Source organism: Bacillus luti (genome assembly GCF_001884105.1).
Taxonomy (GTDB): Bacteria; Bacillota; Bacilli; order Bacillales; family Bacillaceae_G; genus Bacillus_A; species Bacillus_A luti.
The window spans coordinates 57,672-110,102 of record NZ_MACI01000038.1; the positions used below are offsets into that span (position 1 = coordinate 57,672).

The 52,431-nt window shown below is 34.3% G+C and carries 44 protein-coding genes (1 of these 44 cut by a window edge); 15 read left to right on the forward strand and 29 right to left on the reverse strand.

What is annotated here, in order from left to right:
* Positions 1–160 carry the start of an SDR family NAD(P)-dependent oxidoreductase gene (locus BAQ48_RS09350; RefSeq protein ID WP_071710853.1) on the reverse strand. The gene continues 779 nt to the left of window position 1, outside the view, so the window shows 160 of its 939 coding nt (coding positions 1–160); it begins with the start codon at positions 158–160; the stop codon falls past the left edge of the window.
* 59 nt (positions 161–219) lie between these two features.
* Positions 220–792: a TetR/AcrR family transcriptional regulator gene (locus tag BAQ48_RS09355; protein ID WP_071710854.1), complete on the reverse strand. Its 573-nt coding sequence runs from the start codon at positions 790–792 to the stop codon at positions 220–222.
* Positions 793–962: 170 nt separating this feature from the next.
* Between BAQ48_RS09355 and BAQ48_RS09360 the strand changes: the two genes are divergently transcribed.
* Together BAQ48_RS09360 and BAQ48_RS09365 are read left to right on the forward strand one after the other, a co-directional pair.
* Complete coding sequence (locus BAQ48_RS09360; RefSeq protein ID WP_071710887.1) at positions 963–2,516, forward strand: ABC-F family ATP-binding cassette domain-containing protein; 1,554 nt, start codon at positions 963–965, stop codon at positions 2,514–2,516.
* A gap of 94 nt (positions 2,517–2,610) precedes the next feature.
* Complete coding sequence (locus tag BAQ48_RS09365; RefSeq protein WP_071710855.1) at positions 2,611–4,068, forward strand: glycosyltransferase family 39 protein; 1,458 nt, start codon at positions 2,611–2,613, stop codon at positions 4,066–4,068.
* Between the two features lie 64 nt (positions 4,069–4,132).
* On the opposite strand, the gene BAQ48_RS09370 is transcribed toward BAQ48_RS09365, so the two are convergent.
* Positions 4,133–5,593, reverse strand: a complete 1,461-nt coding sequence (locus BAQ48_RS09370) for a glycosyltransferase family 39 protein (RefSeq protein ID WP_071710856.1) — start codon at positions 5,591–5,593, stop codon at positions 4,133–4,135.
* Positions 5,594–6,044: 451 nt separating this feature from the next.
* On the opposite strand from BAQ48_RS09370, the gene BAQ48_RS09375 reads away from it, so the two are divergent.
* The gene (locus BAQ48_RS09375; protein WP_000413281.1) at positions 6,045–6,428 is read left to right on the forward strand and encodes a GtrA family protein; all 384 of its coding nucleotides are present in this window, start codon (positions 6,045–6,047) and stop codon (positions 6,426–6,428) included.
* A gap of 36 nt (positions 6,429–6,464) precedes the next feature.
* Positions 6,465–7,436: a glycosyltransferase family 2 protein gene (locus BAQ48_RS09380; RefSeq protein ID WP_071710857.1), complete on the forward strand. Its 972-nt coding sequence runs from the start codon at positions 6,465–6,467 to the stop codon at positions 7,434–7,436.
* 30 nt (positions 7,437–7,466) lie between these two features.
* Here BAQ48_RS09380 and BAQ48_RS09385 read toward each other — a convergent pair whose 3' ends face one another.
* Positions 7,467–8,339 (reverse strand): TetR/AcrR family transcriptional regulator, encoded by an 873-nt coding sequence (locus BAQ48_RS09385; protein ID WP_071710858.1) that lies wholly within the window; start codon positions 8,337–8,339, stop codon positions 7,467–7,469.
* Positions 8,340–8,533: 194 nt separating this feature from the next.
* Between BAQ48_RS09385 and BAQ48_RS09390 the strand changes: the two genes are divergently transcribed.
* Positions 8,534–11,650 (forward strand): efflux RND transporter permease subunit, encoded by a 3,117-nt coding sequence (locus BAQ48_RS09390; RefSeq protein ID WP_071710859.1) that lies wholly within the window; start codon positions 8,534–8,536, stop codon positions 11,648–11,650.
* 28 nt (positions 11,651–11,678) lie between these two features.
* On the opposite strand, the gene msrB is transcribed toward BAQ48_RS09390, so the two are convergent.
* From msrB to lytS, 6 genes are all read right to left on the reverse strand, one after another.
* A complete protein-coding gene (gene msrB, locus BAQ48_RS09395; RefSeq protein ID WP_071710860.1) occupies positions 11,679–12,644 on the reverse strand; it encodes a peptide-methionine (R)-S-oxide reductase MsrB in 966 nt (321 codons plus the stop codon).
* Between the two features lie 101 nt (positions 12,645–12,745).
* Positions 12,746–13,780 carry an AI-2E family transporter gene (locus BAQ48_RS09400; protein ID WP_001166017.1) on the reverse strand — a complete coding sequence of 345 codons (1,035 nt, stop codon included), beginning with the start codon at positions 13,778–13,780 and terminating at the stop codon, positions 12,746–12,748.
* 317 nt (positions 13,781–14,097) lie between these two features.
* Positions 14,098–14,790, reverse strand: coding sequence for an antiholin-like protein LrgB (lrgB, locus tag BAQ48_RS09405; protein ID WP_000204775.1), 693 nt, complete (start codon positions 14,788–14,790; stop codon positions 14,098–14,100).
* Between the two features lie 36 nt (positions 14,791–14,826).
* A complete protein-coding gene (gene lrgA / locus BAQ48_RS09410; RefSeq protein WP_071710861.1) occupies positions 14,827–15,258 on the reverse strand; it encodes an antiholin-like murein hydrolase modulator LrgA in 432 nt (143 codons plus the stop codon).
* 132 nt (positions 15,259–15,390) lie between these two features.
* Positions 15,391–16,131, reverse strand: coding sequence for a LytR/AlgR family response regulator transcription factor (locus tag BAQ48_RS09415; RefSeq protein WP_071710862.1), 741 nt, complete (start codon positions 16,129–16,131; stop codon positions 15,391–15,393).
* Complete coding sequence (gene lytS, locus BAQ48_RS09420; RefSeq protein WP_071710863.1) at positions 16,109–17,878, reverse strand: two-component system sensor histidine kinase LytS; 1,770 nt, start codon at positions 17,876–17,878, stop codon at positions 16,109–16,111. The genes BAQ48_RS09415 and lytS overlap by 23 nt, the downstream gene beginning before the upstream one ends.
* Before the next feature lie 327 nt (positions 17,879–18,205).
* On the opposite strand from lytS, the gene BAQ48_RS09425 reads away from it, so the two are divergent.
* On the forward strand, positions 18,206–19,504 hold the full coding sequence (locus tag BAQ48_RS09425) for an MFS transporter (protein ID WP_071710864.1): 1,299 nt from the start codon (positions 18,206–18,208) through the stop codon (positions 19,502–19,504).
* Between the two features lie 124 nt (positions 19,505–19,628).
* Here BAQ48_RS09425 and BAQ48_RS09430 read toward each other — a convergent pair whose 3' ends face one another.
* The 4 genes from BAQ48_RS09430 to BAQ48_RS09450 all read right to left on the reverse strand — a co-directional run bounded on the left by BAQ48_RS09430 (position 19,629) and on the right by BAQ48_RS09450 (position 24,630).
* Positions 19,629–21,197: a BCCT family transporter gene (locus BAQ48_RS09430; protein ID WP_071710865.1), complete on the reverse strand. Its 1,569-nt coding sequence runs from the start codon at positions 21,195–21,197 to the stop codon at positions 19,629–19,631.
* A 341-nt stretch (positions 21,198–21,538) separates the two neighbouring features.
* A complete protein-coding gene (locus tag BAQ48_RS09435) occupies positions 21,539–22,609 on the reverse strand; it encodes a nitric oxide synthase oxygenase (protein ID WP_071710866.1) in 1,071 nt (356 codons plus the stop codon).
* A gap of 442 nt (positions 22,610–23,051) precedes the next feature.
* Complete coding sequence (locus BAQ48_RS09445; RefSeq protein WP_084064511.1) at positions 23,052–23,933, reverse strand: NAD-dependent epimerase/dehydratase family protein; 882 nt, start codon at positions 23,931–23,933, stop codon at positions 23,052–23,054.
* Positions 23,934–24,039: 106 nt separating this feature from the next.
* On the reverse strand, positions 24,040–24,630 hold the full coding sequence (locus BAQ48_RS09450) for an AmiS/UreI family transporter (protein WP_071710868.1): 591 nt from the start codon (positions 24,628–24,630) through the stop codon (positions 24,040–24,042).
* A 426-nt stretch (positions 24,631–25,056) separates the two neighbouring features.
* On the opposite strand from BAQ48_RS09450, the gene BAQ48_RS09455 reads away from it, so the two are divergent.
* Positions 25,057–25,488, forward strand: coding sequence for a hypothetical protein (locus tag BAQ48_RS09455; protein WP_071710869.1), 432 nt, complete (start codon positions 25,057–25,059; stop codon positions 25,486–25,488).
* A 91-nt stretch (positions 25,489–25,579) separates the two neighbouring features.
* Here the strand turns inward: BAQ48_RS09455 and BAQ48_RS09460 are convergent, their stop codons facing one another.
* Entirely contained in the window at positions 25,580–26,398 is an 819-nt protein-coding gene (locus BAQ48_RS09460; protein WP_071710870.1) for an endo alpha-1,4 polygalactosaminidase, read from the reverse strand.
* Positions 26,399–26,663: 265 nt separating this feature from the next.
* Between BAQ48_RS09460 and BAQ48_RS09465 the strand changes: the two genes are divergently transcribed.
* Genes BAQ48_RS09465 through pelG form a run of 5 tightly spaced genes read left to right on the forward strand, consistent with a single transcriptional unit; the run spans position 26,664 to position 33,490 of the window.
* Complete coding sequence (locus BAQ48_RS09465; protein ID WP_071710871.1) at positions 26,664–27,887, forward strand: GAF domain-containing protein; 1,224 nt, start codon at positions 26,664–26,666, stop codon at positions 27,885–27,887.
* Positions 27,887–28,807: a tetratricopeptide repeat protein gene (locus BAQ48_RS09470; RefSeq protein WP_071710872.1), complete on the forward strand. Its 921-nt coding sequence runs from the start codon at positions 27,887–27,889 to the stop codon at positions 28,805–28,807. The genes BAQ48_RS09465 and BAQ48_RS09470 overlap by 1 nt, the downstream gene beginning before the upstream one ends.
* Complete coding sequence (locus BAQ48_RS09475) at positions 28,791–30,623, forward strand: DUF2194 domain-containing protein (RefSeq protein ID WP_071710873.1); 1,833 nt, start codon at positions 28,791–28,793, stop codon at positions 30,621–30,623. Before BAQ48_RS09470 ends, BAQ48_RS09475 begins: the two co-directional genes overlap by 17 nt.
* Positions 30,624–30,626: 3 nt before the next feature.
* Positions 30,627–32,048 carry a GT4 family glycosyltransferase PelF gene (gene pelF, locus BAQ48_RS09480; protein ID WP_071710874.1) on the forward strand — a complete coding sequence of 474 codons (1,422 nt, stop codon included), beginning with the start codon at positions 30,627–30,629 and terminating at the stop codon, positions 32,046–32,048.
* The gene (gene pelG, locus BAQ48_RS09485) at positions 32,036–33,490 is read left to right on the forward strand and encodes an exopolysaccharide Pel transporter PelG (protein ID WP_071710875.1); all 1,455 of its coding nucleotides are present in this window, start codon (positions 32,036–32,038) and stop codon (positions 33,488–33,490) included. The genes pelF and pelG overlap by 13 nt, the downstream gene beginning before the upstream one ends.
* Positions 33,491–33,538: 48 nt before the next feature.
* On the opposite strand, the gene galE is transcribed toward pelG, so the two are convergent.
* The gene (gene galE / locus BAQ48_RS09490; protein ID WP_071710876.1) at positions 33,539–34,555 is read right to left on the reverse strand and encodes a UDP-glucose 4-epimerase GalE; all 1,017 of its coding nucleotides are present in this window, start codon (positions 34,553–34,555) and stop codon (positions 33,539–33,541) included.
* Between the two features lie 171 nt (positions 34,556–34,726).
* Positions 34,727–35,374 carry a PAQR family membrane homeostasis protein TrhA gene (gene trhA, locus BAQ48_RS09495; protein ID WP_000995377.1) on the reverse strand — a complete coding sequence of 216 codons (648 nt, stop codon included), beginning with the start codon at positions 35,372–35,374 and terminating at the stop codon, positions 34,727–34,729.
* A 164-nt stretch (positions 35,375–35,538) separates the two neighbouring features.
* On the opposite strand from trhA, the gene BAQ48_RS09500 reads away from it, so the two are divergent.
* Positions 35,539–36,102: a DUF1836 domain-containing protein gene (locus BAQ48_RS09500; protein ID WP_071710877.1), complete on the forward strand. Its 564-nt coding sequence runs from the start codon at positions 35,539–35,541 to the stop codon at positions 36,100–36,102.
* Between the two features lie 115 nt (positions 36,103–36,217).
* Here the strand turns inward: BAQ48_RS09500 and BAQ48_RS09505 are convergent, their stop codons facing one another.
* From BAQ48_RS09505 to BAQ48_RS09515, 3 genes are all read right to left on the reverse strand, one after another.
* On the reverse strand, positions 36,218–37,456 hold the full coding sequence (locus BAQ48_RS09505) for a hypothetical protein (protein ID WP_071710878.1): 1,239 nt from the start codon (positions 37,454–37,456) through the stop codon (positions 36,218–36,220).
* A 243-nt stretch (positions 37,457–37,699) separates the two neighbouring features.
* Entirely contained in the window at positions 37,700–39,145 is a 1,446-nt protein-coding gene (dbpA, locus tag BAQ48_RS09510) for an ATP-dependent RNA helicase DbpA (RefSeq protein ID WP_071710879.1), read from the reverse strand.
* Positions 39,146–39,322: 177 nt separating this feature from the next.
* On the reverse strand, positions 39,323–40,354 hold the full coding sequence (locus BAQ48_RS09515; protein WP_071710880.1) for an acyltransferase: 1,032 nt from the start codon (positions 40,352–40,354) through the stop codon (positions 39,323–39,325).
* A gap of 240 nt (positions 40,355–40,594) precedes the next feature.
* Between BAQ48_RS09515 and guaC the strand changes: the two genes are divergently transcribed.
* Both guaC and pepF read left to right on the forward strand, forming a co-directional pair.
* Complete coding sequence (gene guaC / locus BAQ48_RS09520) at positions 40,595–41,578, forward strand: GMP reductase (protein WP_071710881.1); 984 nt, start codon at positions 40,595–40,597, stop codon at positions 41,576–41,578.
* A gap of 137 nt (positions 41,579–41,715) precedes the next feature.
* The gene (pepF, locus tag BAQ48_RS09525) at positions 41,716–43,533 is read left to right on the forward strand and encodes an oligoendopeptidase F (protein WP_071710882.1); all 1,818 of its coding nucleotides are present in this window, start codon (positions 41,716–41,718) and stop codon (positions 43,531–43,533) included.
* Between the two features lie 36 nt (positions 43,534–43,569).
* On the opposite strand, the gene BAQ48_RS09530 is transcribed toward pepF, so the two are convergent.
* From BAQ48_RS09530 to walR, 9 genes are all read right to left on the reverse strand, one after another.
* Positions 43,570–44,448 carry a radical SAM/SPASM domain-containing protein gene (locus BAQ48_RS09530; RefSeq protein WP_000713627.1) on the reverse strand — a complete coding sequence of 293 codons (879 nt, stop codon included), beginning with the start codon at positions 44,446–44,448 and terminating at the stop codon, positions 43,570–43,572.
* Positions 44,449–44,629: 181 nt separating this feature from the next.
* A complete protein-coding gene (rlmH, locus tag BAQ48_RS09535; protein ID WP_001027003.1) occupies positions 44,630–45,109 on the reverse strand; it encodes a 23S rRNA (pseudouridine(1915)-N(3))-methyltransferase RlmH in 480 nt (159 codons plus the stop codon).
* Positions 45,110–45,168: 59 nt separating this feature from the next.
* On the reverse strand, positions 45,169–45,354 hold the full coding sequence (locus BAQ48_RS09540) for a CxxH/CxxC protein (protein ID WP_001052827.1): 186 nt from the start codon (positions 45,352–45,354) through the stop codon (positions 45,169–45,171).
* A 53-nt stretch (positions 45,355–45,407) separates the two neighbouring features.
* The gene (locus BAQ48_RS09545; RefSeq protein WP_071710883.1) at positions 45,408–46,583 is read right to left on the reverse strand and encodes a S1C family serine protease; all 1,176 of its coding nucleotides are present in this window, start codon (positions 46,581–46,583) and stop codon (positions 45,408–45,410) included.
* A gap of 63 nt (positions 46,584–46,646) precedes the next feature.
* Positions 46,647–47,441: an MBL fold metallo-hydrolase gene (locus tag BAQ48_RS09550; protein WP_000522832.1), complete on the reverse strand. Its 795-nt coding sequence runs from the start codon at positions 47,439–47,441 to the stop codon at positions 46,647–46,649.
* Complete coding sequence (locus tag BAQ48_RS09555) at positions 47,425–48,267, reverse strand: two-component system regulatory protein YycI (RefSeq protein WP_071710884.1); 843 nt, start codon at positions 48,265–48,267, stop codon at positions 47,425–47,427. Before BAQ48_RS09555 ends, BAQ48_RS09550 begins: the two co-directional genes overlap by 17 nt.
* Positions 48,248–49,564 (reverse strand): YycH family regulatory protein, encoded by a 1,317-nt coding sequence (locus BAQ48_RS09560; RefSeq protein ID WP_071710885.1) that lies wholly within the window; start codon positions 49,562–49,564, stop codon positions 48,248–48,250. Before BAQ48_RS09560 ends, BAQ48_RS09555 begins: the two co-directional genes overlap by 20 nt.
* A complete protein-coding gene (gene walK / locus BAQ48_RS09565; RefSeq protein ID WP_071710886.1) occupies positions 49,561–51,402 on the reverse strand; it encodes a cell wall metabolism sensor histidine kinase WalK in 1,842 nt (613 codons plus the stop codon). The genes BAQ48_RS09560 and walK overlap by 4 nt, the downstream gene beginning before the upstream one ends.
* 3 nt (positions 51,403–51,405) lie before the next feature.
* Positions 51,406–52,113, reverse strand: coding sequence for a cell wall metabolism DNA-binding response regulator WalR (walR, locus tag BAQ48_RS09570; RefSeq protein ID WP_000971865.1), 708 nt, complete (start codon positions 52,111–52,113; stop codon positions 51,406–51,408).
* Positions 52,114–52,431 lie beyond the last annotated feature (318 nt).

Consider the following 52,431-nt stretch of genomic DNA (forward strand, 5'->3'; position numbering starts at 1 on the left):
CCCCTGCTACTGTTTGTATATGTTCTTCTCCTTGAAATAAGTTCTCCAACTTCCCCTTATTTCTCGCAAAAGCAATCACATCAATTCCTCGATTACATAACTCCTTTGTAATCGCATATCCCATTGCTCCAGATGCTCCCAGTACTAACGCTTTTTTCATCATAATTCCCTCCTCCAATTAATTAACCACCGTTCAATTAATTACAAAAAGAAAATCACTTACATTAGAAGCGATTTTGAAATAAACTCTACATGCGCCCTAGCTAACCCTTTTAACTCGTCAAATGTTTGCCCACTTCCGCAATAATGTGCCACAAACCCATGTAATGATAAAAAGACAGACCATATCGTCATTGTATCTACTTTTTTATTACATAAAGAAAAAATAACCTTTGCAAATTTTTCATAACTAACATTCGGACTGTCCGCTAAACATTCCTTTAACTCGCTATCTTTAATTAAAAACATAATTTCATAATGGCTTTGATTTTCCAAACCAAATTCTATAAAGCCAAACAAGACTTCTTTTAACTGCTCTTCTGGAGATAAACTTCTTTTGCTAATTTCATCTAACTTTTCATTTAACAATTGAAAGTCTTGTTCTACCATCGCATAAAAAAGTTCAGCTTTATTTTTAAAATGGTAGTAAATTGAACCATGGCTATACCCTAGTTCTGTCGCAATTTTACGCATTGAAGTGTGTTGATATCCTTGCTGTACAAATAAATTCCTTGCTACGTTCATAATCATTTCTCTTGTTAATTCTTGTTTGACTGCTCTTCTTGGCGACATTTTCTTATACCTCACAAAATAATTAACCACTGTTCAATTATATTATATATTTTTTCCAAAATAATGCAATACCTTACTTTTAAAAATATCCATTTTTGAAATGATAGCATTATACGAGAGAATTTAGTATCATGATTCAAGATACTATTTCAAATTGGACGGAGGATATTATGAGTTTATTAACAGTCGAAAAACTAGGACATACATTTGGTGATCGAACACTATTTAAAGATGTATCTATGCGTTTACTAGCAGGAGAGCACGTTGGTTTAGTTGGTGCAAACGGTGTGGGTAAATCAACATTTATGAATATTATTACTGGACAACTTATCCATGATGAAGGTCGTGTAGAATGGACACCTGGTACAAATTACGGTTACTTAGATCAGCATACAATTTTAACACCTGGTCGCACAATTCGTGATGTATTAGCAGATGCGTTCTTACCCTTATTTGAAAAAGAAAAAGCTTTAAATGAAGTTACAGAAAAAATGGGAACTGCTACACCGGAAGAATTAGAAGAGCTTCTTGAGCAAATGGCAGAAATACAAGATGCTCTTGAAGCAGGCGGTTTCTACTTATTAGATATTAAAATTGAAGAAGCGGCGCGTGGTCTTGGAATTGACGCAATTGGTCTAGATCGTGATGTTGCAGCATTAAGTGGTGGACAGCGTACAAAAGTATTACTTGCAAAGTTACTACTTGAGCAACCTGAAGTACTACTATTAGATGAGCCTACCAACTATTTAGATGTTGAACATATTCATTGGCTAACAACTTATTTAAAAGAATACCCACATGCATTCCTATTAATTTCCCATGATACGGAATTTATGAATAAATGTGTAGATATTATTTTCCATCTAGAATTTACGAAGATGACGCGTTATACAGCGACATATGAAAAATTCTTAGAGCTAGCGGAAATGAATAAAAATCAACATATAAACGCTTATGAAAAGCAACGAGAGTTTATTAAAAAACAAGAAGATTTCATTGCGAAAAATAAAGCTCGTTATTCAACGACAGGTCGTGCAAAGAGTCGTCAAAAACAATTGGATCGTATGGAACGTATCGATCGTCCTGAAACAGCTATTAAACCTGAGTTCTCATTTAAGGAAAGTCGTGCGAGTAGTCGATTCGTCTTTGAAGGAGAAAATGTAGAGATTGGATATACACATCCTTTATTACCAAAATTAACAATGACAATTGAACGTGGTGAAAAAATTGCAATTGTTGGATGTAATGGTGTCGGTAAGTCAACACTATTAAAGACGATCTTAGGTAAGATTAAACCATTAAGCGGAAAAACAAGTCTTGGTGATTTCTTAAACCCATCATACTTCGAGCAAGAAGTGAAGGCTGATAATATAACACCAATTGATGATGTTTGGAATACATTCCCTAGCTTAGACCAACATCAAGTTCGTGCAATGTTAGCGAAATGTGGTTTAAAAAATGAACATATCTCTCGTCCACTGAACCAATTAAGCGGTGGCGAGCAAGCAAAAGTTCGTTTATGTAAACTAATGGGTGAAGAAAGTAACTGGTTACTCTTTGATGAGCCAACAAATCACCTTGATGTTACAGCAAAAGAAGAATTACAAAAAGCTATGAAAGCATATAAAGGAACTATTCTTCTTGTATGTCACGAACCAGAATTTTATAAAGATTGGGTAACGAAAGTTTGGGATGTAGAAACATGGGCCCAAGAAAATTCTTAATCACCTAAAATCATCCCTTTACACCATCACTTAGTGTGTAAAGGGATTTCCCTTTGAAATAGCCATAAAATTCAATAAGGAGTTTTTAATTATAATGCAAAGTTCATTTTCCCTAAAACTCAATACATTTTTTGTAAAGTCTTTGTTAGTGCTATGTCTCATTATTTCTGCAGCCATTACATGGCAATCAGTAATCGTGGTTAGAGCACAAGCCAGCACTCGTTTACTTATTATAATCCCGATTATTATTCTAATCGGTCTTCTATTTTTACTAATTGGCTATATTTCCAATAAATATATGTCAACGCTAGTATTCACTATTTCACTTATCATTTTAGCTTTCTCTATTCGATTAATCTGGGTTCTTAATGTACAAACCCCTGTCGAATCAGATTTTGCTATGATGTACAATGGTGCTGTGCAAGCAACTAAAGGAGATTTTAGCTTTGCCCAAAGCACGTATTATACTTCATGGGTTTACCAACTTGGATTTACAATGTACCAAGCTTTAATTATTAATTTCTTTGGTGAAGGAACCTTCCTTCTAAAGTTCTTAAATGTATTATATTGCACGGGAACAACATTCCTCGTTTACAAAATAACTTCTCATATATTTAATGAGTGGTCTGGACGTATGGCTGGTTTACTATATGCAATATATATCCCAAGTATCGTATTGAGTTCAGTCCTAACAAATCAACATCTTGCGACCTTCTTATTTTATCTTGGGTTTTATTTATTAATTACAAAAGGCTTAAGCCATAAATATATGTGGATTTTCATAGGAATTTCGCTTTCTTTAGGCGATATTATGCGCCCACTTGGAGCTATCATCCTAATTGCAGTGACCATTTATGTCTTTTTACAGGGGATATTAGGAAAATCAAAACAAGATATTTTCAATTCCCTTAAAAAACTTTGTGGAATTTTCGTTGTATTTTACCTTGTACATTACATTATAAGTTATTCATTTATATCTGCTGGAATTACGCAATACCCACTATCTAATCGTGATCCTCTCTGGAAATTTACAGTAGGGTTTAATCACGAAACAAAAGGGGGATATTCTGCAGCAGATGCAGAATACATTATGTCCTTTGAAATCGGTGAAGAACGAAAAGCCGCTGAAAAAAAACTAATTCAAGAACGACTAGCTGATCCACAAAAGGTTTTATCTTTATTTGGTGATAAGTTCACGCTCATGTGGGCAGATTATGACTCCGCCCCATTATGGAGTTTACTGACGCTCGGGGACGCAGATAATGATATGATTACTTTAAAAGACGGTCTTACGAAATATGAAAAGTATATGTACACTACAGCTATGCTTCTGAGCACAGTAGCACTTCTTTATCTCATATTGACTAAGCAAAATAATACGCATTATACACTATTTTTATTATTGATAATTGGTTACGTAACTGTTCATTTCTTAATCGAATACCAAACAAGATATCGATACTTCATCATTCCTAGCTTTACGATTATTCAAAGCTACGGTCTATATTTATGCTATCGATTTATATCGAACAGAAAGACCTCAAAAATATAAAATACAATGATGATTTAATGATCACAACAAAATAAAAAGGCATGAGCCCGGTGCAATACCGAAATCATGCCTTTTTATTTATATCTATATTCTCTTTTTTATTGTAAACATAATCTATACCAAAGGCAGACAAAATTATCATAGATATTGTAGCCGAATAATGATATCGTGACGCCACTTCTACTAGTAACTGCGCCATTGTTAACCCTATCGTAAATAAACAAATCATAAATAGGATAGATTTATTTTTATTTTTTATCATTATTAACACACCTAATATTGAAGTCACAATTAAGAAGTAATAAAAAACATTAGATGCCACAGTGTATCTTACTACATTATCTAGTGCAGGCTCGGCGTAAGAAACTGCCGCACTATCTTCACTTAAAAAGACAAAGAATTTATCCGAAAATAATTTCATAAAATCGATATTATCATTTTGTATTCTATTTTTCGCCTCTTCTAGCATTTTTTGTTGAGCATCGTTAGCAGTCCATCCTGGTTTGTTATTATACTCAAATAATAATTCCGCATCTGGCATGTTCCATTTCCCCGAGTGTTCCTGATTAAATCCTACATAAATATTATAGCCTGGAGCTGATGCTATTTCTTCACCTAAACGTAATTCTATATACTGATTAATCGCCGAAGAAAAAATAACATATCCAACAACGATAGCCCCTACATATATTACCTTGTTTAATAATATTTTTTTATTTCCTATGTGCTTCGTGTTGATAATAAATAACCATATGACTAAAGCGATAATTGGAACAGCTGCAATGGGTCGTACCATATTCATTACTGCAAGTAGTGCTGCTAATAAAATCGAGTATATAAGTAATTTTTTTATGCTTATATTATGAATCTTCTCATGAACAATTATCATAATTATCCAAATCAATAATAGTATCGTACAATACAATGGCTCTGACAATGCAAACATGTTATAAATCGTTTGCGAAGGAAATACTATCCATAAAATACTTGCTGTTATTGCTGTTCTAACTCCACCAATTTTTCTAGATATAACATATATTAATCCCATTGATATTGTAGTTAAGACAACATTTACAATAGGGGCTACCATATGACTTTCTCCAAATATTTTTAAGAAAATACTTAAAAATGAGGCGTAACCAAAAATATGTGGAAATAACGCTATGTAATTATTATCAATAACAAATTCTTTACTTAATGCTACTGCAGTATAATAAAAGGTAGCGTAATCAACCAACGGCTGAATTTCGTATGTAAGAACCCACGTTAATTTAACTGCTAAGCAAATAATTACTAACACAAAAAAACATTTTTTCTCGTTGAATTTCTCTAGATATAAGGAACCCTTTCTAAGGATATAGGACCCAATTGTACATAAAAGTACGACCCCAGTTACTACCATTGTGTAATTGTATTTTTGCGTATCCGAAAAATAATTAAAAATTAATATTGAGGCAAAAAAGACATATAGCGTGTATACTGCACGTGTAGAGAGGGTGGATAACCCTTTTAAAAATACTTTCAATACTATCTACTCCTTTAAACATTGGTACAAAAACACCGGTATATACTGTATAAAGCTGGAGTACTTTATAATTAATCAATTATACCTGAAAACCAAAAATATTCTTATTTTCACTATAATCTATATGCAGATTCAAGCAATCCTCAACACTAACATATAGACAGTATCACACATCACTATACATGAATCATGATAATATTTCCATTTTAACGTTGGCATTATACATTGTATGAATAGACACACTATGTTTAATTTTAGAAAGTATAAGCATCTAGATAACTAATCCGCGCAATTAAATATCACGCAAGTCCAAATTCACACAAGATTGAAGCTACTCAATTTTATTAACGTTTCAGCACAAAATATGCTATAATAAATATTTGTTATGTAGGAATACTCTTTCTACATTTCTTATTTTATTTATATATTTGATAAAGATGAGGATACTATTATGGAGAAACTCTTAAAGTTCGGTTTAGTAGGAATCTTTAATACACTCATTACAATTATTAGCTTTTGGATATTATTAAAATTCGGGATGAACTACCTTATTGCGAATACCATTGCCTATTTAATTGGTGTTGCCAATAGCTACTATTGGAATAAAAATTGGGTGTTTAAACCTAATAATAAAAGCACGTCAATGTTCTTTAAATTTCTAACTGTAAATTTAATTGTATTGGCTTTTAATACATTATGTTTATTTATATTAGTAGATAAACTTACCTTTAATGCATTAATTGCACAGATTTTCGCAATTGGTGTCGGAATGGTTATCAATTTTGTCCTTAATAAAATTTGGACATTCAACCAAACTGAAAAAGCTACTAATTAAATTTGAACGACTTATTAAAAATACGGAGGATACAACATGCAAAAATTAATTTCGGTTGTAGTTCCTATGTACTTCGAGGAAGAAGTAGCACAGGAATGTTATAACCGTTTAAAGTCCGTTATGCTTCAAAATGATATTAATTATGAGTTTGTCTTTGTAAACGACGGTAGTACAGACCGTACAATGGACATCCTATCAGAAATTGCTGCAAATGATTACCGTACAAAAATCGTTAATTTTGCACGCAACTTTGGACACCAAATAGCTGTTACAGCTGGTATTGCTGCTGCAAAGGGCGATGCTATTGTAATTATAGATGCAGACTTACAAGATCCACCTGAAGTGATCCCTGAACTTATTGCAAAATGGGAAGAAGGATATGAAGTTGTTTATGCGAAACGTAAACAACGTAAAGGTGAAACTTGGTTTAAACTTTTAACAGCTAAATATTTCTATAAATTCTTAAACTACATGTCTGATATCGATATCCCAAAAGACACTGGTGATTTCCGAATCATCGATCGCAAAGTAGCTGATGTTTTCAATCAAATGACTGAGCGAAATCGCTTCATCCGCGGTATGATGTCTTGGGTTGGCTTCCGCCAAACATATGTTGAATATGAGCGTGATGAGCGCTTTGCTGGCGAAACAAAATATCCATTAAAGAAAATGATTAAATTTGCATCAGATGGCATTATTGCATTTTCGACAAAGCCGTTACGCATCGTTATGTCATTAGGCTTATTATCAGTTCTCATTTCCATAATCGTGTTGCTATATACAATTACTGTGAAAATCATCGGTGATGGTACTCAAACAGGTTGGGCATCCATTATGGTCGCTATTACATTCTTTAGCGGTATTCAGTTACTTGGTCTTGGAATCGTCGGTCAGTATATTGCTCGTATTTATGACGAAAGTAAAAACCGTCCGATTTATATTGTGAAAGAAACAATTAACATTGAAAAAGAAGAGACAGCGCAGAAAAAAGAAACAGTGAATGTATAATAAAAAAGGTAACAATGAAAACAATCATTGTTACCTTTTTATATTGTAATATCCCATAAGTCTCAAGCGAAATTCTTTTAAGTTTGGATATATATCTAAATTGGACAGCATCCCTTGAATAACTGGAATTCTTGGATTTGGCAACCTCATTTCCGCCTCCAAAACATCTAGCGTAACAAGTAATCCATCATCTTCTAATTGATCAGCTAATGTACGTTTAAACACAATAATTTCTTTTAAAAAATGTTCCTTAACTTGTTCCTTAATCAGCTCTGATTTACAAAGAAATTCTCCAAGCCTTTCTTCATGTAACACAGGTTCTTCTGAAGATTCTACCAATCCATCTACTAAATGATCCACTCTTTTCAAAATAAAAGCAGAGACATAAGATAAGTCTATTTCTGGCGCTTGTAAAATAATTAATTCTAAATATCCACGACATATGCCTTCCACCATAATGACTAAATCTAATAAATATGGCATAACCTTATCACCATAAATAGACAGTAAACTATTCCGATAAAATGCGTGAGACTCTAACTTCATCCGCATCATAAATTCTTCTACTTCTTTATTAAAGGGAATAGCATTTTCCCTTGCATGCATAATAATGAATTCCTTATGCTTCTGTATATCATTAAACTGGCAATATAATTGTTTTTCAAATTTTTCACGTGGTAATAATGATTCTTTATCAATATCCATCATTTTGTTTTGAATCTTGTCATAGTAATATCGAAGTGTCGCTAATAAAAGTTCCTCTTTCGATTTAAAGTATAAATAAAAGGCTCCCTTAGATATGCCACAAGCTGTCACAATTTCCTGCACTGATGTCGCATTTACACCCTTAGTCGCAAATAACTTCATAGCCATCTCTATAATTAAGCGCTCTTTTTCTTTCATATCCCGTCTCTCCTAAATTTAATCTCGCATCTTATAATAAATAATACATCTCACTATTTACAGATCGTAAATTCCCACTGATTAAAGTTTCACTTTATTATACCATCCCTTTTCATTGACGGCTGACCAATCAGTCAGTTATATTATGTATTAGACTGACCAGTTGGTCAATACAATAAAAAGGGAGCGCAAACATGAACAAAATCATCAATTTCTCGTTAAAAAATAAGTTCGCAGTTTGGCTACTAACCATTATTGTTACTATTGCAGGGATCTATTCTGGACTCAATATGAAGCTGGAAACAATTCCTGATATTACAACACCGATTGTAACAGTAACTACGGTTTATCCTGGTGCTACACCAGAAGAAGTAGCTGATAAGGTTTCAAAACCGATTGAAGAACAACTGCAAAATTTAAGTGGTGTTAACGTTGTTAGTTCATCATCTTTTCAAAACGCATCTTCCATTCAGGTAGAATATGATTTTGATAAAAATATGGAAAAAGCAGAAACGGAAATTAAAGAAGCTCTCACAAATGTGAAACTGCCTGACAGTGTTAAAGATCCGAAAGTTTCTCGAGTAAACTTCAATGCTTTTCCTGTTATTTCATTAAGCGTAGCGAGTAAAAATGAATCTTTAGCTACTTTAACTGAAAATGTAGAAAAAAATGTTATCCCAGGATTAAAAGGACTTGATGGAGTTGCATCTGTTCAAATTTCAGGGCAACAAGTAGATGAAGTACAACTTGTTTTTAAGAAAGATAAGATGAAAGAATTAGGGCTAAGTGAAGAGACTGTAAAAAATATGATTAAAGGATCGGACGTATCTTTACCACTTGGCTTATATACATTTAAAGATACGGAAAAATCAGTTGTTGTAGATGGGAATATTACAACAATTAAAGCATTAAAAGAATTAAAAATCCCTGCTGTTCCTTCATCAGCAAGCGGTCAAGGTAGTCCAAATGCTGGAGCTGGTACACAAGTGCCGCAAATGAATCCAGCGGCTATGAACGGAATTCCGACAGTTACATTAGACGAAATTGCTGAAATTAAAGAAGTCGGAAAAGCGGAATCTATTTCTCGAACAAATGGAAAAGAAGCAATTGGAATTCAAATTGTAAAAGCTGCTGATGCGAACACAGTTGATGTTGTAAATGCAGTTAAAAATGAAGTAAAAGAACTTGAGAAAAAATATAAAGACTTAGAGATTATTTCGACATTCGATCAAGGTGCACCGATTGAGAAATCAGTTGAAACAATGCTTAGCAAAGCGATTTTTGGCGCTATCTTTGCGATTGTTATTATTATGTTGTTCCTACGAAATATCCGAACGACGTTAATCTCTGTCGTTTCTATACCACTCTCTTTATTAATCGCTGTTTTAGTCATAAAACAAATGGATATTACGCTTAACATAATGACACTTGGCGCAATGACAGTTGCTATCGGGCGTGTCGTCGATGATTCAATTGTTGTTATTGAAAATATTTACCGACGTATGTCCTTATCAGAAGAGAAGTTGCGCGGAAAAGATTTAATTCGTGAAGCTACGAAAGAAATGTTTATCCCGATTATGTCTTCTACCATTGTAACAATTGCTGTATTTTTACCGCTTGGACTAGTAAAAGGTATGATTGGTGAAATGTTCTTACCATTCGCCTTAACTATCGTCTTCGCTTTATTAGCATCATTACTAGTAGCAGTTACAATCGTACCGATGCTCGCTCACTCTTTATTTAAGAAAGAGAGCATGAGGGAAAAAGAAGTACATCATGAAGAAAAACCAAGTAAATTAGCAAACATTTATAAACGCATACTTGCATGGGCTTTAAATCACAAAATTATTACATCAAGTATTGCTGTCCTTCTATTAGTTGGTAGTCTTGCACTTGTTCCAGTTATCGGTGTAAGTTTCTTACCATCTGAAGAAGAAAAAATGATCATTGCAACGTACAACCCTGAACCAGGTCAAACGTTAGAAGACGTTGAAAAAATCGCAACGAAAGCTGAGAAGCACTTCCAAGATAATAAAGACGTCAAAACAATTCAATTCTCATTAGGTGGCGAAAACCCAATGAGTCCTGGTCAATCAAACCAAGCAATGTTCTTCGTACAATATGATAACGACACGAAAAACTTCGAAAAAGAGAAAGAACAAGTCGTTAAAGATTTACAGAAGATGTCTGGAAAAGGCGAATGGAAAAACCAAGACTTCGGAGCAAGTGGCGGTAGTAATGAAATCAAACTATACGTTTACGGGGATAGCTCGGAAGACATTAAGCCTGTCGTAAAAGATATTCAAAATATCATGAAGAAAAATAAAGACTTAAAGGATATAGACTCTAGTATTGCAAAAACGTATGCAGAATACACGTTAGTCGCAGATCAGGAAAAACTAAGTAAAATGGGTCTAACAGCTGCACAAATCGGAATGGGACTTTCTAATCAACATGATCGCCCTGTTCTGACAACAATTAAAAAAGACGGTAAAGATGTCAATGTATATGTAGAAGCTGAAAAACAAAATTATGAAACAATCGATGACTTAACAAATCGTAAAATTACAACGCCACTTGGTAATGAAGTGGCTGTGAAAGATGTGATGACTGTAAAAGAAGGGGAAACTTCAAATACAGTAACACATAGAGATGGCCGCGTTTATGCAGAAGTGAGTGCGAAATTAACATCTGATGACGTTTCAAAAGCATCTGCCGCGGTTCAAAAAGAAGTAGATAAAATGGATCTTCCTTCCGGCATAGATGTTTCTATGGGCGGCGTTACAAAAGATATTGAAGAATCATTCAAGCAACTTGGCTTAGCGATGTTAGCTGCGATTGCCATTGTATACTTCGTTCTTGTCGTTACATTTGGCGGTGCCCTTGCACCATTCGCCATTTTATTCTCGCTACCATTCACAATCATTGGAGCTCTTGTTGCCTTATTAATCTCTGGTGAAACGTTAAGTGTCTCTGCAATGATCGGTGCCCTTATGTTAATCGGTATCGTTGTAACAAACGCAATCGTGCTTATCGACCGCGTTATTCATAAAGAAAATGAAGGTCTATCAACACGTGAAGCTTTATTAGAAGCTGGTGCAACACGCCTTCGCCCAATTTTAATGACTGCAATTGCAACAATCGGTGCTCTTATCCCGCTTGCATTAGGATTTGAAGGTAGTGGCTTAATTTCTAAAGGACTTGGTGTAACAGTAATTGGTGGATTAACAAGTTCAACATTATTAACACTTCTTATTGTTCCAATCGTTTATGAAGTATTAAGCAAGTTCAAAAAGAAAAAAGTAAAATAACAAAAAAATAACCTCGCTAACTGCGAGGTTATTTTTTATTCCCAAACAAGATTAAGAAATCACCGTACCCTTCTTTCTCTAACTCCCCTTTCGGGATAAATCGAAGTGCTGCTGAATTAATGCAATAACGAAGACCATTTGGTCCTGGACCGTCTGGAAATACATGCCCAAGATGAGAATCTCCTTCTTTACTTCTTACTTCTGTACGAGTCATATTATGACTCACATCCATTTTTTCTTTCAGACTTGCTGCCATAACTGATTTTGTAAAGCTAGGCCATCCACACCCACTATCAAATTTATCTATAGAAGTAAACAACGGTTCGCCTGAAACGATGTCTACATAAAGGCCTTCCTCTTGATGGTTCCAATACTCATTTCGAAATGGTGGTTCGGTACCATTCTCCTGTGTTACATAAAACTGCATTTCGCTGAGTTTTTCTTTTAAATGAGCATTATCCTTTGGCCAATGTTGCTTAATAAAAGCATCTCGCCCCGACCCTTTACGATATAACTCATAGCGGAATGTATTTTTCTTATGATATCCTTGATGATATTCTTCCGCTGGATAAAATGTAGAAGCTGGCAATATTTTTGTCGCAATCGGCTTTGCAAATCGTCCACTCTTTGCAAGCTCTTCTTTTGAAGTCTCTGCCTTTTTATGTTGTTCTTCATTATGATAAAAAATCACTGTTTCGTAAGACTGTCCGCGGTCGTGGAATTGTCCTCCAACATCAGTCGGATCAATTTGTCTCCAGTACATACTTAATAACTCTTCATACGGCATTTTGTTTGCGTCAAATGTAATTTGTACTGCCTCGTAATGTCCCGTCGTTTCCGAGCATACTTCTTTATACGTTGGATTCTCTTTATGACCACCTGTATAGCCAGAAACAACCTTTATAATCCCTTCCATCTCTTCAAATGGCGAAACCATACACCAGAAGCACCCTCCAGCAAATGTAGCTAACTCTACCTTTTCATTTACAGCCATTATTTCACCCCTATTCTATATTCTTCTTACAGTATGGCATAAGAAACATCATGTTATAAAAGAAAAAGCATCGAACATCGATGCTTTTTCTTTACTTCACTTTATTTTGTTCCAACATCCTTCTCCATTTCATCACTTGTCACATCTAAGACATCTAATAAGAAAATGAAGATTGGAATACCGATAATTAATCCCCATACACCTAAGAAGTGTTCTGAGAAGATTAATACCATAAACGTATAGAAAATCGGTAAATTTGTTTTTTGCGACATAAACTTCGGATTTAACACGTAACTTTCAAGCGCATGAATGACTGTTACGATAACTAAAATATAAACAACGTACATAATACCGCCGATGTTGTAAGCAATCATACAAAGTGGGAATAACGAAATGATCACTCCAGCTACTGGAATTAAACCAAGTAAGAAGATCATTAACGCTAAACCTAATAACTGCGGGAAGCCTAATATCCATAGTGCAATAACAGATAATACGCAATTCACAACCGCAATTAAAAATTGTGCTTCAATTACTTTTCCGAATGAACGTGCAAATTTCTTACCGAAGTATTCAATTTCAGTATAGAAAATTGCAAGTCTGCTTTCTTTAAATTTTGCAGTAAAAGCAACGATACGAGCCTTTTCCAGTAAGAAAAACAAACTTAAAATTAAAGAAAGTAAAACTTGAAGGCCAAATTTCCCGACATTCGTAATAGATTTATACAAAATGTCTACGCCTTGTCCTACATATTTAGAAAGTTCCATATGATTGACAGCATTAACTGCATACTTAATTAATTCACTATCCGGTGGATTCCTTAAAAATACATTAAATTGATAAATCAATTGTGAAATTTGTATCGTTAATACTGGTAAATATTTAAATAGTGTAATAGCAATTCCACCAATTAACATTACATATAGAAATGCTATAATAAGTTTTCGATTAATGGGCATAAAGTGATCTAATTTGCGGGAAATAAACTTTTGGAATCGATCCATTAAATACGTAAGAATAAACGTAATTAATATTAAATTCAACATACTTTGCAGCCCGTATAATACGAGAGCAAGTATTACTAATACGAGTAACCTCTGAAATCCTTTGCTTTGAAACAGGTTTTTTATTTGCATAATCGACGAGTACTCTCTCCTGTCCTATAAAGTAAAACGTTAATAAGTAGATTTCTCTCTCTTTTCTACCTTTAATTATTCATTCATATTAAAATTCTTATAAGCTTAGTATACGTATCTCTTACCATATAATAGCTTACTTCTTATTTTACAATACAATGACCTAATTCAACACGTATTATCCAGAGTATTAATGAAGATTTAAGGAAACTTGTATTCTCATAGGTCTTACCACTACTGTAACATAAAAAGCAAGCTATCAGTAGAAATCCGTCCTACAAATAGCTTGCTTTTCTCATTTTTTAAGTAAGTTTTTACTATCCAATGAATGGCATGAACATCGGTATGACAACTACTGTCACAACCCCAACTACTGTTACAGCAATACTAGCCATTGCTGCCTCTACTTCACCCATTTCAATTCCTACTGCAACTCCTAATGCATGACCTGCTGTTCCAAGTGCTAAACCTTTTGCAATTGGATGTTTCACTCTAAATGTTTTTAAGAATAATGCTCCTAATGCGTATACGATAACTGCGTTAAAAATAACTGCAAACGATGTAATTGCTGGTATACCACCAATACTTTCAGAAATTGGTAATGCAATGGCTGTTGTTGCTGCCTGTGGTAACATTGAATTCATTACTGCTGTATCTAGACCAATTGCTTTGGCAACAATGAACACGACAATTACTGAGCAAATAGATCCAACTACGATAGCCGATAAAATTTGCCACCAATATTTTTTTAACTTATCCACTTGTTTATATAATGGAATTGCAAATGCAATTGTTGCTGGTTCTAAGAAGAAACTGATCATTTTCCCGCCAGTATTATATTCTTCAAAAGTAAAGTTACCTACCTTCAGAAAGACAATTCCTAACACCATCGCTACAAATAATGGTGTGAATAAGAAGAATCCTTTTGAGTGTTTGAATAAAAGCGTTCCGATTCCGTATGCAATTAATGAAACGACGATTCCGAAATATGGAGTCATTGTACTTGTCATGTTCATTACCTCCTAACCATGTATGGTCTAAAATAGTTATGCAACTTTTCCATGTTTACGTCCTTTGTTTACAACTTTTAATTCTTTTGTATCTTTTGTTTCTTTGTCATCTTTTCCTAAAATGAATTGTGCAAATAATCCCGTTACAGCGAGTAAAATAACTGTCGCGACAACAATTACGATTAAAATTTGTATAAAATATTGGCTCATTACACCAAGTGAATTAATAACTGAAATACCTGATGGAACGAAAAGGAATCCGATAATACCTGTTAAAGCTGTTCCGAGTGATTCAACTTGCTCTAATTTAATAACTTTTAAACATAATAAACTAAATAAAATGACTAACCCGATTACCGATGAAGGCATCGGAATTGGTAAATGCGTTGCAATAATATTAGAAATTAACATAACGGCTGAGAATATGAATGCTTGTGATAAGAAACTATATACTTTTTTCGTACTCATTTTGTCCACCTCTTTCGATTTGGTACCTTTATTGTATAAGAGATAACCAACTCAGTAAGCGCTTACAAAACAGAACGTCAAATATGCAGAATCAGTTGTAGGAATATGAGGACGAAATACAAAAGCTGCTTCTTAAATACGAAGCAGCTTCTTGAGTTCTTTTGCATATGTACGGCTAACTGGGACTTTAGATCCCTCTTTCATAATTAAATTATAAGTAGAATTGAACCACGGTTGTACCTCTACAATATGATTAATATTTGCAATAAAACTACGATGCACACGCATAAAACTTGCTTGTGGTAACTTCTTTTCCAAAATGACAAGCGTATCATGTGTTACATACGTTTCCCTCATTGTTTTTACGGTTACTTTTCCATCTACAAGCCCTACATATATAATATCTTCAATATTTACAAGTACGATTGATTCCTCAATTGGCAACGCTAATTTGTGCATCTCTGCTGTTACATCGCCCACCTTTATTTCTTGCTTTGTTTCTATTTTCGCCTGTTTTTGTTTTTTATACTTCTTTAATGTCTGTACAATACGTTCTTCATCAAATGGCTTTAAAATGTAATCCAACGCATCTACCTCAAATGCTTGCAATGCATATTGATCATACGCAGTTGCAAATACAATTGCAGGGGGATTTTTCATCTTTTTTAATATATTGGCGATCTCAAATCCATTATCATCTGATAATTGAATATCTAGAAATACAATATCCGGTCTCTTGTTCATTAGTTCCTCTAATGCATCTTCTACACAATCGGCCTCACCAATGATCTCAACTTCTTTCGTTCTTTCTAATAAATACTTTAGTTCATCACGTGCTAACATTTCATCATCAACTACTAATACCTTTAACAATCCGTTCTTCCTCCTTTACTTTTTTTGGGATTATAAAAGTAATATCCGTTCCCTTGTGTAGCGCACTTTCAATATGAAGCATCGTCTCTTTCCCAAATAAACCGACTAGACGTTCATTAATATTATATAAAGCTGTTCCGGTCCCTTTCTTTGACGAAACTACCATCTTCCCTAATTGCTCTAGACGTTCACTCTCAATCCCTTGTCCATTATCTTTCACTGCAAAATGAACCATACCCTCTTTTTCAAACGCATGTACTTCAACTTGACATACTGGTTGCTTCTTCGGAAAAGCATGTCGCAATGCATTTTCGACTAATAGTTGAAGAACAAACGGTGGGACTAACGTTGTCTTTAGCTCCTCCTCAATGTACATCCTTACTTCATACTTATTTGGAAACCTCGCTTGTTCCAATGATAAATATGCCTGTACATGATTTAATTCTTGTTCTAGTGGGATCAACAATTGACGTGCCCCTTGTAAATTACAACGGAAATATACGCTAAGCTGCAATAATAATTTCCTCGCTTTTTCTACATCTGTTCGGCATAAAGCTGATACTGTATTAATTGCGTTAAATAAAAAATGCGGATTGATTTGTGCTTGTAACGCTTTTATTTCAGCATCTTGCAATAACTTACTTTGCAACTCGGCTTCACCTAACTCAAGCTGCGTGGAGAATATTTTCGCTAAGCCTTCCGCTAACTCTTCCTCAACACGACCTAATTGACTAGCATTTTTAAAATAAAGTTTTAATGTTCCTATCGTATTCCCATGTGAAGTGAGTGGAATAACAACTGCCGCTTGTAACGGACACCCTTCATGTTGACAATTAATAATCTCACGCGATTTCGCTTTCATTATTTTCCCCGTATGTAGAACCTCTTTCGATAAACCTGTTATTAAACTGTGTGAAGGAATATGATGATCTGATGCTAATCCGACGTGAGCTAATATTTTCTCTGTATCTGTTAAGGATACCGCATCTGTTCCCGTAAAGCGGTGAATAATTTGTGCCACATGCTTGCAAGATTCCTCTGTTAAACCTCGGCGAAAATAAGGTAACGTTTTATCAGCAATGCGCAATACCTTATGAGTCTGCAATGCTTTCGCATTCTCTTCCTGACGCAAAATAGCTTGGATCATGGAAAGTAAAATAAAACTCCCGAAACTGTTCACAAGGATCATCGGTATCGCGATTGTTTTCACAATACTTATTCCATCCTCTACAATTAATAGAATCATAATCATTTCTAAAGAAACGATAAATACACTTAAAATTGCTGAAAACTTAGGCGTAATCGTACGGTTATATTTTTTGAAAATGTATCCAATATATCCCGCTATCACTCCTGCCAAAATTGACGAGATTGCACAACTTAACGCTGTCGTCCCGCCAAGCATATAACGGTGAATACCGGCAATCGACCCTACTCCAATTCCAACGATAGGACCACCAAGCAATCCACTAATTCCAACACCCATAATACGTGTATTTGCAATTGTACTCGATGAAGAAACACCTTGTAGCCAATTTTCATTCATAATCGTATTCCCTGCAATTTCAATTCCTGTGTAATTGCTTACAATTGTAAACACTGAAAAAATACAAATAAGTTTAAACTTATCTATATATCCGTCCTGCCTATGAAGTAGGCGCCTGAATGTCTTAATATGAGAGAGTAAAAAACCTAAAATAACAATAAGTCCAACACGTTCAATCATCATAAGTACTAAATTTAACATCTGTGAGTCATTCCTTTTTATATTAGTTAGTTTTATTATGGGAAAATAATGAAGTCGGCGTCAAGAAGAATGAAATACCTTTTGAAATATTTTACACATAGCAATTTCCTCTTTATTTGACAATCTAATAGAAGAGTGCTAAAAATAAAGTAATATAATACAGTCCTTTAACACAACCCCGTGAGGTTGAGAAGGAAGTCGGAATACAAAATACGTATGTTCTTTTTAGGGATACGTATGCTTCTTTGGCCTTCTCATCATATCAGGTGAGAAGGCCTTTTGTTATTCTTCCATAGCGACTGTAGAAGAAAATAAGGAGGAGTAATGATGAACGTCACTACTGATGTACAATCAACAATAGAGGAGACGAAAGAGAAAAGATATAAAACATTATTTGGTTCTGCGCTAGGATATGCAGCAGAAGGTTTAGATATGTTGCTCTTATCTTTCGTACTCGTCTACATTCTAAAAGAATTTCATTTAAGCCCTGTTGAGGGTGGAAACTTAACATTAGCTACCACAATTGGAATGCTAATCGGATCTTATTTGTTCGGATTTATTGCTGATTTATTTGGGCGTATTCGTACCATGGCCTTCACAATCTTACTATTTTCACTAGCAACAGCACTCATTTATTTCGCAACAGATTATTGGCAATTATTAATTCTTCGCTTTTTAGTAGGAATGGGAGTTGGTGGTGAATTCGGGATTGGAATGGCCATCGTAACTGAAACATGGTCTAAAGAAATGCGGGCTAAGGCGACATCCGTTGTTGCGCTCGGATGGCAATTCGGTGTACTAGTCGCTTCTCTCCTTCCAGCATTTATCGTCCCGCATTTTGGATGGAGAGCTGTTTTCTTATTTGGACTCATTCCTGCTTTATTAGCTGTTTACGTCCGCAAAAGTTTAAGTGAACCGAAAATATGGGAACAAAAACAACGATACAAAAAAGAATTGTTACAAAAAGAAGCTGAAGGTAATTTAACAACTACTGAGGCAGAACAACTAAAGCAAATGAAAAAGTTCCCACTTCGAAAGTTATTTGCAAATAAAAAGGTAACGATAACGACAATTGGTCTTATTATTATGTCATTCATCCAGAACTTTGGATATTATGGAATTTTCACATGGATGCCAACTATCTTAGCGAATAAATATAACTACACATTAGCAAAAGCGAGCGGTTGGATGTTCATCTCTACGATCGGAATGCTAATTGGCATTGCAACTTTTGGTATTCTAGCCGATAAAATTGGGCGCCGTAAAACTTTTACAATCTATTATATCGGTGGTACTATATACTGTCTCATTTACTTCTTCTTATTCACAGACTCAACATTACTGTTATGGGGAAGTGCGTTGCTTGGATTCTTTGCAAATGGCATGATGGGAGGATTCGGAGCAATTTTAGCTGAAAACTACCCCGCTGAAGCTCGCTCTACAGCAGAAAACTTTATTTTCGGTACCGGGCGTGGTTTAGCTGGATTTGGACCTGTAATTATCGGATTACTTGCTGCAGGTGGTAATTTAATGGGAGCACTATCTCTCATCTTCATTATCTATCCAATCGGTTTAGTTACAATGCTATTATGTGTCCCAGAGACTAAAGATAAAGTATTAGAATAGATTGAAACTATACAAAATGATTGTTCAAGTACTATCCCCTTCAGGAAAAGTGGTTGGATAAATAAGAAAGAGGAAGCATCTCAAATGAGATGCTTCCTCTTTTTATATAAAATAAAACATGCAATCATTTTGATTTACTAGCTTTTTGGAACAAGAAGGAAGTTTTATCTTCTTCTTTTACAATACCTTGTTTTAATGCTAGTTCCCCTGCAACTTTAGGTGCTAGCCATAGCATCGGGAATAACAGAATAGATACTGGAACAGCTGTTACTACAATGAATGACTGCAACGCATTAATGCTTCCCTCACCCATGTATAAAAGAATCGCTGCAACTGTTCCCATAATAAGTGACCAAAAAATTCGTAAGCTAATTCTAGGATCTCCATCTCCAGTCACTGCCATTGAAATCGAATAAGCCATTGAATCTCCTGTTGTCACTACAAATAAAATTGTTAATAACAGAAATGCAGGTCCAATAATATTAGAAAGTGGCAGCTGCTCTGTAATTGCAATCATAGCTGCTGGCATACCAGATTCACTTAATGCGGTCGAGATAGAACCAGGATTCATTAACTCATAAAACACACCTGATCCCCCTAGTATAGTAAACCAAAACGTTGTAATAATTGGGGCAATAATTCCAATTGCAACGATGATTTCTCGGATTGTTCTTCCTCTTGAAATACGGCTCACTAAAATTGCCATCATCGGTCCATATCCAATAAACCATCCCCAGAAAAAGATCGTCCAAGATCCTAACCAAGCTGTATCCCCTCGATATGTGCTCATTGGAATAAATTCATTTATATAAAATCCAAACGAAGAAATAAATGCATCAATAATAAATCCGCCTGGTCCACAGAATAATACAAATACCATCAATAAAATCGCTAACTTAACATTTAAATCACTTATGATTTGAATCCCTTTATTAATTCCTGTCACTGCAGATATAGTAGAAGCAGCAACGACACAAACAATAATTGCTAATTGAGTAGTAAACACATCAGGAATTCCAAACAATGCTTGTAATCCATAACTTGCTTGTAGTCCTAAAAATCCGATTGGACCAATCGTCCCTGCAGCTACCGCAATAATTGCAAATACATCGATCATCGTTCCAAGCGTACTCTTTCGCAATTTCTCCCCGAAAATAGGATATAAAAGTGTGCGAGGCTTTAACGGCATCCCTTTATGATAATGCCCATACATCATCACTACTGCACTAATTGTTCCTAAAATCGTCCAAGCCAAGAAACCCCAATGCATATAACTTTGCGCTAAAGCAGGCATGACTGCTTCTTCCGTTCCAGCAGATATACCTTCATGTATCGGTGGCACCGTCATCAAGTGGTACATCGGCTCTGCAGCTGCCCAAAAAACGCCACCTCCGGCAAGTAGTGTAGACATAATAATAGCGAGCCATTTTGCCGTACTAATCTCAGGTTTTTCTAATCCCCCAAGTTTAACTCTTCCATATTTCGAGAACGCCATACACATTGCAACAATAAATGTACCAATTAATAAAACTTGCCAAAAGGCACCAAAATATTTAATTGAAGCTGTAAAACTGCTATTAATGACTCCCTCTACGTAACTTTTATTTAAGAAAACCGCAATTACAAATAGTAAAAGTGAGCCACCACTAATAAGAAATACAGGCCAATCCGTTTTTCGACTCTTCATCCTCATTTACACTTCCTCCTTCCTCAGCAATCTAAAAAAACAACTTTATTATGTTTTATTGTTTACACCCAAAACACAATGATTATATAAGTATAATAATTCATCAATTTTCTACACACTTATGTTGTCCCTAAAAATATGCTAAATCCCTTATTTAAAAGAAAATTTCTATTCCTCTTACATAAAAAAGCAAAACAAAAGACCTTATATTTCTATAAGGTCTTCGAAACAGAAATTTGATTATAACATAAGGAACTCCTTGGTTCAAAAATCCTCTTCCAAAAATAACCGAGAGTAAAGGCTTCCATTTGCTATGTAACAGTAATTTAAAAAATTTATATTAAATATTATTTATGAAAGAAATTCGGCTTCAAAATATCATTCGGATACGGTTTATGATAAACATGAGTGGTAGCTGGCGACAATGGTGGAATTAACCATACCCAATTACCTGTTACAACACGACCACACGCAGCTTCCTGCTTCTCAAACTGTTGAAATTGTTGTGCTGCAGTATGATGATCAACAATACTAACTCCTTGTTTTTTAAAAGAGTGTAAAACAGCCACATTTAATTCAACCAACGCTTTATCTTTCCATAGCGTACCGTTTCTTGATGTATCTAAATCCATCATCTCCGCAACGGCTGGGAGTAAATTATAACGATCATGATCCGCTAAGTTACGAGCCCCAATCTCCGTTCCCATATACCATCCATTGAACGGAGCAGCAGTATAAGAAATACCACCTATCTCTAAACGCATATCTGAAATCATCGGCACTCCATACCATTTTACTCCGAGTGACGATACAGGGTAGTCTGGATGCTCAATTACTACCTCTTTTACTTCTTTTTTCGGAATTTCTTTATATATAGGTGCTTTTCCATCCACAGAAAATACAAGCGGTAATACATCAAAGTTGGTACCTTCTCCTCGCCAACCAAGTTCCTGACAAAAATCCGTAAATGTGGCGGAATGAGAATCACCTATCACTCCCATTTCCGTTTTATATCCTGCATATCGAATTAGTTGATGATTATAAATTCGTATATTATTTTCTTTACCTTGATATTGCTTAAAAATTGTAATGGTCGGTTTCACTTTTCCGTCATTCGTTGCATATTTAATATGATGAATTAATGCATTATACACACCCTCTTCATCATTCACTTCACGTGCATCTAATATGTGCATCTTACTCCAAAATAGCCTTCCAATACATCTATTACTATTACGCCATGCCATTCGCGAACCATGAACAAGCTCTTCGAATGTATGCTCATAAGTCCCCGTTTTCTCTATTTCAATTTGAATTTCTTTTATACGTTCTTCTATTAATTGCTCTTTCTGAAGCTCTTTATAGCAAATCGTAATAAAATTACTTGCTTCCTCTATTAATTGTTTCGTTTTACTCATAAACAATCTCCTTCTATTTCAACAAAACGCTACTACTTTACAGTATAAGCAAAAAGAATACGAGTCACAAATGAAAGTGAGAGTGTTACTTTTATTGTAATATTTTTCAGAAAATTAAACAGATTACTATTGACTTACATGTAAAATAGATGTATTTTTGACTAAAGTAAATTATTTTTACCTAGACCAACTTTTTAGCTAGAAAGGAGGGTATGTTAGTCCATTTCATTTGCCAACGCTACAATATGACTATGATGAACTAGAGCCATATATGGATAGCAACTGATGGCACAGGAAACTGGGCCAAAGTAAATGAAAAGTATTTACAAACAATTCAATCCCGAAAAACATTAGTCATACGTATAAGGAAAATTTGGTAGTGTAAGAGTAGTATTTCCAGCATCCTCCAGAACCCCCCGGATTGCCACCGGGGGATTTATGATTATTTCATTGCATGTATGTAATAATGTAATACCTTTTCTATTTCTATTTTCAAATCGCGGAACGAGAATCCTAATTCATTAGCCTTTCCATTATGTAATGTACAATTAATCACTTCATTATAAGGCGCTACATTATCTCCTACTTCTTGAACGAGTGCTTTTATTCCCATATTTTCTTCTATAAAACGAATAATTTCTCTAGTAGAAACTACTCCGTTGCTACAAGCATTAATTGGTCCTTCTATGTTTTCCATCCCAGACCAAGCTAAAAATTCTCCTGCTTCTTTTTCATGTATAAACGACAACTCTCCTTCAAGATGATTCACAGCGACAGGTTCTTGTCTCATAATATGTTCAACGTAAAATTGTAACCTTTTCGTATAGTCGTTTTCTCCAATAACAACTGGAAAACGTACTGCAACAACTGGGAACGTTGCTTTTTGGAATAAAACTGCTTCGGCTAATCTCTTTCCCTCACTATAACTGAAGTTATTCCTATCTCCATACGCGACTTCATACTCGTACGGATTAAAGTCCTCTTCTAATAAGTTTCGTGCAGGTTTATAGACGGCCATTGAAGATGTCATAATATACTTCTTCGTTTTCCCTTTCAAAACTTTACATACTATCTTCGCTGCATTCGAGCTATAGCATAAATTATCGTATACGATATCATAACTTTTATCTTCTAGACACTCTTCTAATTGTTTTTCGTCTTCTCTATCTACAATCAGTCTTTTTACTGTACTTCCAAAAGAATCTTCCGTAATTCCTCTCGTCGCAATCGTTACATCGTGTCCATCTTGCAAAAGTGCTTCTACTAAATGTTTACCAAAAAACCTTGTTCCCCCTAGCACTAATACTTTTTTCAATTTCATCATCCCCATTACAATGATTTGTAAAATACTTCCTCTATCATTATAAACGCTACTATATAAAAAGCATGGAATCAATTTAATGATTCCATGCTTTTCTATAGATAATATATTAACGTACTCTATATTTAAAAATACAATAACAGAAGTATAAAATAGAAATTACTGATACATAAACCCAAAGTTCATATACAAATCCCTCTCCCCATACTCCCATAAAATAAAAGAGCGAAGGCAACGTCAACGTTACCCACGATTGCACGAAAGCAATTCTACCAAGGTATTGATTAATATTCTTTTTTTGTGTATTTAATACAAAGAATAAATACCAAAGTAATGCCCACATAAACCATGTTAACGCACCAACAACATCATGAAATTGAACAAATGAAACAACCATATAGAATACTGCAATAATGGCTACCCATATACAAAACCATCCTAGGCCGCTACTATCCATCCCTTTAATAAAAGTAACTCCTACATATAAATAGGTTAATCCAAATAAAAAAGTAGCTGCGTATGAATACACCGTCCAATTACTTTGATCAGAAATCATAATCAAATAGAACGGAATAATAATTTGTAATGCCCCCACAAATAGATTAAAAACACCCGCACTTTTCATCTCTGCTTTGCCTAATATAACAAGGCTGTTTAAAAATAAAGCTGCACCTGAAAGTAACAATCCTACATAACCCATATATTCTCATGTGAAAACCTTACATTTTCACACTGTAACCTCCCCATCTTGTAAAAAATGATATTATTCCTTATTCTCCTTCTTATTTACAACTACATACAAAGTTTTTTGCAAAACAAGTCAGACTTCCTACCTTGAAAAACGACATACAAACCCATTCCATACATGCTACACAGTAAATAATATGAATCTGAGCGTAACACGTCTTAAAACGCTTTCAATAATACGTAATCCAATCAAAAAGCTAATAGGATTATTTGATTATAAACGTACTCTAGTAATGATACAAGTATTGGAATACTTTTCAATATCATATTTTTATTTCTATAAAAAATATGATGAATGATACATTTTTCCTATCTCACTCTATTAATTATCCGCATAGAATATTGTAAATTCATATTAATTTAGAAAGGTTTGATATATATGTCTCTTCATTATCCAACTCACTCTCTTATTTACTCAACTGGTGTTTTAACAAGAGAACCAGCTACCGTTTCTGCAGTAGTAAACATTGTAAATCTAGATGCACATTACGAGCACCCTATAAGTATAGAAGTTTGGGATTGGTCTAATTATTCTAATCCCGTGAAATTACCTGTATTAATTGGTGAAAACACGGAAGCAAACTTTCCTTATCCTTTAACTGGAAATCATTTAGCGGTCTTTTATGCAGATTTAAATGAATCTGTTAATTTGTATGAAATTCGCATTTCTTATCGTAAGCACGCTAATGTTGTTGCAAATTGTTTTGGACGAAGCCTTCCTCCTTATACAAGCCAACAAGGTAATACCGTATACCATAAGCAACTCGTTAAAATTCATGAAAGTATTACGTTTCCATATTATCAGTCTTAATACTTCTGAGAAATTCTAGACCAGTAATACCCTTTTTCCTTCTCTAGAAAAAAGGGTATTACTGATCCCAAAGGACATATTTAATATTATTTTACTTATCATAAATATCATTTGGATTTATTGTAGAAATAAATCCATTTATAGTACTATATTTTTTCGATATATCATCTGGAGTTACAGTAAACGTTACAACTTTATTACTCTGTTGCTTAAAATAACGCATCCAATTCTGGCTCCATTGATCTTCTGCAATAACGCGTTTATTAAAGTCTTCCCATAGTACACCGTGGATAAAATTCAAAGTCGCACTTTTAATCGTTTCAAATCCCCAATTCTGTACAAGCAATAAATTAGAATCAACACTTTTAATTTCTTTTAATAAATTTACATACGCCAATCTAAATTTTTCTTGTACAGCTGCCTGATCATAAAAATAATCGTCAATATCACCCGCAGTATCTAAAAATACCCCATCTATGCCTTTTCCAATAATTTGCTGTTTTACCTTATTAATGATAATACTTCGGTAATGGCTGTCAGCTAAATTCATAATATATGTATCCCACTGTTCAATTCTCATTTTCTCGCCGTCTCTATAATAATAATCCGACTCCATTACTTGTGATTTATGCCAATCTTCTAATTCTAAAACACTAACATAGCCGAGGACCACAGTTCCTGATTTTTTTAATTGTTGAACCTGTTCTCTCGTAAATGCATAAGGCTCAATAATAACCATGTCATACTTCGAAAGTCTTTCAATTACTTGCTCATTTGCTTCACCATAATAAATTTTATAGCTTTGCACATTTTTCAAAATTGGATTCACTGCATTTACTTGTGCTGCTGTATTTGAAGAAAAAATAAAAGAAAATATAGAGAAAAAACAGATGGAACGTTTCCAACTCATAATCATATTGCCTCCTATACTAATATAATAATATTCTCATGTTTTATATTTTAAAACTTTAATAAAGTGTCGTTATTTTATAAAAACCCCTCAAAAACACAATGGATTAACAAAAATTAGAATTTATTTCTCTTGAATTTACTACATCCCTATTGATAAAATAATTTGTATTCTGCAGAAAATATATATTTTAAAATAGCTGTTTATTTTACTTCATGTATTATTCCTCGGAGCTAAATTGGTAAACGAAAGAAGGGGTCTATTTATGCACTATAAACAATCCAATTTATTCATGAAATTGATTGAACCTACTATTCTCTTTATTGCTCTATTTGTTCTCTCAATATTAACTGATTTTTTTACGTCTACACATGAATATTTCATACTTTTATTTATTACATTAATTATTTCTAGCCGATACGGTATATCAATTGCACTTTTCACATTCCTGGAATCAATAGTTTATATTTTTGTAAGCGGTATATATAAAGGTGATGATATACTACTTTACTTCTATTCATCAGATCATTGGATAAGCTGGATTTTCTTGCTTGTTGTTAGTTTATATTGCGGATTAATGAGTACTTCACAAAAAGAACGTTATGAAGATATACATATGATAAATACTGAACTCCAGTCTGAAAATAAAGAGCTAAAGTATGTTATTAAACAATTGGATGAAACACGTATTACACTTCGTTCTCGTGTGCTTGAATCAAACAATCATTTATCTAAAATGTACCATATGTTTAAAGCCTTAAATCATACACATCCTGAAATTGTATTAGATGAAGGCATGAATGTATTAAAAACATATTTTGGTGCGAAAAAAATTGGCATCTATCACGTAGATAACAATAAACAATCTCTTCGTATTAAATTAAGATCAGAAACTGGTGAAAATACTTTATCTCAATCAATTTTTGTTAAAAACGCTTCACCAGTCATCAAGAATGCGTTAGCGCATAATCGACCTTTTTTCCGTACAGAAGAAGATTTTCAAGACGCACCACTTTTAGTTGGTCCTGTCTTATTCCAAGATAATGTACAATACATCATTATCTTAGATGAAATTGAATTCTCCAAAATAACTTCTGAACAATTTGAACTCTTCACATGGTATTTACGCTGGATGGGTGACCGTTTACAAAACGCTTCCGATATTTGGATATCCAACCAAGAAGAGCGTACATTCCCTAACACGAGTATTTACTATGAAGACGAATTTGAACATTTGTTAGAAATCGAACAAAAACGTTACGAAACATTATCATATCCATATTCATATTTTGAATTCCATGCGTCACAGGACTCTTTACAAGCAATAAATACAATCTTAAAAACACATTTACGTGATATTGATATCTTCAGTTATAGTACAGTCCATCAAAAAATCATGATTTTATTACCTGGTACTGAAGAAAAGTTTTTATTACAAGTTAAAACTCGTATACAAAATGCGCTCTCTGCTGAAGGAGTGATATTCTAATGATTTTCCTCCTTTTTTATATTATATATGCTATTTTAATTTTTCTCTTATTTCGATTTACGAAAGGTTTAATGTCAGAAAATAAAAAAGGAATTATTGAATTTTGCTTAATTATCTCTCTTCTGTTCCCACTCCTTGGGCTTATTGTATCAGTAATCATGTTATTACTTAATATAAAGCGTTCCAAAACAGGGTGGTTACAGCAGTATTCTGATTATGTGTCCTTTCAGGTTGATAATTATGAAGATATTTTAGAATCAGCTAAACAGGATATGGACCTTATTTCATTTTCTTCCGGATTAGAAATTGATAAGCCAGAGTTACATAAACAACTCATTGTACAATTAAGTTCTTCCACTATTTCTAATGAAGGTGGATTATTGAAAGAAGCGATTCATCATAAAGATCCTGAAACTGTACATTATGCTGCAACTACGATTAATTTACTAAATGAACGTTATGAAAAACAGATTGGATACTTAAATAAACAATTTCTGCAACATCCCCAAAACGATATTGCAAAAGAATTAGTTTCTAATTATTTAAGGTATATAGAAAGTGGGCTACTTTCCAATCAACAGAAAGAGAAAACAATTAATGAATTTATGAGTCTCATTACGCAAAGTATAGAACTTTTCCCGGACGAATTGCTCTACTCTTTCCAGCTCGGAAATCTACTTCTATACAAAAAACAATATGTAGAATCCGAAGGACAATTTTCACATCTAATCCACCGTAATCCTGAATCATATTACGGTTATGTCGGATTACTAGAACTATACTACGAACAACAATTATGGGACAAACTTTATAAATTAATTGATAATCTAACATCTACAAAAAAAGTTCATATTTTACCACGTAAATATCAATTATTTGTAGGGCAGTTTGGAGGCATACACATTGAAGAAGAGCATTAATATATATATCGGGATCATCAGTATTACTTTACTTCTCTTAGTTTTCTCTATCCTTATATATCGAACAAATAATTTTTATCAATTTTTTTCTATTCCCAATACTAAAGAAACAGATACTGTTAAAGCAGTAACAGCGAAAGATGTAACTCCAAATGGTCAAGAAATGCAATTCTACGTTTTAACAACGGATAATAATTTAGGTGAGCAAGTTACGTTCCATACAAAAAAGGCAATGGATTACGCCCATCTACATTATAAGGATATTACAGCTAATGAAATTAAGACGCTTACTCCCTCTCCTTATACAGGAATCATTATTACGGGTGAAGTAATGGCGCAACTGCCACAAGCTGATATTCAAAATTTTGTACAGATGGGTGGAAGACTCATTATTGCCAACCGGCTCGATTCAGATCCTTCCTGGAACTCCTTATTTGGGATTAACCAAAAAGGAGGATTCACAGATGCAAAGGGATTAACTTTTGAACAAGTTTTATTCCCTGGATATCCAGATCTCTCAAACTCTTCTTCTCTATTTACACATAGCTCAATGGACATTGCACTAGATGAGAATACAACTGATCCTTGGATAACAGCCGAAGACCTTCCGATTCTTTGGACGAATGAATATGGTGATGGAAAAGTCTTATATTGGAATACAACAGCATTAAATAATAAATTAGGTAGAGGGATGTTTGTCCAATCACTTGGTACCATTTTCCCTACTTTTGCTACAGCACAACTTGGTGCAGAGATTATGTATATCGATGATTTCCCATCACCCGTACCAAGCGGTGAGCTAAAAAACTTAACGACCGAAAAAATTTCTGTTGAAGAATTTTATAAAAAACATTGGTGGAAGAATATGAAAGACATCTCTGACGAACTTCATATTAAATACACAGGGGTTGCAATTGGAACATATCAAAATAAGGTGAGGCCTCCTTTTGAAGATTTCGCTAATAAAAATAGAAATACCTATTTATTATTTGGAAGGGAATTGTTATCTCAAGGCGGAGAGATTGGAATACACGGCTATAATCATCAACCCTTATTATTACCAAAAGATCCGGTAGACAAATCGCTGGAATACATTCCATGGAATTCAAAAGAGGATATGGCTAATGCTTTAGATGCTCTACAAAAGCTCGCATATAACTTCTTTCCAAATGAAAAATTAAAAACTTATGTACCACCATCCAATATTATAAATACAACTGGATTAAATGTATTAAATGATAGTGTTCCTACACTAGAAACTGTTTCCTCCCTATATATAGGAAGTAGCAGTAACGGCAGCTTGATTCAGGAATTCGAGCAAGATAAACAGAACAAAAACATTTATCACTTCCCGCGCATTACGAGTGGTTATGCTATTTCAGACGAGGAACAGTTCATCTTAACCGATGTTACTGCAAATTTAGGTGTTATTTCACACTTCGTCCATCCCGATGATATTCTTGATGAAAAACGTTCAGGTAACTTAACTTGGGAAGAATTATTTAAAGCTTATAAAAAAACAATCTTTGAAATACGTGAAAGATATCCTTATATAGAAAGTATGACCCAAAGCGAAGCAACTGCTTCCATGAAAATTTATCAAACTGGTGATTTAGCTGTTTCTTATGAAGATGATGCTGTTCATATTGCATATAAAGGATTACCAAACCACACTTCAACGATTATACGTGTAGAAGAAGGAAAAAAATTAAAAACTGGTTCTTTCCCGTACGGTACAGTTACAAAACTAGATTCACAAATTTATAGCGTTACATTAAAAAAAGCCAACGCTACAATTCCAATTAAAGGAGCATAGCAAATGAGAATAGGTTTAGTCGTTGAAGGAAGTTACCCTTTTGTCAGTGGCGGAGTAGCAAGCTGGGTACAAATGATCATCCAACAATTTAAAGAACATGAATTCACCATATTTGCGATCGTACCACAAATAAAAACAGAAGAAGAATATCAATATGAGATTCCCAGTAATGTAAAAGAGATCATTATGATTCCCTTACAATCAGAAAGTGACTCAAAACATGTAAAAACGAATTTAACTACTGATGAAGTGCAAACCCTTCAAAAATGGTTTACATTTCAAGCTAACGATACAGCGGCATTACGTATATTAGGGAATAAACAAAAGTTAGGAACGCTTCACTCCTTCTTCGAAAGCCGTGAGTTTTATGAAATTGTTAAAGAGAGCTATATATATGAAAAAAGTAGTGGCTCTTTCTTAAATTATTTTTGGATGTGGAGGTCTATGTTCACACCAATCATTCAAATTTTACAAATTGATTTCCCAAAACTAGACCTTATCCATTCTGTATCAACGGGATATGGTGGATTACTTGGTGCGGCAATCAGTGCTAATTCTGATATACCATTTCTGCTAACTGAACACGGTATCTACTCTCGGGAACGTGAAGAAGAAATATTACAATCAACTTGGATACCAATTGAATATAAAAAAAGATGGGTTTCCTTCTTCCATCATTTATCTCACCAGGCATACGAACAGGCTGATGATGTAATTACTTTATTCGGTCGAAATAGTATATATCAAAAAGAACTAGGTGCTCCATCCCATAAACTAAAAATCATACCAAATGGAGTTACTCTATCTGATTATGTAGGACTTCGTAAATCAAAGTACAACCCAGAAAAACTCGTTATTTCCGCTATTATACGCGTTGTACCGATTAAAGATGTAAAAACGATGATTTATGCAGCTAAATTATTAGTAGAGAAAGGTGTACCTTTTATATTTTATCTACTAGGACCCGATACTGAAGAACCAGAATACGCCCAAGAATGTCGCGATTTAATTCAGCAATTAGGATTAAAAGATTATGTAATAATGACTGGCAGAGTGAATATTAAAGATTACTTAAAACAAACGGATATTCTCGTATTAACAAGTATATCTGAAGGACAACCTCTAGCTATGTTAGAAGGTATGGCCGCAGGATTACCATGGGTTGTTACGGATGTTGGTTCTTGTAAAGAATTAATTTATGGACAAGATGGCGATCCCTATGGTCAATGTGGATTTGTGGTACCACCTGTATCTCCTGAACAAGTTGCTACTTATTTAGAATGGTATTACCGTCATCCTGAATCTATTCAACAATTTGGAGATAATGGCCGAAATCGTATTGAAGCGCACTATCAATTATCAGGTGTCGTTGAAAGTTATCGTAAGCTTTACTTAGAAAGAGGCGAAAAAATGTGGCAGGCATAGGATTCCGATTACAAAAATTATTTCAAGAAGACTACTATTCTTCAAGGGTGAAAGCTTATGGGTTTTCGTTGTTTGTTACAGCAGGTCCTTGGTTAGTTGTTATTTTAGCAGTAACAGCTATTCGATATATTTTAAGTTTGTTCCATTCAATTTCAATTGAAGAACAGCGGCTTTTCACCATTTCCATTTCATACTGTTTTATTTTTTCGCAAATTATATACGGGGCACTGCAACTCATCGTAACTAGATATGTGGCTGACCTCTTATACGAGCAGAAAGCTGATAAAGTATTCTCTTCATTTTTAGGAATGACGAAGATTACACTTTTTTTAGCTATTATTTTATGGATGTTGTTTGCGTTTTTCACACCATTGGCCTTTTATTATAAAATTGTGATGTTATTTTTATTTTTAGCTTTAAATATCATTTGGATTCAATCCATTTATTTAACGGCAGCTAAAGATTATCAATCCATCGCTCTTGCCTTTTTAATTGGTTCCATTTTTTCCTTATCTGGAATTGCACTAATTGCTTACTGGCATCCCACACTCGGATTAGAACACGGATCGGCTCTATTGCTTTTAATTTCTTTTACAATCGGTACTTTCATTACATTAGTATGGTTAAGTGTCGTTATTGTACGAATGTTCCCAAACAGTGACGCTACTGAGCAATTTACTTTTCTTTCTTATCTAGATAAATATCCGGAACTGTTTTGGTCAAGCCTATTTTACAATATCGGTATTTGGATATGTAACTTTGTTATTTGGTTTGGAGAAGGACGAGGAAATATTGAAGATACATTTATTTATCATCAAATTTATGATACTTCTGTTTTCTGGGCATATTTAAGCATTATTCCAACCTACATATTCTTTGTAGTATCCATTGAAACAAGGTTTTATGAAAGATATAAAAAGTTCTTCGGTTCAGTAAACAATGGAGGAACATTAAATACAATTTTACAATTAAAAGATTCCATGAACTTTGTCTTAAAGCAAGAAATGGAACGTATACTTCGTAATCAAGGTATTTTTTCTTTACTTATTATTTTTATAATATGGATGTTTAGTTCACAATCTGGAAAAACGACACTTGAATACTCTATTTTGCAGCTAACTATAGTCGGGGCTTATGCAAATGGAATGGTCCTCGTTATTACGTTGCTACTTCTATACTTTGAGGATCGTAAAGGCGCCTTTCGAACATCGGCCTTATTCTTTTTTGCAAACTTAATATTAAGTCTCCTGCTACTTCCGTTTGGATTCAATGGTTACGGTATTAGTTTTGCAATCGGGTCTTCTATTACGTTCTTATATGCGATTTCCAGACTCTTTACTTACATTAAAGATATTGATTACTATACATTTTGCCAGTCAAATGTTCCTATAAAACAGAGAACTTTCTTTACTACATTAGCGAATAAACTTAATAGAAAATAAATATAAAAAATGACCTTTTGCTTATACAAAGGTCATTTTTTATATCCCTTAAACTTCTACGTAACCATTTTTATTATTTGACTGCCATTTCCAAGAATCCGCACTCATTTCTTCTAATCCACGTTTTGCTTCCCATCCTAGTTCACGTTTTGCTTTTGATGCATCTGCAAAACATACCGCCACATCACCAGGGCGACGATCTGTAATTTTATAAGGGATTTTCTTATTTGAAACCCTTTCAAAAGTTTCAACCATCTCTAACACACTATACCCTGTACCTGTGCCCAGATTATAAGCATCCACTCCTGTTGCATTCAATACTTTTTCAAGCGCCTTTACATGGCCATTTGCTAAGTCTACTACATGTATGTAATCACGGACGCCCGTTCCATCTTTCGTTGGATAGTCGTTTCCAAATACACTTAATTCTTCTAACTTACCTACCGCTACTTGTGTTACATATGGCATTAAGTTATTTGGAATTCCATTCGGATCTTCTCCAATTCGTCCACTTTCATGCGCACCAAATGGATTGAAATAGCGGAGTAACGCAATGCTCCACTCTTCATCTGCAAATGCTACATCACGCATCATTTGTTCAATCATTAATTTTGTTTGACCATATGGATTTGTTGCACTTAATGGAAATTCTTCCGTAATTGGTGATGTTTCTGGAATACCATATACTGTTGCCGATGAACTAAAAATCATCTTCTTCACATTACGCTTTTGCATCACTTCACATAATACTAATGTGCTAATAATGTTGTTGTGATAATACATTAATGGTTTTGCTACCGATTCTCCTACAGCTTTCAAACCTGCAAAATGAATGACAGCTTCTATTGTATTTTCCTCGAAAATTTTATTCAGCGCCTCGTAATTTACAAGATCCTCTTTATAAAATTTGAATTGTTTCCCCGTTATCTCTTTTACTCGATGAATAGACTCCACTGAACTGTTTGATAAATTATCTATTACAATAATTTCATAACCATTATTTAGTAATTCTACGCATGTATGACTACCAATATATCCTGCTCCACCTGTTACAAGTACTGCCATAATTCTAGTCCCCCATATCATATTTAATATGAATTCACCAAATTATACCATGTATTTATTGTTACATGTTTATTATGCGAACACAGAAACTCACATTTATTTTGTACAACACACAATTCTACTTCAACAATCAAAAAAGCCACATAATCTTTGTTATGTGGCTTTTTTATATTAAATTACGTAACAATATACACTTAGAAAATGCGCAAGACTACCTAACAATACAAAAACATGAAAAATTTCATGGTGTCCCATATATTTAAACTCCAACCATTTTGGCTTCGCACCGTAAATAAATCCACCAATTGTATAAAAAATCCCTCCAAGTACTAAGAAAGTAATACCTCCTGTACTTAAATTCTCAGCTAGCGGTGCAAAGAATAAAACAATTAACCAACCCATCAGAAGATAAATTGCGGTTGATAACCATCTCGGACAATTAAACCAAAACATTTTAAAAATAATACCAAAAATTGCGGTCGCATAAACTAAACAAAATAATAGCAAACCATTTGCCGAGTGTAATGTAATTAAGCAAAAGGGTGCATATGTACCTGCAATTAATATAAAGATCATAGAGTGATCTAACTTCCTAAAGAAATAAATAACACGTTCACTGGCTACAACACTATGATACACAGCTGACGCCATATAAAGGACCATCATCCCGATACCAAATAAAATAACAGCTGTAATTGCCGCGAAAGATGGCATCTTAACAGAAACCTTCACAAGCATAGCTAATAATGCAATAAATGATAATACAGCTCCTCCTAAATGAGTTAATGCATTAACCGGTTCTCTTACATAAGCATTCATATTAACACCCCTCATATAATTACATGTAGTTTTGATAACTACATGTAATTATATACACATTGTTCTTGTAGGTCAACATTTACAATTCATTTGTTTCGTAATACCATATTTAAAGATATACTAAACATTAAGTTCCACTAAGTTATAAAAGTGAGGGGTTCTACGTGGAAAATATAAATAAATTACTTGAATCATTACATTTAGAAAAAAATATTAAACTTGAGGATATCCCAAATGTCGATTTATATGTAGACCAAGTTGTTCAACTATTTGAGAATACTTATGCGGATACAACAAGAACAGATGATGAAAAAGTATTAACGAAAACAATGATTAACAATTACGCAAAAGGGAAATTATTCATTCCAATCAAAAATAAAAAATACTCAAAAGAGCATATGATTTTAATCAGCTTAATTTATCAATTAAAAGGAGCCCTCTCTATTAACGACATTAAAAGCTCCTTAGAAAATATAAATGAATCATTATTAAATGATGATACCTTTGAATTAGATACACTATATAAGGATTATCTCGCTCTTACTAAAATCAATGTTGAGGGCTTTAAACAAGACGTAAATAATCGTGTTTCAGAAGTAAGCGACATCTCTTCCTTGGAAGATCCAAACTTAGAGCAATTTTTATTACTAACATCTTTCGTAACTATGAGTAATATGTATAGACGCTTAGCTGAGAAGTTAATTGATGATTTAAAAGGATCTTACTAACGATAAAAACGCTACCTAACAATTAGGTAGCGTTTTATTTTATCTCGCATTATCTATTGAAGTAATTACTAGATTTTAATAACTCATACATGTAGCTATTCCAAGTATTATGCTTTTACTGTCTCTCTAACAACGATTCAAAGCGATCATAATACTCTTTGAATAATAATTTACACATAGAATAAAAAATACAAACATTCATTATAACAATAAACATTCCTGTATTCGTATTAGCGCCCGCATATAAAACCGTTCCTATATTTAAAAATATTGTTACTGATAATCCTAACGCTATTCCTGTCCACTTCATGTCATACAACAGTAAAAAGATCACGAATACTAATGCTGGGAAAGAATATCTTTCATGCATTTGTGTAGGTAACATAAAGAATGCGAAACTTATAAAAGTCGCGGCCTTCAATAAAATTGCTGTATTCATTTGGCGATGGAAAAAGACATACAAGCACATTAATGCTGAAGCGATAGACAAGAGTATTAACCCTACTGTTTTCAAAGTAATATACGGTAAGATTTGAATAGTATCCACTGTATCAGGGGTAGTACCAATTGCATAATACCAAATATTCATGGCAAATACGGTTACTGTTGGGAACGTACCGACTGCATCTAAATACGCTTGATCTAACATCATACTAAATGTTCCATGAGCTGCAAAATATAAACTAAATATTAATAAAGGTATACAGAATCCTATTACAAACTTAGCCAATTCCTTCCCTTCTCTTTTCTCCCATATTACTTTTAAGAAATACATAACAAATACAGGTGCAATTACAATTGATTGAAATTTAGCTAGTAATGCTACAGCATAAATAGCACCAGACCAAGTCGGCTTAGACATAAGTAATAAAAGGGAACTCACCATCAATATACTATGCAGCATATCTACTTGACCCCATATAGTCCCATCCACTATAACAGCAGGACTAAATGCAAAAAATGTTACTAACGCCGCTCTCACAATGGGATTACCTATTCTTTTTGAAGCTATAGCAAAAATAATTATAGCTATCACTTCAAATAAAATGGATGGCACTCTAATTAAAACACCCGCCGCTTCGACAGATATATTAAAAAATGACAATATCGCTCCGTAAACACCTAATATAGCTAAGAAAAATGGTGGATAGTTTACTAAATCCCCATGCGCGTACACATCACCTAGTCCATACTTACCTACAGTATTCATCCAGTCTACGAAAAAGAGTTGATCTCGTTCATAACCTTCTAAATGAAACGCTAAATATATACGTAATAAAAGAGATGCAACAACTACTACAATCAAATAAAAATGAAGCCAATTTAAACTCCACCTATCTCGAGTAAAACTCATTAATCAAACACCGTCCTTACTTTTTATAACTTACAACAATTGAATTAAAAATTGATTTACTTATATAAAAATATCCCTCTAAACGAATTAACAATTTTCCCATTCAATGGCAGAAAAAATCAAATGAATATACTAACATACAAAAAAACAATCGTCAATAACGCGTTATGTAAAGTCCTTTCAAATCGTCCACTCTAATGAAGTTTCAAAAAAACTATCCACCTTTACAGTGGATAGTTTCTCCTATTTAATCGCCTCATGAACTTTTAATTGTTTACCTTTTATTGTTGTATTCTTCATGACCTTTAAAACAAGTGATCCTTTTCCATTTAATATCTCAACGTACGAAACATTATCTTGGATTGTAATAATACCTATATCTTCAGCCGAAACACCTTGAATTTTAGCAATTGTACCGACGAAATCTACAGCCCTAATTTTCTTTTTCTTCCCGCCATTAAAGTACAATTTCATAATTCCTTTATTTATATCAGCATTTTTATCCTTCTTTATCATTGGTTTAGCATGTATTTTTTCTTCAAATACAGCCTTGCCTTTCATCACTTCTTCTTTTGAAGGTGCTTGTGCTTTCGGAATTGCAAATCCGATGTACGTCTCAATTTCTTCTAAAAATCTATTTTCATACGGCGTAATAAATGTAATAGCTTTTCCTTTCTTACCAGCTCGTCCTGTTCTTCCAGTACGATGTACATAACTTTCTTTTTCTAATGGAATATCGTAATTAATAACATGTGTAATATTATCAATATCAATACCTCTCGCAGCTACATCCGTTGCTACTAAATAACGGAACTTTCCTTTTCTAAAATCATCCATTACTTCAAAACGATCTTCTTGCACCATACCACCATGTATTTTGTCACAAGGGTAATTCACTCGTTTTAACTGTCTATATACATGATCTACGTTTTCTTGTGTACGGCAAAAAATAATGCAGCTGTCTGGATTTTCAATTGTTGTTACATCTTTAAGAAGTGAAAGCTTCTCTTCTTCGCTCACTTCAAAAAGGGTATGTTCAATTTTATCTGTTGTAATCCCAGCTGCCTTAATTTCAATATGCGTTGGTGAATTCATATATGTACGAGACAACTTTTCAACATCTTCTGGAAGCGTTGCTGAAAATAGCATTGTCATTCGCTTTGTAGGTAATTCATCAATAATTGCTTCTACTTGATCAATAAACCCCATATTTAGCATTTCATCTGCTTCATCGATAACTAAGTACTTTAGACGCTCTAAAGAAAGCGTACCTTTTTCAATATGATCTAATACACGACCAGGAGTACCCACTACAATATGTGTTTTTTGCTTTAACTCTAATTTTTGACGCGCAAATGGAGATTTCCCATAAACTGCGGCAGCCTTAATTCTTTTGAATCGACCTATATTCGTAATATCTTCTTTTACTTGAACAGCAAGTTCTCTCGTTGGTGTTAAAACTAATGCTTGTGGTTTATTCTCTTCCCACTCTACCATTTCACAAAGTGGTATACCGAACGAAGCCGTTTTTCCACTTCCAGTTTGCGATTTTACAACAAGATCCTTCTTTTGCAATGCAACTGGAATAACCTCTCCTTGCACTTCTGTTGGATGCTCATATCCTAAACCAGTCAATGCTCGTACTATTTCTTTATTTAATGCATAATTACTAAAGCTCTTTTTACTCATATATTAACCTCATTTGATTTTAAATTTAAATAATTATATTCTTTATGCCTCACGTTGCATTATACCGCAATACTATTGTTTTTAATTCATTTAAGTCACAATTTATCTAAGTATAATTTAAAAATAGTAAAGGGCAGTCTTAATAATAAGTCTGCCCCATCTACATCATATTAATTTTTACGGAACTAATCTTTTTACAACAGGTATCCTTTGCAACACTAATGTAATCACCATGCTAAGAACAATTGTAATTGTTACATTAATTGGTATTGCTAATATTGCATGCACACGTTCATTTACCTTAGGAAAAATGATGTACAGATAGTTATTTAATAAGAAGAAGTGGAGAATATAGATTCCAAGGCTCGCTTGATTTATAAAGCGTAATACGAATGGTAATTCTCGTTCTGAGTTTTGGAAAGCATATTTGAAAAATACAAATAGTCCAATTGCCATAAGTACAACACCTGGCGCAAAATATCCGTACCAGAACTGATCTAACTGTCCATTCGCTTTTACCGTATAGTGATATGTAATAAAGAATGTACTAATAAATCCTACAAGTCCTCCAATATAGGAAATATTTCTCCATTTTTTCGAAATATCATAATTAGATAAATAATAACCAAGTAAAAAGTATCCTACATAATTTGTAACGTAAAATAATTCAATATTAAAATTGATAGGATAATAATATTTTACTAAATTAACTACAACGGATGCATATAGCCATAAAATTAAAAAGTATTCTATCTCTCTTTTCTTAGCGTTCTTCACAAAGATTTTCAATAGAGGTGTAATTAAATATATCCCTACAATCATGTATAGGAACCATAAATGTCCCCCAATTGTATCCGTTAAAAAGTGTTTTATTCCTTGCTTGAAAGATGCTGGAAAATACCCTGCATATGCTCCATATGCATAAAATATAGCACTCCAAGCGATAAAGGGTATAATCACTTTACTTGCACGCTTCTGTAAAAATTCCCCGATCGGAATATCTTTCGTTCCCTTTAACAATAAAGCTCCACTAATCATCACGAAGATTGGAACACTGGCACGTGAAATGGATTCAAAAAGGTTACCAGCCATCCAGCGCGACACGTTATTTGTATCTAACATGGAAACATAACCAGCAGTAACGTGAATTGTAACAACTGCTATTGTCGCTAATACACGCAACCAATCCATATATACTAAACGTTTCATTAATGCCCCTCCTAAATTTACCTATTTAACTTTTCTTTTCCAAACATAATTTTACATCAAATGATGTTATGTTAAAACACATTTTCATCATATGGACCTATAACATACGTATATAAAATTAAATTTTTAAATATAAACATGAAAACCTTTGACTTATGCGTGAAAATAATGTAAATTATCCTTTGGACGAACATTTTTAAGCGAAATTAATAAAATATTCGTATTTTAGGGGTGTAAATGATGGAAAACGTATTCGACTATGAAGATATTCAATTAATTCCTGCAAAATGTATTGTAAACAGCCGCTCTGAATGTGACACAACTGTCACTTTAGGAAAACATAAATTTAAATTACCTGTCGTACCTGCAAATATGCAAACGATTATCGATGAAAGAATTGCAACTTATTTAGCTGAAAATAATTACTTCTATATCATGCATCGTTTCCAACCAGAGAAACGCATCTCATTCATTAAAGATATGCAATCACGTGGATTAATCGCTTCTATTAGCGTTGGTGTGAAAGAGGACGAGTATGAATTCGTACAGCAATTAGCTGCTGAGCAACTAACACCTGAGTACATCACGATTGATATCGCACACGGTCACTCTAATGCTGTAATCAACATGATTCAACATATTAAAAAACATCTACCAGAAAGCTTCGTTATCGCTGGAAACGTTGGAACTCCAGAAGCGGTAAGAGAATTAGAAAATGCTGGTGCTGACGCAACAAAAGTTGGTATTGGACCTGGTAAAGTGTGTATTACTAAAATTAAAACAGGCTTTGGAACTGGCGGTTGGCAACTAGCTGCACTTCGCTGGTGTGCAAAAGCTGCAAGCAAGCCAATTATCGCTGACGGTGGTATTCGTACACACGGCGACGTAGCTAAATCTATTCGATTTGGTGCGACTATGGTTATGGTCGGTTCTCTATTCGCTGGTCATGAAGAGTCTCCAGGGGAAACAATCGAAAAAGACGGCAAACTTTATAAAGAGTACTTCGGCTCAGCTTCTGAATTCCAAAAAGGTGAGAAGAAAAACGTTGAAGGTAAAAAAATGTTCGTTGAGCATAAAGGTTCTTTAGAAGACACTTTAATCGAAATGGAACAAGATCTTCAATCTTCTATCTCTTACGCTGGTGGAACAAAATTAGACGCTATCCGTACTGTAGATTATGTTGTCGTGAAAAACTCTATTTTCAACGGTGACAAAGTATATTAATTTTCAAATTTAACTCGAAGGCCAAGCATTTGTTATGCTTGGCCTTCTTTTCATGTATAAAAACATTAAATATTTTTATTTAACTGAATTTTCTAGTATCATATTTTTAGATAGTTAAAATAAGGGGGCTATAATAAATGAAACATGTAATCGAAAAACGCCTTATTCGTGCAGAAATTCCTATTGAACTAACATGGGATCTTTCCGATTTGTATAAGTCCGATGACGAATGGCATGCTGCATTACACGTATTGGAAAGTGATGTACAGAAACTCGATTCATTTAAAGGACACTTACATACTAGTTCCACTACTTTATTAAATTGCCTACTTTTAGAGGAAACACTTTTAATACAGTTAATAAAACTGAGTTCATACGCCAATTTAAAAGAATCTGCTGATCGTACAAATCCAGTTATTCAAGCGAACTCTTCTAAGATTTCTGATTTAGGAACACAAGTTCATACCGCACTTTCTTTTATTCATAATGAAATTCTTTCATTTGAAGAGGGATTGATTGAAAAATATTTAAATGAAGAAATAAAACTCGAACCTTTCCGTAAATCGTTACTAGAAGTGCTGAGCAAAAGACAGCACACTCTTTCACCTGAAACAGAAGAAGCACTTGCTGCACTAGGTGAAGTTCATAGTTCTCCCTACAAAATTTACGGCATGACTAAATTAGCTGATATGGACTTTAATTCTATACAAGACGAACAAGGAAATGATCTGCCTGTATCCTTTGCATTATTTGAAAGCAAATATGAATTTTCTCCAAGCGCATATATACGTAGAAAAGCATATTCATCATTTGTCTCCACTTTGAAACGATATAAAAATACAGTTGCCACAACATATGCTACTGAAGTAAAAAAACAAGTGACTCTTTCTCGTTTACGCAAATATGAATCCGTTACTCATATGCTTTTAGAACCTCAAAAAGTTCCACTTGAAATGTATAACAATCAACTAGATATTATTTATAACGAATTAGCACCTCATATGCGTCGTTTTGCAGATTTAAAAAAGAAAGTATTAGGGCTCGATCAAATGCTTTTCTGCGACTTACATGCACCTTTAGATCCCGAATTTAATCCAGCAATTACTTACGAAGAAGCAGGCAAACTCATTCAAGATTCTTTAAAAGTATTAGGCGATGAATATAGTTCCATAATCGAAAAAGGTTTCAAAGAAAGATGGGTAGATCTTGCAGATAATGTAGGAAAATCAACAGGTGCATTTTGTTCAAGCCCATACGGTTCTCACCCTTACATTTTAATTACATGGCAAAATACAATGCGCGGGTGCTTCACATTAGCACATGAATTCGGACATGCTGGTCATTTTTATTTAGCAAATAAAAACCAGCGTGTTATGAATGTACGTCCATCTATGTACTTTGTTGAAGCACCATCAACGATGAATGAATTATTACTAGCACAACATTTACTTACAACAACCAAAGATAAGAGAATGCGCAGATGGATCATTCTACAACTACTCGGCACATATTACCATAATTTCGTTACCCATCTACTTGAGGGAGAATACCAAAGAAGAGTATATACCCTAGCAGAAGAAGGACAAGCACTTACAGCAACAACTTTAACCGAAGTAAAAACAAATGTCCTTTCTACATTCTGGGGAGATTCTGTAGAAATTGATGAAGGGGCTGGCTTAACTTGGATGCGTCAACCTCATTATTATATGGGATTATATTCTTACACATATTCTGCAGGTCTCACTGTATCGACTGCAGTAGCCCAAATGATTAAAGAAGAAGGACAACCTGCTGTTGATCGCTGGTTAGATGTGCTTCGCGCTGGCGGTACGATGAAACCACTCGAATTAATGAACCATGCTGGAGTAGATATGTCCAAACCAGATGCAATCCGTAAAGCCGTTTCTTACGTCGGTTCCTTAATTGATGAATTAGAACGTTCTTACCAAGAATAAAAATAAGCCCTCGCTTTACGAGGGCTTATCCTATATTTACTTCCCAAATCTTTTTCGGTATCCACATTTCCTACATAGCTCTTCGACTGCAACTCTCTTCGAAAATCCATCTACAATATTTTGTGCTCTTTCACCTTCTATAATGTTAGAAAATGAATCACTATTAATATTGCCAAGATTAATAATTCCTTCACCATCTAAGCAACAAGGAATAACTGTTCCATTCGCTAAAATACCCGCTTGATTTCGAAGACCATGACAGAATCCTTTTCCATCATCCTCTTCCTCATGTAATGCCGGCCACTGGAATTCATAGTCCTGATTAATAAAGACGCGTTCCGCAATTTTTATACCTTTTCCCGGAGTAAGCTTCTCTTCAATTTGATAAGGCAGATCAAATTCATTTTCAATTATAGATAATAAATCTCTATTTTTCTGAATTTCAGCATTTGTTTTATTATCCTGCGTTAAATTCCATAACCTTAATGAAACGATTAGATCCGATTGGCTAGTCGCCTCTCTAATGAAAGAAAGTATACTTCTTACATATCCTTCTTTGTCTTGTGACCCTGGGTGTCCATCAAAACTGTGCAGTGAAAAATTCATTTGTCTTAGAGCAGGCTTATTTAACAGTCTATGCCTTCTCTTATTAATTAACGTTCCGTTCGTTGTAATATTAACTTTAAACCCTTTTTCATGGCTTAAATCTAATAACTGGTCTATTTTCGGATGCAGCAATGGCTCACCCTTCACGTGCAAATAAATGTAGTCTGTATGAGGTTTAATTTGGTCTAATCTTTTAGCAAAATCCTCCACAGAAATGAACTGCTTCTGCCTTTCCGTCGGCGGACAAAAGCTGCACGCAAGATTACATACGCTCGTAATCTCCAAGTAAAACTTTTTAAACTTCTTCACCTTTAACTCCTCACTTCTATGACTACTTATAATTTTTCCTCTTCATATTACAGCATATTTTTTTAGAAATAGAAACATACTTATTTTAGGAAATCTACATACAGCCTATTAATGTTCAAAAGACCATCGGTGATTTTTGTCCAATGGTCTTTTTTACTCTTTTTATATACAAAAGGCAATTTTATTTATGATACGGTTCTCCACGATTAATACGAAATGCTCTATACACTTGCTCAAGCAATACTAATCGCATTAATTGGTGTGGTAATGTCATCTTTGAAAAAGAAAGTGACTCATTTGAACGCTTCATTACTTCTGAACTTAGTCCAAGTGATCCACCAATTACAAATGCCACTTTACTCTTTCCATATGTAGCAAGACGATCTAGACTTACCGCAAATTCTTCTGATGATTTTTGTTTTCCTTCTATCGCTAACGCAATGACATGCGTATCATCAGAAATTTTATCCAGTATACGTATACCTTCTTTTTCCTTTACAATTAGCATTTCAGCTTCACTTAAATTTTCTGGTGCCTTCTCATCTGGTAATTCAATTACCTCTACTTTTGCGTATGCAGATAATCGTTTTAAGTATTCTGCTATACCTTGTTTTAAATATTTTTCTTTTAATTTTCCAATTGAAATAATCGAGATATTCACACGTATTCCCCACCTTACAAACATGTTATCCACATAACTTATCCACATATCCACAATTGTTACCCACATATTGTGTGAGAATCTGTGTTCGATACAACATATGTCGCCTCATTTTGACAAAATTCACATGTTTTTTTCTCTTTTTCAGAGTTATCCACATTGTTGATAACCGGTGCAACTTCACATTCATCCACAATAATATCCAGCGCTAATTCCACATGTTCTAAACAACAAGGTAAATTCATATTCTTCACCTCACTTTTCTACAATAGAAAACAGGAGGTAAGCCCTCCTGTTTTTAATACTTTTGAATGCCTAACTTCACTGTTGTTGTTGCTCGTTTTGTACCACGATAAAACGTCAGAGTCATTTTATCATTAATTTTCTTATCATATAAGGCCGTGCGGAACCCAATAATATCGCGGATCGGTTTTCCATCTACCGCCACGATAACATCATGCTCTCGTAAACCAGCTTCTGCACCTGGCGAAGGACTTTTCACATCTAAAATGCAAACGCCCTCCTTCACATTTCCTGGTAACTGTAATGTTTTCGACCAATGATAGCTCGGAATTTCATTTAATGACCTAAGTTCAATTCCAACATAAGGTCTTCTTACTTTTCCGTACTTCTCAAGTTCATTCATAATTGGAACAGCTCTAGTAACCGGAATTGCTAGTCCAATTCCTTCTACTTCTTTTGCCGCAATTTTCATTGAGTTAATACCAATTAATTGCCCCGCTGCATTTATAAGCGCGCCCCCACTATTACCTGGATTAATCGCTGCATCTGTTTGCAATACTTCTACTTGCCAATCGTAATGACCATCTTGATCCAAATCTACCGGAACAATGCGTTCACTAGCTGAAATAATACCTTGTGTAACAGTCCCAGAAAATTGTAGTCCGAGCGGGTTTCCGATCGCAATAACCGGTTCTCCTCTGCGAACAGTATTAGAATCTCCAATTTCAATTACTTTTTTCACATACTTCGCATCTATTTCTAATACAGCTAAATCTGTGACTACATCGGTTCCTAATACTTTTGCTGAAACTTTTTTGCCGTCACTTAGGCTCACTTCAATACGATTCGCTCCAGCAACAACATGGTTATTTGTTACAATGTAAGCACGATCACCAGTCTTCTTATAAATGACACCAGATCCTGTACCAGCTTCAGAATCCGCTTCTGAAAAATCATCTCGTTGAATATTAATCACACCGACAACAGCTTCAGAAGCCCGATCAACAGCATCCACAAAGCTAATCTGTTTAATCCCTTGAGCTTCAGCCATATTACTTCCGCTTGCTTCCGCTTGCGGGAGCGATCCCGTATTGTTTGAAAATAAAGGAGCTCCAAATGCAAACAATGAAGCTCCAACAATTGTTCCCGCTATGCTAGAAATAACAATACCTTTTCGCTTCTTTTTCCCTGCACGTTTTATACGATATTTTTCTTCATCAATAAAGGACATATTTGTTCACCCATCTTCCTGAAAACAACTATATTCACCTTTATTGTTTACTAAAATGAAGAATTATACGTATTGAATTTTTGTAGGCATTTTTGGATCTGTATCGTGAATTTCAAAGGATTCTCCTACTCCAAACCCCTTTTCCTCCAGTACTTGCGATACTGACATGCGAGCTAGCTCTTTCATATTATTATCTAAACTTAAATGTGCTAAATAAATATGTTTTGTCTCATCTGTAATTACATCCGCCATAGCTAATGCAGCATCCTCATTACAAACGTGCCCCACATCGCTTAAAATACGTCGCTTGATGCTCCACGGATAACGCCCCATACGAAGCATTTCCACATCATGATTACTTTCAAATACGAAAGCATTCGCTCCCTTAATAACACCTTTCATACGGTCACTGACGTATCCTGTATCTGTAATAAGGGCTAACTTTCTATTATTGTTATGAAAAGCATAAAACATCGGCTCTGCCGCATCATGAGAAACGCCAAATGACTCAACTTCAATATCACCAAATGTTTTCACATCCCCAACTGAGAAAATGAACTTTTGCTCAGTTGGGATATTTCCTATTAAATGTTCCATTGCATTCCATGTTTTCTCGTTCGCATAAACAGGTAAATCATATTTACGCGCCAATACACCTAATCCCTTAATATGATCACTATGCTCATGCGTTACTAGGATGCCTGATATGTCATTTATATTCAGTTCAGCTTGTTTAAATAAAGCCTCTGTAGCTTTACCACTTAAACCTGCATCGACAAGTAATTTTTTTTCATCTGTTCCTACATATAGCATATTCCCTGTACTTCCACTTGCAAGTACGCTAAAATGCAACCCCATTCTTTCTCACTCCAGTATGTTCATCAACCACTTGATTTTCCTTTTCCCCTAATTCCATAACCTGTCCTTCAATCGCATTCACAAAGAAATCCTGCTTCTGATCCGTTTTTAAATTCCATGTAGGAGCGAGCACTTGGTTATTAGAAGTAGATGCGGTAAGGGTGGCATAACCGATTTGCGCTTCTTTTACATGCGTATTACCATGAACTTTATTTTTTAAATACAAATTTTCTAAAGCCGTTTGGGCAGTAATAATTTCTTGCTGTTTCGTTTTCTCACTTTCGCCCATTTCTTTTAAATCCGTTAGCATCGTCTGTGTGTACGATACAAGTTCATTTTTTTCATTTAATTCCACAACAATCATTGCCTGATCGTTATAGAAAATAGGCTTATCTTTATATTTTTGGAAGAAGTAAATTTTAGAGTCTTTCATCACTCCAAACTCATACTTTTGTCCATCTAATACATAGTTCTTCAAAAATTCATTATACTTATCTTTTGATAATGATTTTGTATTTAAAAAAGGTTCTTTTAACTTACTTTCTATCTTGTACATATTTTGCATATGCGCCGTTTGATTTTTTAAAGACTGTATATCTTCTTCTTTAAAGGCCTTGTTTTCCGCCCTAATAAACGACTCTTTTTTCGGTTCTTTAGGGAAATTACCCATAGTAATTTTGTTTGCTTTTAATTCTTGATCTATTTTTGTTTCTGCAATAAGCTCCAATTGATTACTATCTTGCTTTTGAATGAATTGAAAAATGAGAAAGAGGTCCAAAACAAAAAAGGTCACAATAAATATGGTTTTAATCCGATCCCAATCCATTTAGTCCTCCCTCACTCCACTCATATATTTTTTGTTTACCAGCCTCATCTTCAGCAAGCTTTACATACCAAATTGGCTGTAATCGAACTACTTGCCCATCTAGTGATAACTTGTACCCAATACCAATGTCTTTAATTAATTGTTTATTTATCTCTGTATTCTTTTCTAAGGATGCTATCACAACGTGACCTGATGGAAGGGTAACATTCTGTTCTATGCCCTTCGTATTTAAAGATAGCAACGGTCTTTCATATTCCATCACTTCTTCTGATCCCCATACTTGTCTTAATTCAGCTAATCCATCCGTATTGAATACGGAATATCCATCTTCATGCAAACGAAACACTGTCTGTCCTTTATTCACATAATCTAAACGATATGAATCCAAGCTCCCACTGTGACCACTCACAAATTCAAAACTTTTTTGTAAAAGCATTAAATTATCTATAGGTTTCTCATTTGATACAGAAGAGTTTTTATACTTTAGCATGTGATGATCGTGTTCAATCTCCATGGATCTAATACCATCTGTAAATGTTTCTTTCGATTCCTCTGTAATAGGACTCAAATAACGCGGATCGCTAAAAAGAGCATTTTTAAATGTATCCACCGCTAAATTAGATGAAATATATGTGATATTATTTAATTCTGTCGTTCCATCTGGCAAAAACAACTTTTTCATATCATTAATTTGATAATCAAAATATGGTTTTGCTGATACTATAAATTGATTTTGTGCATTAACAATATCTTTTAAATACACACCACTTAATTTTGCTTCATATATTCTAAAGTTATCGTCATAAGACACAAAGTTAATTTTAATTTCCTGATCCCTACTTCGAGAAGGATCAAGAATAATACGATTAAAATGTTTAGGCTTATCTATACTTTTTTCTTTCAGATTAAACATAGATTTGACTGCATCAAATGGGATATTGGTAGGAAAAAGAAGCTCAATTTTCCCTTCACCATGTACATAAGAAAGGAAATCACCCTTAGCAACCGAGATTTCTCTAAAATCATGTAACTCTCCTGTTTCCAAAGGTCTATAGATTGACTCTATATCTTCCTCTTTTTTGCTCCCATAATGATTTTTATCTTTATGCACAATGATAGAAGTGGGACGGATTACATCGGAAATTTTCGTTTGACTGGTTCCTTCATTACCCTGCACAAATTTTGCATTTTGCATGGAAGTGGAGTCTGGCACATATGTCCATAAGTTAAAAGTAAGGAATAGACTAATTACAACTAAATTAATTAAAACTATCGTTTTAAAGTTTTCCATACTCATTCCCAATCGTCCTCTTCATCCGCTGCCATCGGCAATGTGAAGTAAATAGTCGTCCCTTTTCCTTCCTCACTTTTCGCCCAAATCGAACCACCATGTGCCTCAATCATTTCTTTCGCAATCGCTAATCCAAGTCCTGTACCACCCATTTGTCTTGAACGTGCTTTATCTACGCGATAAAAGCGTTCAAAGATTTTATCAACGTTTTCTTTCGGAATACCCATTCCTTGATCACTTACACTAATCTCTAATAAATCACCACGATCACGTAAGCGATATGTTACCGTTCCACCTTCTGGTGAATACTTTAATGCATTAGAAATAATGTTATACAACACTTGAGTAATTTTGTCCGTATCCATATCAATAAATCGAGACTTTTTCGAGAAAGATCGCTTGAAACTTACATTTTGCTCTTTAGACATTTCAAATCGATCAATAACGTTATTAAAGAAGTCAGTAAAGTCGACCCATTCTTTCATTAAACGATGTTCTGTACTATCGAGTTTAGATAGTTGCAACAACGCATTTACAAGTCTAATCATTCTTTCTGTTTCTTCTTGTGTAACTGTTAAAAATTGTGGTGCAATATTCGGATCTTGCCATGCCCCATCCGTAAGCGCCTCTAAGTAACTACGCATTGTTGTTAATGGTGTTCTTAATTCATGAGAGACGTTCGCCACAAACTCACGACGTTCTCGCTCTATACGCTCCTGCTCTGTTACATCGTATAATACAGCAATTAAACCATTTGCCTTCCCAGTCTCTTTTTGAATAACCGAGAAACTAGCACGTAAAATATAAGGTTCATTTCTTGTACTAAAATCTAATAAAACCGAGTCTGGTTCTTCGTATAAATGATCAAGCGTAAACTCTTCTTGTATCCCTAATACTTCTAAAACAGATTGATCGAGCGCTGTTTCACGCGAAACATTTAGCATTTTTTCCGCAGGATCATTTAATAAAATAATATCTCCTTTTCGGTCAGTAGCAATTACTCCGTCTGTCATATGTGATAAAACGGATGATAATTTACGTCTTTCACTTTCTGTTGAAGAACGGGCTTGTTGTAATTTTTTTGATAAATTATTGAAAGATAATGCTAGTTGTCCAATTTCATCATGGCTATGCACTTTTACTTTTCTCGAATAGTTTCCTTTTGCCATTTCAATTGCTTGTCTTCGCATATCTGAAATTGGTCTCGTAATAGTTTGAGCCAACAAAATTCCAAGTACAGCTGTTACGAGCAATGCAATAACGGTTCCCGTTGCAAAAATTTGATTAATATCCTTCATCTGCTTATAAACATCTTCCATAGATGCAACAACATAAATAACACCAAGTGCATCTTTGTTGTTATCATCCAGAATAGGAGTAATCATAACTTGAACACGATGGCCCGTGCGACCATCTTTCTCAATTTTTACTTCAGGCTTTTTTTGCACCAATACCCGCTGAACAGCTATATCAGTTGAGGTTCTATTCACCTTATTTTGCTTCGATTCATCTGAAATAGCTAGTAACTTTCTATGCGAATCAAATACACTGACCTCTTGAATATCTTTCTTTCGATCAGAGGCAAATTTTCGAATTGAAGTTTTAATCGTTTCATCTGTTGACTCTGTTTCTGCTTTTGTATAACTTTTTTTAAACTCTTGTTTCAAGTTATATGCTAATAAGTTCGTTTGCTGCGTTAAAGAATCTCTAAAACCTTGTACAAGACTCTTTTCTAACTCTCTTACGAAATATACCCCAATAACCTGCATAGCTATCAATATTAATAGCATATATATGAGTACAAATTTTAAATGAATAGATTGAAAAAAACCAACTTTCTTCATATACTATTCCTGCTCTGGGTCACGCAAGTAATACCCTACTCCACGTCTAGTTACAATTAAAGTAGGATGACTTGGATTATCTTCAATTTTTTCACGTAAACGACGTACTGTTACGTCTACTGTACGAACATCTCCAAAATAGTCATAACCCCAAACTGTTTGTAATAAATGTTCACGTGTCATGACCTGTCCTAAATGTTTAGCTAAATAATGTAGTAATTCAAATTCACGATGTGTAAGCTCAATATTTTCTTCACGCTTCGTTACACTATAGGCATTTGGATTAATAACAATTGGTCCAATAACCATTTCTGTATTTTCTTCTTTTTCTGCAGCACCACCTTGCTGATGGCGGCGTAAGTTCGCCTTCACGCGAGCAAGTAATTCCCTCGTACTAAACGGCTTCGTTACATAATCATCTGCCCCAAGCTCAAGCCCTAATACTTTATCAATTTCAGAATCTTTTGCTGTAAGCATAATAATTGGCATTTCTGAGCTTTTACGTATTTCACGGCAAACCTCTAAGCCATCTTTACCTGGTAGCATAATATCTAATAAAACCATATCTGGCTGTTCTTCATTCGCTTTTTCAATCGCTTCATCACCATCATGCGCCATTACAATTTCAAAACCTTCTTTTTCTAGGTTGAACTTCAAAATATCCGCAATCGGCTTTTCATCATCAACTACTAAAATTTTCTTTCCCATCATCGTCTATTTCCTCCTTATAAAAATATGGTCAATATCCCTAAACACATTGATGTCTACATAGTATGTCCCTATATGACCGCATCTTTTGCTTAAGTACTTTCTCCTCTATTCTCACAGACTCATGTATGATCCACTTTTACACGGAATCCTATACGATCTATAGAAAAACCTCTAGCTTCAACTGCTAGAGGCTCCTCATTCTATTTTAAAATAACTACCCGCTTTTGTAAAATTACACAAATAAAAAGGATATTAAGTGGGCCCACTTAATATCCTGAGAGTGGCTCGGGACGGAATCGAACCGCCGACACGAGGATT

Bases quoted from the DNA above. Each gene is read 5' to 3' on its own strand.
- guaC (WP_071710881.1), top strand. From the start codon at position 40,595: ATGGAAAACGTATTCGACTATGAAGATATTCAATTAATTCCTGCAAAA.
- lrgB (WP_000204775.1), bottom strand. From the start codon at position 14,790: ATGACAAGTACAATGACTCCATATTTCGGAATCGTCGTTTCATTAATT.
- dbpA (WP_071710879.1), bottom strand. From the start codon at position 39,145: ATGAGTAAAAAGAGCTTTAGTAATTATGCATTAAATAAAGAAATAGTA.
- BAQ48_RS09555 (WP_071710884.1), bottom strand. From the start codon at position 48,267: ATGGATTGGGATCGGATTAAAACCATATTTATTGTGACCTTTTTTGTT.
- BAQ48_RS09465 (WP_071710871.1), top strand. From the start codon at position 26,664: ATGCACTATAAACAATCCAATTTATTCATGAAATTGATTGAACCTACT.
- BAQ48_RS09375 (WP_000413281.1), top strand. From the start codon at position 6,045: ATGGAGAAACTCTTAAAGTTCGGTTTAGTAGGAATCTTTAATACACTC.
- BAQ48_RS09460 (WP_071710870.1), bottom strand. From the start codon at position 26,398: ATGAGTTGGAAACGTTCCATCTGTTTTTTCTCTATATTTTCTTTTATT.
- BAQ48_RS09450 (WP_071710868.1), bottom strand. From the start codon at position 24,630: ATGGGTTATGTAGGATTGTTACTTTCAGGTGCAGCTTTATTTTTAAAC.
- BAQ48_RS09435 (WP_071710866.1), bottom strand. From the start codon at position 22,609: ATGAGTAAAACGAAACAATTAATAGAGGAAGCAAGTAATTTTATTACG.
- BAQ48_RS09385 (WP_071710858.1), bottom strand. From the start codon at position 8,339: ATGAAAGAAAAAGAGCGCTTAATTATAGAGATGGCTATGAAGTTATTT.
- BAQ48_RS09425 (WP_071710864.1), top strand. From the start codon at position 18,206: ATGAACGTCACTACTGATGTACAATCAACAATAGAGGAGACGAAAGAG.
- BAQ48_RS09445 (WP_084064511.1), bottom strand. From the start codon at position 23,933: ATGATGAAATTGAAAAAAGTATTAGTGCTAGGGGGAACAAGGTTTTTT.
- BAQ48_RS09390 (WP_071710859.1), top strand. From the start codon at position 8,534: ATGAACAAAATCATCAATTTCTCGTTAAAAAATAAGTTCGCAGTTTGG.
- BAQ48_RS09560 (WP_071710885.1), bottom strand. From the start codon at position 49,564: ATGAGTATGGAAAACTTTAAAACGATAGTTTTAATTAATTTAGTTGTA.
- BAQ48_RS09400 (WP_001166017.1), bottom strand. From the start codon at position 13,780: ATGCAAATAAAAAACCTGTTTCAAAGCAAAGGATTTCAGAGGTTACTC.
- BAQ48_RS09470 (WP_071710872.1), top strand. From the start codon at position 27,887: ATGATTTTCCTCCTTTTTTATATTATATATGCTATTTTAATTTTTCTC.
- BAQ48_RS09365 (WP_071710855.1), top strand. From the start codon at position 2,611: ATGCAAAGTTCATTTTCCCTAAAACTCAATACATTTTTTGTAAAGTCT.
- BAQ48_RS09380 (WP_071710857.1), top strand. From the start codon at position 6,465: ATGCAAAAATTAATTTCGGTTGTAGTTCCTATGTACTTCGAGGAAGAA.
- BAQ48_RS09515 (WP_071710880.1), bottom strand. From the start codon at position 40,354: ATGAAACGTTTAGTATATATGGATTGGTTGCGTGTATTAGCGACAATA.
- BAQ48_RS09550 (WP_000522832.1), bottom strand. From the start codon at position 47,441: ATGGGGTTGCATTTTAGCGTACTTGCAAGTGGAAGTACAGGGAATATG.
- pepF (WP_071710882.1), top strand. From the start codon at position 41,716: ATGAAACATGTAATCGAAAAACGCCTTATTCGTGCAGAAATTCCTATT.
- galE (WP_071710876.1), bottom strand. From the start codon at position 34,555: ATGGCAGTACTTGTAACAGGTGGAGCAGGATATATTGGTAGTCATACA.
- BAQ48_RS09430 (WP_071710865.1), bottom strand. From the start codon at position 21,197: ATGAGGATGAAGAGTCGAAAAACGGATTGGCCTGTATTTCTTATTAGT.
- BAQ48_RS09545 (WP_071710883.1), bottom strand. From the start codon at position 46,583: ATGTCCTTTATTGATGAAGAAAAATATCGTATAAAACGTGCAGGGAAA.
- BAQ48_RS09505 (WP_071710878.1), bottom strand. From the start codon at position 37,456: ATGAGTTTTACTCGAGATAGGTGGAGTTTAAATTGGCTTCATTTTTAT.
- BAQ48_RS09355 (WP_071710854.1), bottom strand. From the start codon at position 792: ATGTCGCCAAGAAGAGCAGTCAAACAAGAATTAACAAGAGAAATGATT.
- pelF (WP_071710874.1), top strand. From the start codon at position 30,627: ATGAGAATAGGTTTAGTCGTTGAAGGAAGTTACCCTTTTGTCAGTGGC.
- msrB (WP_071710860.1), bottom strand. From the start codon at position 12,644: ATGGCTGTAAATGAAAAGGTAGAGTTAGCTACATTTGCTGGAGGGTGC.
- walK (WP_071710886.1), bottom strand. From the start codon at position 51,402: ATGAAGAAAGTTGGTTTTTTTCAATCTATTCATTTAAAATTTGTACTC.
- BAQ48_RS09455 (WP_071710869.1), top strand. From the start codon at position 25,057: ATGTCTCTTCATTATCCAACTCACTCTCTTATTTACTCAACTGGTGTT.
- lytS (WP_071710863.1), bottom strand. From the start codon at position 17,878: ATGTTAAATTTAGTACTTATGATGATTGAACGTGTTGGACTTATTGTT.
- BAQ48_RS09540 (WP_001052827.1), bottom strand. From the start codon at position 45,354: ATGAATTTACCTTGTTGTTTAGAACATGTGGAATTAGCGCTGGATATT.
- trhA (WP_000995377.1), bottom strand. From the start codon at position 35,374: ATGAATGCTTATGTAAGAGAACCGGTTAATGCATTAACTCATTTAGGA.
- BAQ48_RS09360 (WP_071710887.1), top strand. From the start codon at position 963: ATGAGTTTATTAACAGTCGAAAAACTAGGACATACATTTGGTGATCGA.
- lrgA (WP_071710861.1), bottom strand. From the start codon at position 15,258: ATGAGTACGAAAAAAGTATATAGTTTCTTATCACAAGCATTCATATTC.
- walR (WP_000971865.1), bottom strand. From the start codon at position 52,113: ATGATGGGAAAGAAAATTTTAGTAGTTGATGATGAAAAGCCGATTGCG.